Origin of the sequence: Glycomyces sp. NRRL B-16210, assembly GCF_000719515.1 — a bacterium.
In the GTDB taxonomy this organism is placed as follows: Bacteria; Actinomycetota; Actinomycetes; order Mycobacteriales; family Micromonosporaceae; genus Glycomyces.
Window position 1 is genome coordinate 113,338 of the sequence record NZ_JOGR01000005.1, and the last position, 57,229, is coordinate 170,566.

Sequence of the window (57,229 nt, forward strand, 5' to 3'; positions counted from 1 at the left end):
GCCGCGCTCGCGCTGCTGGTGGTGCTGACGGCGCTCGGCGTCGCCAACTGGGCGGTCGACGCGAGCCCGCCCTCGCCCGCGCCGGCCGACGCGCCCGCCTCCGAGTTCAGCGCCGGACGCGCCTGGGACACCGTCGAGGCCGTCGCGGCCGAACCCCACCCCATGGGCACCCCTGCCAAGGAACGGGTCCGCGACCACTTGGTCGCCGAACTCGCCGCCCTCGGCTTCGACGTCGAGGTCCAGACCGAACTCGCCCGCGACGGCGGCGCCGGCACGGCCTACTTCGGGCTCGTGGAGAACATCGTCGCCACCCTCCCCGGCACCGACGCCACCGGCACGGTCCTGCTCGTCTCGCACTACGACTCCGTCCCCTCCGGACCCGGCGCCGCCGACGCCGCCTCCGGGGTCGCCGCCGTCGTCGAGACCGCCCGGGCGCTCCAACTCGAAGGGCCGCACCGCAACGACCTCGTCGTCCTCCTCACCGACGGCGAGGAGATGGGCCTGTTCGGCGCCGAGGCCTACGCCCGGTCCCACCCGGCGGGGGAGGAGCCGACCGTGGTGATCAACCTCGAGGCCCGCGGCGTCTCCGGACCCTCGCTCATGTTCGAGACCTCAAGGGACAACGCCGCCCTCATCGAAATGTTCGCCGAGGCCGCGCCGCACCCGCACGGCGACTCCTCCGCGATCGAGGCCTACCGCCAGCTCCCCAACGACACCGACTTCACCCGCTTCCACGAGGCCGGCTACATCGGACTCAACAACGCGTTCATCGGCGGCGCCTCCTGGTACCACACGCCCCACGACGACACCGACCACCTCGACCCGGCCAGCCTCCAGCACCACGGCGAGAACACCCTCGGCATCGCCCGCGCCCTTGCACGGATGGACCTCGCGGACCTCGAAGCCGACGGCGACCAGACCTTCTTCGGCTTCTTCGGCCTGCTCGTCCACTACGGCGAAGCCTGGAACCTCCCGATCGCGCTGCTCGGCCTCGCCGCCGTCACCGCCGCAGCGGCCATCGCCCGCACCAGACGCCGCCTGAGCCCGCCGCGCCTCGCCCTCGCCTTCATCGCCTTCATCGTGCCGATCGCACTCGCCGGTGCCGCCGCCGTGGGACTGTGGCCCGCGCTCCAGGCCCTGCGGCCGGGCTACGCCGACACTTACGGGCTGCTGTTCGACCGCACCTGGTACTACCTGGCGCTCCTGGTCTTCAGCCTCGCCGCGCTCACCGCCTGGTACGCGGCCGTGCGCCGCCGCCTCGGCGAGGCCGCCGCCGCACTCGCGCCCCTCGCCTGGCTCGCTCTTCTCGGCACGGCCACCGCCCTCACCGTCCCGGGCCTCTCCTATGTGTTCGCCGTGCCCGCGCTCGCCGCAGTCGGCGTCCTCGCCGCGATGCTGCTCGAACGGCGCTCACGGCCCCTGCGCCTGCTCGGCTACGGGCTCTTCGCGCTCGCCCTCGTCCCGGCCGTCGTGCAACTGAGCTGGACCTCGAACCTCATCGAGGCGTTCGGCATGGAACTTGCGGCCGTCCCGGCGGTCCTCATCGTCCTCTTCGCCGCACCGGCGCTGCCGCTGCTGACGATGACCCGCCGCTTCGACGGCCGCGGCCTCCGTCTCGTCCCGGTCACGGCCGCTGTGGCCGCTCTCGCGCTCGTCGGCGTCGGGCTGGCGGTCGACCGCTTCGACGCCGAGCACCCGCGCCAGGCTTACCTGGCGTACGTGCTCGACGCCGACACCGGCGCCGCCGCCTGGGTCTCGACGGACCTCGACCGCTCCGAATGGACCGGCCGCTACATCACCGAGGACGACCTCGCGGACGCCGGCCTCCCCGCGGCCTACGTCGACTCGGCCTGGGGAAGCCCCGGATTCGGTCCGGCCGAACCGATCGACCTCGCCCCGCCCAGCGCCGTGTCCACGTCCCGCTCGGCCGACGCCGAGACCCTGGAGGTCACCTCGCCGCGCGGCGCCGACACGATGTGGCTCGCCGTCTACGGCGACCCCGAACGCGCCGAAGTCGCGCTCGCCGACGGGACCTTCGCCGAGTTCGCGATCGAGCCTCCGACCGAAGCCGGTGCGCCGAGCCGGATCTGGTTCTACAACGTCCCCGCCGAAGGGTTCACCCTGACCCTGCACGGCCAGGCGGACGGCTTCGACATCACGGTGTTCGACCAGACGCACGGCATCGAGGACATCGACGGCTACACCGACCGCCCCGAAGATTTCATGCGCTCCCGCGACCGCCAATCCGACACCGTGACCATCGCCGCCAAAGCCACCTGACCCCTCCGACCGGTTCAGGGGAGCTTGATCACGATCTTGCCTTGGTTGTCTCCGGCGGCGAGCCTTGCGTACGCCTCCGGGGTCTCCTCCAGTGGGTAGATCCGGTCGATGACCGGTGCCACCGCGCCTTCGGTCACCAGTGCCGTCACCGCCTCCAGGTCCTCTCTCGACTGCGGCACCACCTGGACCTTCACCTGTTTTCCGGTGGCCGCCCGGATCGCGGGTCCCGCCGTCAGTGTGGCCAGCAGGATTCGCGTGTGCCCTCCGAGCAGCAGGTACGAGCCGCCCTTCCGCAGTGCCCGGTGGACGCGGTACGGCGAGCGGTGGGCCACGAGGTCCACGATCAGGTCATAGCGGTCGCGGTGGTCGGACCAGTCCTCGGTCGCGAAGTCGACCGTGTCGTCGGCGCCGAGCCCCGCGAGGTAGTCCGCCTTGTCGGCGCGGTCGACCGCCGTCACGTCGGCGCCCAGGTGCTTGGCGAGTCCGACCACGAACGCGCCGCCGGCCCCGCCGGCGCCGTTGACCAGCACGCGGTCGCCGGGGCGCACACCCCGCGTGGACCGGTACGCGATGCTGCCCGCCTGCGGAATTGCCGCCGCTTCGGTGAATGACAGTCCGGGCGGCTTGCGGGCCAGCAGCTTCGGCGAGGTCGCGACGAGTTCGGCGAGCCCGCCGCGGTATCCGGCGAGCTCGCCGAACACCTCGTCGCCGGGCGCGTACTCGCTCACCGCGTTCCCGACCGCGGCCACGACGCCCGCGACATCGGATCCGGGCACCGGATCGCGGGGCCGCCGGAGGCCGCCCACGCGGGAGTAGAAGGGCCGGCCGGAGAGGTTCTCGCGGTCCGATCCGTTGAGGGACGCGGCCTTGACCTCGATGAGGATCTGGTCCGCCGCGGGCACCGGATCGGGCAGGTCGCCGACGCGGACGACCTCAGGGGTGCCGTAGCGGTCTTGGAGGGCGGCGCGCATGAGGGGCTCCTGTCTCGCGGCTGCCACGGGTGCCCAGCCTATCGCGGACGGAGCGGCCGCTCAACGCATCAGGGCCTCGACCAGGCTGTCTTGCAGCATCGTCAGCCATTCGTAGACCATCACCAGCGGTTCGCGCGGGTCCTCCTCGGGCAGTTCCCGCAGCTCGTCGTAGCTCTCCTCGTCGGTGACGCCGAGCCTGCTGGCGATGACCAGCCGCAGGTCGTTGAGGGCGCCGAGCCACTGGCGGCACTCGTCCGGCTTGAGGTGCAGCACCGCGCGGCGCTCGCTCGGGGCCAGCGCGTCGAGCGAGCGCACCAGTGCCTGCGCGTCCTCGCGTTTGCGGCCCCGCAGGTCCTCCTCGGTGTAGCGGCGGAACTCCGCGGAGGCGGCGCGGGCGTCGCCGTCCGGGCCCGCGTCGGTGTACGCGTCCGGGAACAGCCGCGCCAGCGCCGGGTCGGCGGGCGGCTCGCTCGGGCCGTCGCTGAACGCCGAGGCGATGAGGTCGGCCGCGTCGGGCCGCTCGGGCGCCTCGGGTCGGGCGGAGCCGACGAGTTCGAGCATCTGCGAGGCGTAGCCGCGCAGGAGGGTGATCTCGTACGGCTGGAAGACGATCGCGGCGCCGCCGCCGCGCAGCGGTTTGAAGTGGCGCGCCATCAGCGGTCCTGCCGCAGCGTCGCCCAGAGCCCGTAGCCGTGCATGGCCTGCACGTCGCGCTCCATCGCCTCCCGGGTGCCGCTGGAGACGACCGCGCGGCCCTCGTGGTGCACGTCGAGCATGAGCCGGTTCGCCTTCTCGGGCGAGAACCCGAAGTAGGTCTGGAAGACGTACGACACGTAGCTCATGAGGTTGACCGGGTCGTTGTGGACGACCGTGATCCACGGGAAGTCCGGCTCGGCGACCGCGTTCGGCGTAGCGGTCGGCGACTGCTCGGTCTCGGTCGCGGCACCGAGCGGCGGGTCGATGGTTGTCGGACGGGCGCTCACGGGTGCAATGCTGCCATCCGGGGTCTCGCCCGGCTCGCTCCGCCCCGGCAGAAGCGGCCCCTATTGCACCGATCCGTTCACCGGTCCTCGACGAGCCCGTTGCGGTAGGCCCACACGACCGTCTGCACGCGGTCGCGGGCCCCGATCTTCGCCATGGCCCGGCCCAGGTGCGATTTGACGGTGCTGGTCTCCACGAACAGCTCCTGCGCGATCTCGGCGTTCGACATGCCCCGCGCCAGCAGCAGCACGATCTCGCCCTCCCGAGCGGTGAGCACCGCGGCCGCCTCGGGGTCCTGGGCCCGCTTGCGGCGCTTGGCGAACTCGGTGATGACGCGGCGCGTCACGGCCTGGTCGACCAGGCCCTCCCCGGCGGCGAGCTTGCGGATCGCGTCGATGAGGTCCTCGGGTTCGCAGTCCTTGAGGATGAAGCCGCTCGCGCCCGCCTCGAGCGCGCCGAACACGTATTCGTCGAGGTCGAAGGTGGTGACCACGAGGATCGCGGGCGCCTCGTCCTCGGCGGTGATCGCCCTGGTCGCGGCGAGGCCGTCGCCGCCGGGCATCCGCACGTCCATGCAGACCACGTCGGGCGCGAGCCGTTCGGCGGCCTTGACCGCCGCCGGTCCGTCGGAGGCCTCGCCGACGACCTCGATGTCCCCGGCGTCCTCGAGCAGCACCCGGTATCCGGCGCGGACCACCGCCTGGTCGTCCACGAGCAGCACCTTGATCACGCGGCATCTCCATTCTCGTCGTCGGCGCCTTTCGGCCGTTCCCTGTCGGCGTCGCGCACCGGCAGCCGCACCAGCACGCGCCAGCCGCCGCCTTCCGGCCCGGCCTCGACCGGACCTGCTTCGAACGTGGCCCCGACCAGGTCGGCGCGTTCGCGCATCCCGATCAGGCCGGTGCCGCCGGAGCCGATCTCGGCGAGCGCCCCTCGCGTCGAAGCGCCGTTGGCGACCTCCAGGACCACGCGGTGCCCACCGTAGGCGAGCCGCACCGCCACCGGCGCCCCGGGCGCGTGCTGGCGGGCGTTCGTCAGGGCCTGTTGGGCGATCCGGTACATCGAGATGTCCGCGATCGGCGGCAGGACCAGCGTCTCGCCCTCGCGTTCGAATACCACGTCGTCCCCGAGCCGCCGCGACTCCTCGATCAACGCGTCGAGCGCGGACAGGCCCGGCACGGGCGCGCCGCCGTCCTCGCCGTCCCTCTCGCGCAGCAGCCCGACGACCTGCCGCAGGTTCGCGAGGGTCTCCTTGCCCTGCGAGCGGATCCACGCCGCCCCGGACTTCGCCGCGGCGGTGTCGCGGTCGATGAGCCGCTCGACCGCCGCGGCCTGGATCACCATGCCCGACAGGTGGTGCGCGGCGACGTCGTGGAGTTCGCGGGCCAGGCGCGTGCGTTCGGCGGTGATCGCGGCCTCGGCCCGCCGGCGCTGGGCCCGGATCGCCTCGGCGGCGCGTTCGCTCGCCAGCGCCGCGCCGCGGCGGCGCGCGGCCACGTGCACGCCGATGAAGGCCGCCGTGGCATAGAGCAGGGCGCTCGCGACGACGTGGTTGCCCACGGTCGTCAACGCCCCGTCCTGGCCCCAGGTGCCCGCCGCGGCCGCGAGCGCGGTGGCCGCGACCGCCGCGGCCATGGCGCCGATCGTGAACCGCACGGCCGCGAGGGTCCCGAGGGTGTAGGCCGCGATCGGCGGGGCGAAGCCGTTGGCCATCACCGGGGGCGCGACCAGGACGATCACCGCCTGGAGCGCGGTGACCCCCGCGAAGCCCCAGACCGGCCGCACGCGGCGCAGGCACAGCAGCAGCGCCTGCCCGGTCGCGATCCCGGTGACGGCCCACGCGGCGTCCGCGCTGAGTTCGAGCGTGGGCTCGGTGGGCACCAGCTTCGCCATCGCCCCGAACAGGGCGAAGGTGAGCACGGCGGCGACCAGCGCGAACACGCAGTCGCGGGCGAAGGGCCCGCCGGCCCCGAGCCGGGAGAGGAGGCCGTCGAGGCGTTCTCCCGGGGTCGGGGCCGGCGAGGTGCGCTCGGCCGACGCGGTGCGGTCGATTGGCGTGTTCATGCGGACCATCCTCACGCAGCCGTACCGCTTCGCGGCGACCGCTCCGGTCAGTAGGTGATGTTCGGTGAGAGCAACTGGAACTGGATCGCGACGTTCATGACCGCCGAGAGGGCCAGCAGCGTGAGCGCGGTGCCGGTCACGGCCCGCCATCCGGCCTTGCGGCGGATCTCGCCGACCAGCCCGAGCACCGCCGGCACCAGGCCGAGCGCGCCGATGACCTGGAGCGCCTGGACGGCCCGGATCGCGGCCGTCGCCGGGTCCTGGAGCGTCAGGATCTGCATGATGATCATCGCCCATCCGACGAGCGCGAGGAGCGTCGCGACCGCGCCGACGCGGACCAGCGCCCGCCAGAGGCGGCCTTCGCGGCCCGGGCCCGGGCGGTGGCGCAGCCGGCGGTAGACCGCGGCGACCGGCCACGCGAGGAGTCCGAGGACGAGCACCGCGACGGCGCCGAGCAGCAGCGGCAGCCCCAGTTCGCGGTCGGCCTCCATCGGCAGGTACGTGATCACCGCGTCCTGGACGATGCCGGTGACCTCGCCGTTCTCGGTGCGCACCGCGATGGCGCGCTCGCCGTCGATCTCGCGCCACACGTCGGCGCCGATGTGCTCGTACACGTTCGGGCCCTCGGCGACCGGGTCGAGCGGGAAGTACAGGCGCCCGTCGTCCAGCGCCTCGATCTTCACGGTGCCGATCAAGTCGATCACGTTCAGGAAGTTGCTGTGGAAGCCCCGCGAGGAGTAGTAGGTCCCGGCGATGGCCTCGGCGTCCACACTGGCGTCAGTGCCGTCCCCGGCGGGGCTCTCGCCCGGGAAGAACCGGTCGGCGAAGCCGCTCATGATCGCCGAGCGCAGCGCGAGGGTCCGCGCCTCCGCGTTCCCGGAGCTGTTGAGCGACAGGTAGATCCCCGCGCCGTCCTCGAGGTAGAGGTTGAGGTGCGTGTGGAAGAAGTTCGTGTCGCCGCCGTGGCCGACGATGCGGTGCCCGTTCTGGTCCTCCTCGAACCAGCCCAAGGTCATCCGCTGCGCCCCGGCGAACGCGCCGAGGGTCTCCTCGGTCAGCGCTGGGGAGTACATCAGTTCCCGGGTGGCCGCGTCCAGCAGCTCGGTCCCGTCGGGGTGCGTGCCGAGCTGCGCGAGCATGAACTGCGCCATGTCGTCGGCGGTGATGGACAGCGAACCGGCGGGCGGGGTGCCCACGATCTCGAAGGGCTGCGCGGGCCCGTCGCCGTCGAGGTAGCCGTTCGAGACGCGCTCGCGCAGCGCCTCGGGCAGCGGCTGGCGGAACGAGGACGAGTCCATGCCCAGCGGCGCGAACAGGTGCTCCTCCACGTACTGCTCGAACGGCACGCCGCTGACGCGCTCGACGATGTACCCCGCCAGCGAGTTGCCGTAGTTGGAGTACGAGGGCGTCGTGCCCGGCCGGTAGACCTGCTCGGGCGGGTCGGTCGCGAGCACCTCGCGCAGGTCGACCTCACCTTCGGTCGCGATGAGGCCGGTGATGCGCTCCTCGAAGCCCGGGGTGTGGCTGAGCAGGTGGCGCAGGGTCAGGTCGTCGTCGAAGTTCCGCTCGATCTCGAAGTCGAGGTAGGCCGAGACGTCGGTGTCGAGGTCGAGATCACCCGAGGCCACCAGCTGCATCACCGCGGTGGCGGTGAAGACCTTGGCGACCGATCCGGCCCGGAACAGCGTGTCGGCCGGGTCGACCTCGACCGGCGCGCCGCCGCCCTCGCCGGTGTCGGCGTAGCCGAAGCCGCGGGTCGTGACGACCTCGCCGCCGCCGACGACCGCGACCGAGGCGCCGGCGATGCCGTCGCGCTCCAGCAGCGCCGGAAGGGTCTCGTCCAACCACGCGTCCACGTTGGCGCGGGTCAGCTCCTCGGCGGCGCCCACGGGCGCCGCGTCAACCTCGGGAAGGTCGGGGTCGGCCTGGCCGCAGGCGGCGGTCGCGAGGACCAGGGCCGCGCCGAGCGCGGCGCCGATCCGGATCGCGAGGCCGCGCCGGGCGGTCTGTGCAACGGGCATGTCAGCTCCAATGGGTGTCGGTCCTGTGGGGAACGATTTGACCGCGTTCGCGATCGGTGCGAGATTCCCTTGCGTTCGCACCACTGAATCCTGTCCGGAAACGGGTACCGGCGACGACTGGCGCAAGGCGGAAATCCGCTTGCGACCTTTGGGGGAGGCCGCCCGCCCGAACCTGCGCCCTCCGGCGAACCCGCCGCGACGCCGATTGCCGAAACGGCAACAAAACTTGCGGATTCGCGACCTACGATGAACCCTGGAACCACCGACGAACACCGGAGGCCGACCGTGCACCACCAGTCCGACACCACTGATCTCGCGCAGTTCTGGGAGCAGCACTACGCCGCCCGCGACCAGGTCTGGAGCGGCCGCGCCAACGCGGTCCTCGCCGAGACCGCCGCAGGCCTGCCGCCCGGCCGCGCCCTCGACCTCGGCTGCGGCGAAGGCGGCGACGCCGTCCACCTCGCCGCCGCCGGCTGGCACGTCACCGCCGTCGACGTCTCGGCCACCGCGCTGGCCCGCACCCGCGCCCGCGCCGAGGCCGCCGGGGTCGCAGGATCGGTCACGACCGAGCGGCACGACCTCTCCGAATACGTCCCCGAAGGCCCGTTCGACCTGGTCTCGGCCCAGTTCCTCCAGACGCCGATCGAGTTCCCGCGGCCCCTGGCGCTGCGGCGCGCGGCCGAGGCCCTCGCCCTCGGCGGCCTCCTCCTGGTGGTCGACCACGGCTCGGCCCCCTCCTGGAGCGAGGGCCAGGGCCACCACCTCGACTTCCTCAGCCCGGCGGCGCTCTTCGCGAGCCTCGACCTCGACGCCGACCGCTTCGAACCGGCGCGCCTCGACGCCCCCGAGCGCGAGTCCACCGGCCCGAACGGCGAGCGGGGCACCATCGTCGACACCGTCGTCGCCGTACGCCGCGTCCACTGAACGGGATCGACGGACGCTGATTCCTACAAAAATACTAGGATTAAGGTCCCGCACCGTTTGGAGGAACCATGGAGTACACGCAGCTCGGGCGCGCCGGCGTCAAGGTCTCGCGAATCGTCCTCGGCACCATGAACTTCGGCCCCCACACCGAGGAGGCCGACGCGCACCGCATCCTGGACCGCGCGCTCGAACTCGGCGTCAACTTCTTCGACACCGCCAACGTCTACGGCCGCACGAGGAAGGGCTGGACCGAGGAGATCATCGGCCGCTGGTTCGCCTCGCGGCCCGAGGCCCGCGACCAGGTCGTGCTCGCCACCAAGGTCTACGGCGCCGTCGGCGAGGGCCCCAACGACCGCGGCCTGTCCGCCTACCACATCCGGTCGCAGATAGAGGCGTCCCTGCGCCGCCTCCAGACCGACCGGATCGACCTCTACCAGTTCCACCACCTCGACCGGACGGTCGAGTGGGAGGAGATCTGGCAGGCGATCGACGTGCTCGTCGCCCAAGGCAAGGTCGTCTACACCGGCTCCTCGAACTTCGCCGGCTGGGCGATCGCGCGCGCCAACGAGCGGGCCGCGAAGCGCGGCGGCCTCGGCCTGGTCTCGGAGCAGTCGATCTACAGCCTCGTCAACCGCAAGATCGAACTCGAAGTGATCCCCGCGGCCCAGCACTACGGGCTCGGCGTCATCCCGTGGTCGCCGCTCGGCCGCGGCCTCCTCGGCGGCGTGCTCGGCAAGACCGCCGAGACCGGCCGCCGCGCCGAGCCGCGCCTGATCGAGGCGATTGAGAAGCACCGCCCGCAACTGGAGCAGTACGAGGCCTTCGCGGCCGAGAAGGGCGTCGCCCCGGCGGTCCTGGGCCTCGCCTGGGTCCTGCGCCAGCCCGGCGTCACCGGCCCGATCATCGGCCCGCGCACCGTCGAGCAGCTCGAAGACGCCGTCGCGGCCCTGGAGGTCGGACTCGACGAGGACGAGCTCAAGACCCTCGACGAGATCTTCCCCGGCCCCGGCGGCGCCGCCCCCGAGGCCTACGCCTGGTAGCACGCACCGATCGCGGGTCCGGCCCTCAAGCCGGACCCGCGATTTTATCGGTACACGTTCGGCGAAGACTCGGATACGATCGAGCCCATGTCTTTGCAAGCGCTTGCACGTCGACAGGACCTGCTCGACGGCGCCCACCCGGCGCGCTCGGTGCTCCGCCTCCTCGCCCGCCGCCCCTGGCGGATGCTGCTGGCCTTCCTCGCCTTCGCGGTCAAGGAGGTCCCGCTGTGGTTCCTCCCGGTCGTCACCGCCGCGATCATCGACCTCGTCTCCTCCGGCGGCTCCGTCCGCGCCGTGCTCGGCTGGCTCGCCATCGCCCTGGTCCTGCTCGTGCAGAACTACCCTAACCACATCGTCTACACCCGCAACTTCATGACCGTCGTGCGCGACACCGGCGCCGACCTGCGCAACGCGCTCGCCGCGCGCCTCCAGAGCCTCTCGATCGGCTACTACACGCGCACGAGCGCCTCGATCGTCCAGAACAAGGTCGTGCGCGACGTCGAGAACGTCGAGATGATGCTCCAGCAGATGACCCACCCGCTGCTGTCCTCCGCGATGGTCCTCACCGGAGCGATCACAATGACCGGGATCGCCGTCCCGCAGTTCCTGCCCGTCTACGCCCTCACCGTGCCCATCGCGATCGGGCTGCGCGCGGCCCTCAAACGCCGCTCGCGCGCCCGCAACGAGGTCTTCCGCCGCGAGATGGAGGGCTTCGCCGCGCGCGTTGGCGAGATGGCCTCGCTCATCCCCGTCACGCGCGCGCACGGCCTGGAGCAGACCGCCGTCTCGCGCGTGGCCACCGGCGCCGACGGCGTGCGCCGCGCCGGGCTCCACCTGGACATGCTCAACGGCCACGTCGCCTCCATCTCGTGGGTCACCATGCAGATCCTCGGCGTCGGCTGCCTCGGCCTCGCGGCGGTCTTCGCGATCACCGGGTTCCTGCCGATCTCACCCGGCGAGGTCGTGCTGCTCTCGACCTACTTCGCGCTGCTGACCCAAGGGCTCACGCAACTGCTCATGCTCATCCCGGTGGGCGCGAGGGGCCTGGAGTCCGTGCGGTCCATCGCCGAGGTCCTCCAGGAGCCGGACGTGGAGCAGAACGAGGGCAAGCGTGAAGTGGACGCCGTCGAAGGCCGCCTCACGCTCGAACACGTCTCACACCGCTACGCCGGATCGGACACCGAAGCGGTGCAGGAGGTCTCGCTCGACGTCGAGGCCGGGACCACAGTGGCCTTCGTCGGCTCCTCAGGCTCGGGCAAATCGACCCTGCTCAACCTCGTGCTCGGCTTCGTGCGGCCCACCTCGGGCCGCATCCTCCTCGACGGCGTCGACATGCAGGAACTCGACCTGCGCACGGCCCGCCGCTTCACCTCCGTGGTGCCGCAGGAGTCGGTCCTGTTCGAGGGCACCATCCGCGAGAACATCGCCTACGGGATGCCCGAGGCGGGGGAGGAGCGCGTCACGCAGGCCCTGCGCGACGCCAACGCCTGGGAGTTCGTGCGCGACCTGCCGGACGGCCTCGACACCGTGGTGGGCGAACGGGGCGCGCGCCTCTCCGGCGGCCAGCGCCAGCGGCTCGCGATCGCCCGGGCCCTGCTGCGCGACCCGCGCGTCCTGCTGCTCGACGAGGCGACCTCGGCGCTCGACCCCGAAGCCGAGGAACTGGTGAAACAGGCCCTTGCCCGCCTCATGGAAGGCAGGACCACCCTCGTGGTGGCCCACCGCCTCTCGACCATCCGCAGCGCCGACCGCATCGTCGTCCTCGACCGGGGCCGCATCGTCGAGCAGGGCACCCACGCCGACCTGCTGAAAGCCGCCGGCCGCTACGCCCAGATGCACCTCACCCAATCCGGCACCACCTGAGCCGATCCCGCGGTCCTTCCGACATGGGACCAAAGTTGAAGATTTGTTTCATGTCGGGACTTCTCAACGAAAGATTTCTCCGATATCGTTCCGTGGCATGACTCCGAAAGCCGCTCCGGACACTCCTCGGCGCGGCGTCCCTGGAAGGGAGACAAGGACATGACCCGCCGACCCTCCGAATCGTCCAGTGCCCGCTCGCGCCGCTGGGTGCTCACCCGCGGCCTCATCGCCGCCGGCGCCGCGGCGGCGCCCTCCCTGCTGCTCGCCCGGCAGGCCGCGGCAGCGACCACCGTCGACATGGAACTCACCGTCGTCGCCGCCATGGTCGACCCGCCGCGCACCGGCTCCGCCGTCACGCCCGGGGCCGGCCCCAGCGTCACCGCCGTCGAACAGGCCCTCGCCGCCAAGGGCCTCCTCAGCGGCACCTACGTGGACGGCCACTACGGCACCACGACCGTGGCCGCCTATGCCGCCTGGCAGCGGTCCCTCGGCTACACCGGCCTCGACGCCAACGGACTCCCCGGACCGACCTCGCTCACCCGCCTCGGCCAGGACGGCGGCTTCACCGTCACCCGAACTATCAACATCGGCTCCGCCACCGACGCCTACGGCGGCAGGCGCGTCAACACCCGCACCCGCAACATGCTGGCCGCCGCCGACGCCAAGCTCTCCTGGAGCCTCGCCCTCACCCAGGGCTCCTACAGCCCCGGCAACCCCGACTCGGCCGGCACCCACGACGGCGGCGGCGTCGTGGACATCAGCGTCTCCTCGATGAGCGCCACCGAGCGCTGGCAGACCGTCAAGGCCCTGCGCGACGTCGGTTTCGCGGCCTGGCTGCGCACCCCTGAGCAGGGCTTCGCCTACCACATCCACGCGAACGCGGTGGCCGACACCGACATGGCCGGGGTCGCCCAAGCGCAGGTCCACGACTACTACTTCGGCAAGAACGGCCTTGCCAGCCACGCCGCCGACAACACCCCCGCCGCCTACAGGAGCGCCTTCACCTGGTGGGAGCAGTACAACCGCGCCTGACGGCGCCGTTCCCTCCCGAACCCGGTTCCACGGGGCCGGTGCGCGATTTCTCCGGAATCCTGCGCACCGGCCCCGGCGGTGGTACTTCTCGACCGTAGCCATCCACGCGAATCGGGGGGATCACGTCATGGTGGATCAAACGGGAACGGCGGACGACGGCAATCGGAGCCGCGCGAAGGTCTGGCTGGTCGTCGGCATCATTCTGGTCGCGCTGCTGCTCGCGGTCATCCTCATCTACCAGGTGTCGAGGTCGGCCTTCACCGCCGACACCGAGACCGGTTCGAGCACCTTCTCGGCCACCTCGATCGACCTCACCAACGACCGGAGCGGGTCCTCGGTCTTCACCGCGGGCGACCTCGTCCCCGGCGACTCCGACTCCGGCGCGGTCGCGGTGACCTACACCGGCGGCGCCGACGCGGCGGTGCGGATGTACACCACCGACAACGACGACTCCGGTCTCGCCGCCCACCTCGACATGGTGATCACCGACGACGCCGGCGGCACCTGGAACGGCACGCTCGCCGAACTCCAGGGCTCCACCGACTTCGGCTCGGGCCTGCTGGAGCACTCGATGTCCGACGAGGACACCATCACCTACACGATCGCCTTCACGCTCAACTCGAACGCGCCGAACTCGGCGCAGGGGGCCTCGGCGGCGACGACGTTCGTGTGGGAAGCGCGCACGGGCTGACGCCATGGCGGACGCATCAGCGAAGCGCCGTCGCCGCTTCGACGAGCTTCCGTGGTCCACGGTCGTCCGCGTGGCGGTCTGCGTCGGGCTCCTGTCGATCGGCGCGTTCCTCGCCGTGGCCGCGCTCGCGCCGAGGCTGCTGGGCTGGAACGGCACCACCGTCGTGTCCGGCTCGATGGAACCGAAGATCAGCGTCGGCGACATCGCCCTGACCAGCCCGATCGACCCCGATGAACTCGTCGCCGGCCAGGTGATCAGCTTCGAGGACCCTGCGGGCTTCTCGAAGGAGCCGATCCTGCACCGGATCGTTGAGGTCAACGACGACGGCACCTTCACCACCAAGGGCGATGCCAACGCCGACGCCGACTCGACGCCGGTCCCGCCCGAGAACGTGATCGGCATCGGCCGCATCCTCACGCCCGGCATCGGCAAGCCCGTGGTCTGGCTCCACGACGGCGACCTGTTCGCGTTCGGGCTCTTCGCGGCCGTCTCGGCCGTGCTCATCCGCGGCGCCGTCCCGCTCCCGATCGGGCTCGGCCGCCCCGGGACCCGCATGCGCCGCGCCGCCGAGATCGCCACGGCCACCATCGTGATCCTCGTCGGCGGCTACCTCGTCTTCCTGCGCGGCACCGGTTCGGGGAACGCCGACTTCACGGCCGGCACTGACACGGGTTCGACCTGGGCGGCGGGAACCTGGGAGGAGCCCGCCGCCGCGTGCCGCGTCAGGTGGAGCCTCGGCGGCCCGACCCAGGCCGGCGGGACCATCACCGTCTACAACGACTCGGACACGCGCGCCGAGCCCCTGTGGGAGCTGCGATGGACCTTCACCGAGGATCAGGTCGCATCCTTGAGCCCCAACGGCGGCACGATCTCCCAGGACGGCCGGTCGGTGGTCTACAACGCCGCCGACTGGATGGGCCCGATCAACGCGGCGGGCAGCAACGTCATCCAGACGGTCACCGTCAAATCCGTCGGCGGTTTCGCCGCGGACACCCCCGCCGACTTCGCCCTCAACGGCACTCCCTGCGCGATCATCTGACGAAAGCCGCTCCACATGGTCACTTTCGGTGACATGGACCTCACTTGTGTGTGATCGTTGAGACCGGTAACGGGCGAGACTGAAGGGGCAAGCGATGACGGAGAAGTCGACCGCTGACAAGCCGCAGGGCAGCAGCGCACTCGTGAGCGAGCAGGGCAAGACCACGATCGCCGACCAGGTGGTCGCCAAGATCGCCGGCATCGCCACCAGGGAGGTCTCCGGGGTCTTCAGCCTCGGCGGCGGCGTCAGCCGCACCGTCGGCGCGATCCGCGAGCGCATCCCCGGCTCGCGCACCAACTTCGGCCAGGGCGTCTCGGTGGAGGTCGGCGAACGCCAGGCCGCCGTCGACCTCGACGTGGTCGCCGACTACGGCATCGCCATCGCCGACCTCGCCGCGGGCGTGCGCCGCAACGTCATCGACGCGGTCGAGCGGATGACGGGCCTGGAGGTCACCGAGGTCAACATCGTCGTCCACGACGTGCACCTCGAAGGCGATTCGGACTCCGACTCCGAAGACGACTCGCGAGTGGAGTGACGCCCGTGCCCACCGCGAACGGCCGCTTCGCCGCCACCGCCGACGCGATCGCCGCCGCGGTCCTGGCGGTGCCCGGCGTCGAGGGACTCCACGGCGGCGCACGCGGCGAGATCGCCACGGCCCTGCCGGGGCGGCGCATCGCGGGCCTGCGGCTCGATGCGGACGCGTGCGCGGTCCACGTGGCCGTCGGGTGGGACCGCGACATGCGCGAGACCGCCGCCGCCATCAGGGCCGCGCTGCTTCCGCTGACAGGCGGCCGGACGGTCGCCGTGACCGTCGAGGACATCGGTGAACCGAGCCGCGGCGCATTTAGAGACGAGGATCGAACATGAAGGCATCCTTCGCCGGCCTGACGGTCGGCCTGCTGCTGGCCCTGGCCGTCATCACCGGCGGCTTCACCGGTTTCCTGCTCGCCATCGTCCTCGGCGGGATCGGCTTCGCGATCGCCGGCCACCTGAGCGGCGAGTACGACGTGGTCGAGAAGGTCCGAGGCCGCCGTGGCTGACGCTTTCGCGATCGCCGACCTGCCCGGCGGAGCCGACCGGGCGCCCGAGGAGCGCGGCTCGCTGCGCATCACCGACACCGCCGTGACCCGCGTGTTCGAAGGCGCCGCCCGAGGCGCGCCCGGTTCGGCCGAGCGCTCGGGGCTGCTCGTGCGCGGCTACCCGCGCGTGCGCGCCACCGTCAAGCACGGGCGGGTCTGGGCGCACCTGGACGTGGCCGTCCGCTGGCCCGGACCGACCTCCGCGACCGCGAGCGGCCTCGCCCAGCGCGTCCGCGAGGAGGCCTCCCGGATCACCGGGCTCGACGTCGTCGCGCTCGACGTGGCCGTCCACCTCGTCGACGCCGCCGACAGCCCGCAGCGGAGGGTCCGATGAAGGCCCGCGACCCGAGGCGACTGCCCGCCGCGACCTGGTTCGGGCTCGTCGGCGCGCTGCTCCTGGCCGGGCTGGCGGTCCTGTTCGGCCAGCACTTCGCCGCCGAACGCGGCTGGACCGGCGACTCCTGGCTGCGCGGGGCGCTCGGCTTCGTCGAGGACCCGCGGCCGTCGAACGCCGTGCTCGCCGTCGCCGTGGCCGCCGTCCTGCTCGGCCTGTGGTTCCTCATCGCCGCGTGCATCCCCGCCCGGCGCAGCCACCTGCGCGTCGACGGCCGCGACGACCTGTGGGTCTCGCCGCGCGCGCTCGAAGCGCTCGCCGCCGACGCCGCCGAACGCTCGCCGGGCGTGCTCCACGGCCGCGGCGAGATCCGCCGCAGGCGCCTGCGCGTGGAGGCCCTGCTCGCCCCCGGCGACCACGCGGGCGTCGCGGGCATCGTGCAGACCGTCGGCGACCGGCTCTCGGGCCTCGCCGACCTCGAAGTGTCCGTGCAGGCGAAGGAGGGGACCCGATGAGGCCGCTCGCGATCGACCGCACCGCCGCGATCCTGTTCGGCCTCCTGCTCATCGCCGGAGGCGCGATGGTCCTCGACTGGCGCTTCGACCTCGTCGGCGCCTGGGCCCGGCTCGACACCGGCGCGATCACCGACGCGGTCGACGCCGACTGGTTCCCGTGGGCGGCGGGCGCCGCGACGGTCGTGTTCGCCCTGCTCGCGCTGTGGTGGCTCCTCGCGCGCATCCCCCGCCCGGTGGAAGGCAAGGTGCGGCTCGGCTCGGACGGGGCCGACCGCATCGAGGTCGACGTCAAGTCGATCCTGCCGCGACTGCGCGAGGAACTGGAGCGCAACGCCCCGGTCGACCACGTCAGCAGCGCCCGGACGCCCTCCGACGCGGGCCAACTGGTGGAACTGCGCGCCAGCGTCGACCCGCGCGCCGACGGCGAATCGCTCGTCAAGGCCGCCGACGGCATCGCCGCCTCGGTCGCCGAGGCGTTCCCCGACGGCCAGGTGACCGTCCGCGTCCTCGTCGACGCGCCGCGCCGGCCCGGCTCCCGCAAGACACCCCGCGTCCACTGAGCACGAGGGCGCCGGCCACTGCGGCCGGCGCCCCGCGCTCACCCCGCGGAGACGCAGAACAGGTGGCCTTCGGGGTCGGCGAGCACCGTCCAGTCCCCGCCGCCGGGCTGGAACTCCGGCTTCGTGGCCCCGGCGGCCAGCAGCTCCTTCACCGCGCGGTCGACGTCGTCCACCGTGAAGTCGAGGTGGCAGTGCTTGGCGGCGTCGGGCCAGCCCGGGCCCCGGTAGCCCTCGATGCGCTGGAAGCCCAGGCTCACGGGCCCCTCGCTGAGGTGGACGGCCTCCTCGTCGCGGTAGGTGACCGGCCAGCCGGAGACCCGCTCGTAGAACGCGGCGAGCGCGGCGGGGTCGGCGCAGTCGATGACGACGGTGGTGAGGGTCGCGATCGCGGACATGTCGGGTGCTCCTGTACCTCGGTGGTTCGTGACGACGACGAGTCTGCCCGCGCCGCGGCGGCCGCGGCTTGAACATCCTTGCGGGCCGTCGGACCCGGCCGGTAGCGTGCGCCCCATGCTCTCCTCGCACACCGTGGCCCGGCGCAAGGACTTCTCGGTCGCGGCCGTGACCTGCCGCGACGAGCACCGCGGCTGGACGGCCGAGACCGAGTCGGCGCACCACCGGATCGTGCTGGTGCGCCGGGGCAGGTTCCGCCGCCGCGCCGACGGCGTCGCCGGCTACGCCGACCCGACCATGGGCTACCTCGCGACCCCGGGGGAGTGCGAGGAGTTCGCGCACCCCAGCGGCGGCGACGGATGCACCTCGATCCGCATCAGTGAGGCGCTGTGGACCGCCATGGCCGGCGACGGCGCGGTGCCGATCCGCAGCGGCGTGTACGTGGACGCCCGCCTCGACCTGGCCCACCGCCGGATGCTCGCCTCCGGACCCGACGTGGACTTCGCCATGACCGAACGGCTCCTGGCCCTGCTCGCCGGCGCGATGCGCCAAGCGGTGACCGGCCCGCTGCCTTCGGACGCCGACGCGAGCGCCGACCGCCGCCTCGTCGCCACCGCCTGCGAGGCCATCGGCGCCGCGCATCCCGACTCCCGCGCCCTGATGCCCCTCGCGGCGCTGCTCGACGTCTCGCCCTACCGGCTCAGCCGGGCGTTCACCCGCCGCCTCGGCGTCTCGCTCACCCACTACCGCAACCGGGTGCGCGTCGGCCGGGCCCTCGACCTGATCGAATCCGGCGCCACGAACCTGGCCCAGGTGGCGGCCGAACTCGGCTTCGCCGACCAGGCCCATCTCGGGCGCACCGTCAAGCGCCACTACGGGCACACCCCGACGGTCCTGCGGCGCCTGCTCGACCGGCGCTTACCCGCCCAGGTAGTCCTCGCGTTCAGCGCGCCACCGCGCCAGGTACGGGTACCGGGTGTCGGCCGCATGGCGCTCGCGCGCCGCCCTCGCGCCCTCGGCCAGAGCCGCGGCGTCGGCGTCCTCCACCCGCCATCCGTACGGGTACGAGTGGCGCTCCGAGAAGTGGTCCATCCACACCAGCACCAGGTCGCCGTCGTGTTCGAGCGTCTCCTCGGTCACGCTGCCGCGCTCGTGCCGCTCGACCACCCAGCCGCCGCCCTCGCGCGGCACGGCCGTGAACTCCGGATCGAAGTCCCAGCTCCAGCGCCCGCCCGACAGCGGCCGCGGCGCGTGCCGCCCGACCCCGCTCAGCGACCCGGCCAGCGCGGCCGGCGTCCACGGCACGGGAAAACAGGTCCCCAGGGCCGCTTGGAGTTCGAGCGCGGTCGGCAGCGACGACCGCTCCCCGCTCGGGGTCAGCGCCGCGCTCAGCACCTTCGCCGCCAGCGAGGGCCCGCCGTCGTCGACGAGGGCCACGTGCAGTTGGAGGAGCCGCGTGAACCGGTCGTGCTCGGCCGCGGTCGCGAACGGCGGCAGCGGGACGGCCCCGGACCCGCGCGAACCCCACGGCAGGTGGCCGGGAAGGAAGGTGCCCATCGGCCCATTGTGCAGGACCCGGTCCACCTCCGGGGTCCCCGAAGCGGCCCCGGGCCCGGCGCCCGTGACCGTGCGGCAACCGGGCGTTCGGGCGCCTACGGCCGAGTAGGGTGGGCCTGACTTCGATCTGAAAGTGGGTCACACATGAGTGTCAGCGTGCTGTTCATCGGCGGTACCGGCCGGATCTCCACCTCCTGCGTGCACGAGGCGGTCCGCCAAGGGCTCGACGTCACCGTCCTCAACCGCGGCAAGACCGCCGAGCGGCTACTGCCTCCCGAGGTCTCGCTCCTCACCGCCGACGTGAACGACCCGCAGTCGGTGCGCGAGGCCCTCGGCGACCGCTCCTTCGACGCGGTCGTCAACTGGGTCAACTTCACCCCCGAGCAGGTCCGGCGCGACATCGACCTGTTCACCGGCCGCACCGGCCAGTACCTGTTCATCAGCTCCGCGAGCGCCTACCAGACCCCGCCGACGCACATGCCCGTCACCGAGTCCACGCCGCTCAAGAACCCCTACTGGCAGTACTCCCGCGACAAGATCGCCTGCGAGGAGCTGCTCGTCAAGGCCTACCGCGACGACGACTTCCCGATGACGATCATCCGGCCCTCGCACACCTACGACGAGACTCTCCTGCCCTTCGACGGCGGCTGGACCGTCGTGGACCGGATGCGCGCGGGCAAGCCCGTCATCGTCCACGGCGACGGCACCTCCCTGTGGACCATCACCCACAGCCGCGACTTCGCCGTCGGCTTCGTCGGGCTCCTCGCCCGCGAGGCCGCCATCGGCGAGGCCTTCCACATCACCGGCGACGAGGCCCCCACCTGGAACCAGATCTTCGAGCACGTCGCCGAGGCCGCCGGGGTCGGCGAACTCAACCTCGTGCACGTCGCCTCCGAGGCCATCGCCGCCGCCGACCCGAACTGGGGCGCCGGCCTCCTCGGCGACAAGTCGAACACGATGGTCTTCGACAACACCAAGCTCAAGCGCCTCGTGCCCGAGTTCGGGATCGATGCCACCCCGTTCAGGCTCGGCGCCCGCGAGGTCGTCGCCTGGCACGACGCCAACCCCGAGCACCAGACCGTGGACGCGAAGGCCGACGCGGTGATGGACTGGCTCGCCGAGCGCTACGCGCCCCGCCCCATGTAGACCCGGACGCGACAGCGGTGCGGCGCCCGGAAGGGCGCCGCACCGCTCCGTGCTCCCGCAGTAAGTCCCGCACGAGCTCCCAGCCGTCCGCTTCGAGACCGTCCCCCTCGAACACGACCGCGCGGCCCTCCCGGACCTCGATCGCGTCGACGTACACGCCCCGGCCCTGGTACAGCGGGTCGCTCGCGTAGACCCACCGCAGCCGGGCCGTGCCCTCCGGCAAGACCGCCGCCGCGTCGATCCACTGCCGCCCCGAGAAACCGGAGAACGCGCCCTCGGTGCCCCAGTGGTGGTCCTCGGTGCGCAGGTCTAGCGGCACCGCCGCCCACGTCTCGCCGTCCGCGCTCGCCTCCAGCGCCGCCGTGTCGGTCGCCTCGGTGTCGTACCAGAGCGCGAACGCGGCCGTCCCCTCCGATACCGGGCCCGGCAGCGCCGCCGTCAGTGTCGCCACCGTACCGTCCGCCGTCCCCGCGAACCACGCCTGCTTCCCGGCCTTCGGTTCTACCGGCACCGCCCGGCCGAGCGGCCGGCTCGCCGCGCGCCGGTACACCGACTCGGTGCCCCGCTCCCGCGTCGGGTGCACGCGGTTGGTCAGCAGGACCAGCAGCGTCCCCGCGAGCGGGTCCAGCACGATCGAGGTGCCCGTGTACCCGGTGTGGCCCACCGTCACCGGCGAGCTCATCGCGTCCATGTACCAGCGCTGGCCCAGCTGCCAGCCGAGCCCGCGCGCGGCGCTCTCGCCGAACCCGGCGTTCTGGTCGGTGAAGATCAGCCGCGCGGTGGCCTCGCTGAGGATCTCCGCGCCGCCGTACCGCCCGCCGTTGAGGATCATCTGCCCGAAGACCGCGAGGTCCCAGGCGGTCGCGAACACGCCCGCGTGCCCGGCGACGCCGCCGAAGACCCACGCGTTCTCGTCGTGCACCTCGCCGTGCACCAGGCCCCGGCCCGTCCACGGCTGGTACTCCGTCGCCGCCGTGCGAACGGGGTCGACCGGGTCGTACCCGGTGTCCTCCAGGCCCAGCGGCTCGCAGATCAGCTCCGCCACCAGGGCGTCCAGCGGCTGCCCGGCGACGTGCTCCAGGACCTTGCCGAGCACGATCAGGTTGAGGTCGGAGTACTCGTAGCCGCTGCCGGGCTCGCGCCGCAGCGGATGCGCGTAGATCGCCTCCATGCGCGAACGCTCGTCCGGCAGGTCGTAGAGGTTGACGACCGCGACCATCCCCGAGGTGTGCGACAGCAGCTGCCCCAAGGTGATCGGGGTCTTCTCGGCGTCGAAGGCGTCGAAGTCGGTCAGGTACTCCACCACCGGGGCCTTCAGGTCGATGAGGCCGTCGTCGATGAGGACGCCGGTGACCGCGGCGGTGAAGAGCTTCGAGATCGAGGCGAGGTCGTAGACGGTGTCCTTCTCCGCCGCGAGCCACTCCCGCGACGGCAGCTCGACCGGGCTCGCGCCCTCCTCGTCCCAGCCGGAGTACCGCAGCCGGTGCCCCCCGGCCTCGTGCAGGGCCACGACCCCGTCCCTGGCGGCGAGCACCGCGTAACCGGGGAAGGACGGCTCCGGACCTTCCATATGGGACTGGAGTTCGGGGACGATGCGCTCGATGTGAGCGGTGGTCAATCGCGCTTGTGAACAGGTGCCGTGTCGCAGCCGCAGCGGTGTCTCGGGAAAGGTCACATCGTAGGGTCCGGCTGTCGGCGGGCCGGTCAGTTCGGGCATTGAGGGGCGCTCCTCGGCATTGGCACGGGAGGCGAGCGCGAGCGCAGAACATACCGCCCCCACCGCGCCCCCGAGTACGGTTCGACGCTGCATGATGTCTCCTCGTTATCGTGCCACTACTGAGCGGTGTCGCGATAGAGCAAATACGACTCTCGTTGCTCGGAAAACGCATCCAATTCCCCGGCCCAGAGTCCGGGCAGGTCCTCGGCGTCCGCGCCGGCCTCGATCGCGTGCCGGATCGCCTCGTTCCCTGTCAGTTTGTCCAGCCAGAACGACGCCCCGTCCTGCTCGCGCCACCCGTACTCGGGGAAGGCCCGCCGCTGCGCCACCAGCATCGAAAGCGCCGTCCTGATTGGATCGAACTCGCTCCGATCCGCCACCTGGATCTCCACCCCGCCGCACACCGTTCCCGACCATTTCGAGAAGGTCGGCGAGAAATACGCCTCCCGCACCCGCGTCCCCGGCAGTCCCCGAATCGACTCCGCCCAGACATGGTCGATCCCCGGCGCGCCGAGCAGCTCGAACGGCTTGGTAGTGCCGCGCCCCTCCGACAAGGCGCTGGCCTCGAACAGGCAGGTCCCCGGATAGGCCACCGCGGTGTCGACCGTGGGCATGTTGGGGGAGGGCGCCACCCACGGCAGCCCCGTCTCCTCGAAGTACATGCCGCGGCGCCAGCCGCGCATCCGCACCACGGTCAAGTCCGCGGGGGTCTGCACGAACTCACCGTTGAACAGCCCCGCGAGCTCGCCGACGGTCATGCCGTGGCGCTGCGCGATCGGCTTCAGCCCGACGAACGTGGCGTGCTCGGGGTGGAGCACCGGCCCGCTCGCCTCGGTGCCCGACACCGGGTTGGGCCGGTCGAGCACCACGAACCGCAGCCCGAGCTGTCCGGCCGCCTCCAGCGCCAGGTACATCGTCCAGATGTAGGTGTAGAACCGCGACCCGACGTCCTGGATGTCGAAGACCACCGTCTCGACCCCGGCCTCGACCAGGAGTTCGGCCATCCGGTCCTTGTCGTTGTACGCGTTGTAGACCGGGATGCCGGTCTTCGGGTCGAGGAAGAAGTCCTCGCCTTCGCCAGCCTGCGAGACCCCGCGGAAGCCGTGCTCGGGCCCGAACACGGCCGCGATGTCGACCTTCCCGCTCCCGTGCATGAGGTCGACCTCGTGGGTGAGGTCCGGGAGCACGCCGGTGGGATTGGAGATGATCCCGACGCGTCGGCCCGCGAGGCAGGCGAAGTCGTCCTCCGCCAGCACCTCGATACCGGTGACGACCCGCCGCGGCTTCGCCTGTGCGGGCGCGGCGTTAGTGGCCGCGAGGGCGGCGCCGGCGACGGCGCCTCCGAGAAGCTTCCTGCGCTGCATGGCGGTTCCTCAGTAGGACAGGCCGTGGCCGAATTCGAACAGGATCGCGCCGGACTCTTCCGTGCCGGGGATGTCGACCGGGAGCCGTCCCTGCGGGTGGACCGCGCCGACGATGGTCCTGACGGCGGATTCGAGCCCGCCCGCGGCGTACGAGTAGGTTGCCAGGTACGCGTTGACCACGTCCGGGAAATGCGCGATGTCGTAGGGGTTCGCGACGCCGACCGCGACGACCGGCACCCCGGTGGCCGCGAGGGCCTCCACGAGTTCGATCTGCGTCGGGTTGCCCGCGACCCCGTTGGTGGACACGACGATCAGGCCCGCGCCCTCGACCGCCGCGACCGCTTCGTCGATCTGCTCCCGCGTCGGGGCGATCCCGGTGACCACCGTCGTCGCCGACCAGCCGCGCCGGCCGAACTCGGCGGCGAGTCCCGCGGTCGTGGCCTCGCCCCATCCGGTGACGAGCGCGGACCCGCCGTCGGTGGGCGTCGGCAGCGACCCGTCGTTCACGACCAGGGTGGTGGTGCGGTCGCTGAGCGCCTGCGCCGCTTCGAGGTTCGCCTCGGTCCCGACGATCGAGTCGACGAGTCCGGGGTCGGCGTACGGGTCCTCGAACAGCCCGAGGCGCTGCTTCAGCTCCAGGATCCGGGTGACCGAGGCGTCGATGCGCGCCTCGGTGAGCTCGCCTTCGGCGACGGCGGTGAGGACCGCGTTGTACGCCAGGTCGATGTCCATCGGCATGAGCAGCACGTCGGCCCCGGCCTGGAGCGCGAGCACCGGCACGCGGTCGTCGCCGTAGCCGTCGCGTACGCCCGCCATCTGGAGCGAGTCGGTGACCACGAGCCCGTCGTAGCCGAGCTCGCCGCGCAGGAGCCCGGTGAGGACCGGCTCGGAGAGCGTGGCCGGGCGCAGCGACTCGTCGAGCGCCGGGAACTGGAGGTGGGCGGTCATGACCACGTCCACGCCCGCCTCGACGGCGGCGCGGAACGGCGGGGCGTCGATCGCGAGCCACTCCTCGTAGGTGTGGTCGATGCGCGGCAGCGAGGCGTGGCTGTCGTCCTCGGTGTCGCCGTGCCCGGGGAAGTGCTTGACGGTGGCGGCGAGGTCGCCGCGCGCCTGGTAGCCCTCGACCTGAGCCGCGACCATGGCGGCGACGTGCTCGGGCTCGGAGCCGAAGGACCGCACCCCGATCACCGGGTTCGCCGGGTTGACGTTCACGTCGGCGTCGGGCGCGAAGTTCTGGTTCAGGCCCATGGCGCGCAGCTCGGTCCCGCTGACGACGGCGGCGGCTCGGGCCGCCTCGGGGTCGTGGGTCGCCCCGAGGGCCATGGCGCCGGGTAGCTGCGTCGCGGGCGGGCCGATGCGGGTGACCAGGCCGTGCTCCTGGTCGGTGGCGATGAACAGCGGCGTGCAGCCGCTGCCGAGCGCCGCGTCCTGGAGGCCGTTGGAGAGCGCGGTGATCTGGTCGGGGTCTGCGACGTTGTTCGACCAGGCGAAGTAGATGATCCCGCCGAGGTGGTAGGTCGCGATGAGTTCGGCGGCGTTGTCGACCCCGTGCGCCGCTTGGTTGTTCGCCACGTCGGTCGGATCGGTGGAGTCGGCGCTCTGCCCGTACGCGTAGGTGGTGAAGAGCTGGCCGACCTTCTCCTCCAAGCTCATCGCTTTGAGGCGGCGCTTGACGAAGGCGCCGCGGTCGCCTTGGGCCTGGGCGGTGCCGGAGGCGGCGGCCGCCGCGGCGGCTCCGAGCGCGGCGGCGAGCACGGTCCGGCGGGGATGCGTCTCCATGGGGCGGACTCCAGTCTGTGCGGGGTGGGGCGGGTCCCCGTGCACAGTGCGGCGGTCTCGCGGTGCGGCGAGGTTGGGAATTGCCGCACTGTGCCCGGGTATCACCCGATCCGCTCATCCTGGCAGAAAGTTTCAAGTGAGCGCAAGGCTACGAAGAGAATTTTCGGAGTCGGGTTTCCGGCCCTTGCTTCAGGCGGCTGGTCCGGTCGATTTCGCGGGCGCGGGACGCGGTTTCCGGGCACGACGAACACCGGTTCGGCCGGAAACGATGGGCCCCCGGTTCAACTACCGTGCCCGGTGGGTACGACATTTCGGGCCGGCTGGTGAGGGAGTAGTGGCGAGGGTCACATGATGGTCGGTGTGCGGTGTGCGGTGTGCGGTGTGCGGTGTGCGGTGTGCGGTGTGCGGTGTGCGGTGATCGATCGGTGGTGCCGGATCGCGGCTTGGCGGTGGCGCGGAGTTCTCAGGGCCGCGTCGTCGAGCGTCAGCATTCGGCATGGTCGGTGCGTGCAGCGTGCGGTGATTGATCGGTGGTGCCGGATCGCGGCTTGGCGGTGACGCGGAGTTCTCAGGACCGCGCCGCCTAGCCTCAGGATTCGGCGCTTCTCCCGGCTCAGCGCAGCGCGGGCTCCGCGAAATGGAGCGTCCCCTCGTCGGCATCCAGGGTCGCCTCCAGGCCCAACGGCACCGTCAGCGCGGGGGAGCAGTGGCCGAACCCGAAGTCCTCCACCACCGGCACGCCGAGCATCCCGAGCCGTTCCCCGAGCACCGCCCGGACCTCCTCCTCGGGGCCGCAGTCGGCCCACGACCCGAGCACCACCCCGGCCAGGCCCTCGAACCAGCCGGCCCTGCGCAACTGCGTCAGCGCCCGGTCGATCCGGTACGGCTCCTCGCCCGTGTCCTCCAGCAGCAGCAGCCCGCCCTCGACGTCCTGGCGGTGCTCGGCGGTGCCGATGCCCGCCGCCAGCAGCGTCAGCGTGCCGCCGAAGGTGACGCCGGTGGCCTTGCCGCCCACGAGCGTCCGCGCGGTGGGGGAGACCAGCTTCTGGACCCGCTCGGGTTCGAACAGGGTCTGGCGCAGGTGCTCCCGCGTCTCGGCGCTTTCGATGAACGTCGACCACGACGGCATGGGGCCGTGCAGGGTCGAGGCCTCCACCCGCAGCGCGACCGCCTCGTGCAGGGCCGTCACGTCGCTGAAGCCCACGAACGCCTTCGGGCCGATCTCCTGGAGCCGCCCCCAGCGCACCTGGTCGATCATGCGCTGCGCGCCGTAGCCGCCGCGCGCGGCCACGACCGCCGCGATGGACGGATCGGCCCACGCCGCGGTGAAGTCGGCCGCCCGATCGCGGTCGCTCCCGGCGAGGAACCCGTCCTCGTCCGCCGCGTGCGGCATCACGACCGGTTCGAGTCCCCAGCTTCGCAGCACTTCCAGGCCCGCGTCGAAGGCCGGCCCGGGGGAGGGGCTCGCCGGGGACACGATCGCCACCCGGTCTCCGGGCACGAGTCGGCGCGGGCGTCCCAGCGGTTCGAGGCTCACGTTGTCAGCTCCAGTTCGTGGTCGGGGCCTTCGAAACCGAAGACCCGCGCGTACAGGGCGTGCTCGGCGAGCACCGCGTCCATGATGGTCGAGGCCTGCCGGAACCCGTGCTGCTCGCCCGCATAGGTCCGGTAGGCGTGCGGGACGCCGCTGCCGGCGACGTGCTCCAGCAGCGCCTCGCACTGCGCCGGAAGGCAGATGACGTCCTCGAGTCCTTGCAGGAGCAGGAACGGGGCCGCGATCCGGTCCGCGTTCGCGACCGGCGACCGCTCCCGATTGCGCTCGTGCAGGACCTCGGGAGGCCCGACGAGTCCGGTGATGTACTGCGATTCGAAGTCGTGCGTCTCGTCGCCGGTCCAGCCCACCAGGTCCAGGATCGGGTACTTGATCGTCGCGCACGCGTAGACCCCTTCGGCCGCGGGCGAAGTCAGCGACGCCGCCGCCGTCCAGCCGCCCGCGCTGCCGCCGCGGATCGCGATCCGCGCCGGGTCGGCGCTCCCCTCGGCCGCCAGCGCCCGGGCCACGGCCGCGCAGTCCTCGACGTCGACCACGCCCCACTGCTCGCGCAGCCGCTCGCGGTACTCGCGCCCGTACCCGGTCGACCCGCCGTAGTTCACCTCGACCACGCCGATGCCGCGCGAGGTGAAATAGGCCAGCTCCATGTCGAGCACCGCCCGCACGTTACTCGTCGGCCCGCCGTGGACCCACACCGCGTACGGCGGCAGCTCCCCTTCGGGCCCTTCGTACTCGGGGTTGCGCGGCGGATAGACGTGCGCGTGCACCTCGCGCCCGCCCGGCCCCGGGAAGGTCCGGTGCTCGGGCACCGGGTAGTACGCGGGGTCGACCTCGTCGGCGTGCGCCGCGGCGACGACCCGGGCCGTGCCGGAACCGGTGTCGACCTCGACCACCTCGTAGCCCGAACCCGCGCTCGCGGCGATGCCGTAGACGCGGTCGCCGATCGCGCACAGGCCCGAGGCCCAGTCGGTCCACGGCCCCGCGACGGGGTTCATCCGCCGCTCCCAGGCGTCGAAGATCCCCAGGCGGCTCTCGCCCTTCCCGTGGACGGCGGCGATGTCGCCGCCCGCGAGCGGCTGGAACCACCGCGACCCGAGCGTCCACATCGGTCCGGCGAACTCCTGCTCGGTGGCGTGGACGGGCCCGGTCTCGTTGTCGTACACGTCGACCCAGTGCAGGTTCCACCAGCCGGAGCGGTCGCTCACGAACAGCAGCGAGGCGTCGGCGGCCCATTCGGCCTGCGCGATCGACTCGCCGTCGCCCCCGGCGACCTTGCGCGCGTGTTCGAGCGCGCCGTCCTCGGTCACCGTGGCCCACCACAGCTGCGTCTCGTCCCAAGGCATGTGCGGGTGGTCCCACGCCAGCCACGCGACCGCCGAACCGGTGGGGAGGAGCTTGGGGCCGGTCACGAACCGGTGCGAGCCGTCGGTCAGCTCCCGGATCGCGGCGCGGTCGCCCGCGGCGGACCCGTCGAGCGGCACCGCCGCGAGCGAGCGCCGCACCTCCGTGGGCCGCTCGCCGGTGAACTCCTCCATGACCGCCCAGACCTCGCCGAACTCCTCGACGATCACCGGCTCGCACCAGCGCAGGCCGCTCGGCACCGACCCGGGCGGGGTGAGCGGCACCGGCTCGCCACCGCGGTCGGGTTCGAACCGGTAGAGCCGCTGGTCGGCGAAGTCGGTGAACACCACGAGCGGGCCGTTCGCGCCGACGACGCCCGCCCACGGGTGGCCGCCGTACTCGTGGACGCGGTTGCGCACGTTCCAAGGCGCGGGCAGGACCGACTCGGTCGCCCCGCCCTCACGGCGGCGGACGAGCGCCCGCCGCCCGCCCTCGCCAGGGCGCGGCTCGGTCCACCACAGCTCGTCGCCGACCGCGCCCAGGTGGGCGGGCCTGCCGTCCGAGGCCGCGACCGTCTCGACCGTGATCGGGGACTTCCAAGCGCCGTAAGGGGCCGGTTCGACCGCCTGTGCAACCATGTGGTCTCCTCGCTAGGCGTTCCGCAGGAACTCGTCCAACACTCGCAGGCCGAATCGGAGCCCTTCGACCGGGACCCGTTCGTCCACGCCGTGGGCCAGCCTCCCGTATCCGAACTCCGGAGGCAACCCCAGGGGCGAGAACCCGTAACCGGTGATCCCCAACCGGGCGAACTGCTTCGCGTCGGTTCCTCCCGACATGCAGAACGGCACCGGGTGCCCCTCGGGGTCGAACTTCCGGACCGCCGCGCGCATCGCCGCGAAGGCCGGCGAGTCCACCGGCGCGCCGAGTGGCTGCGTGCGGTGCCGGTAGCGCCAGCGCACCTCGGGCCCGCACAGCGCGTCCATGGTCGCCTCGAACTCGGCCTCGCCGCCCGGCAGCACCCTGCCGTCCACTTCGGCCCGTGCGTGTCCGGGGATGACGTTGACCTTGTAGCCCGCTTCGAGCACCGTCGGGTTCGCGCTGCTGCGCACCGTCGACTCCACGAGCTGCGCGGCCGGGCCGAGCCTCGCGAGCAGGCCGTCCACATCGTCCAGATCCGCTTCGATCCCGTGCAGCGCAGCCAGTTCGGTGAGCGCCGCTCGCACGGTCGGGGTCAGTCGCACCGGCCACTGGTGCGCGTCGATCCGCGCGACGGCCGCCGCGATCTTGCCGACGGCGTTGTCGGGGTTGGCCTTCGAGCCGTGCCCGGCCGTGCCCTCCGCGGTCAGCTCCAGCCACGCCGTGCCCCGCTCGCCCGCCCCGATCGGATAGACCCGCAGGCCGCCGCTGTGGAAGGTGAACCCGCCCGACTCCGAGATCCCCTCCGTGCAGCCCGCGAACAGGTCTGCGTGCGCCTCGGCGAGGTACCCGGCCCCGTACTCGGCGCTGGCCTCCTCGTCGGCGGTGAACGCGATGACGACCGGTCGCCGCGGCCGCACGCCTTCGCGCGCCCAGGACCGCACGGTCGCGAGGACCATCGCGTCCATGCTCTTCATGTCGAGCGCCCCTCGGCCCCAGAGCATCCCGCCGTTCCCGTCGTCGGTGACCTCCCCGGAGAACGGGTGGACGCTCCAGTCCGCGGCCTCGGCCGGGACCACGTCGAGGTGCCCGTGGACCAGCAGCGCTTCGGCGTCCGGGTCCGTCCCCTCGATCCGTGCGACCACATTGGACCGGTTCGGGGCCTTCTCCAGGATCCGCGGCTCGATCCCGGCCTCGGCGAGCTTCCCGGCCGCGTACTCCGCCGCGGCGCGCTCGTCCCCGTCTCCGTCGCCGCGGTTCGTGGTGTCGATCCGGATCAGCTCCGAGGTGAACGCCACGACCTCCTCGAGCGCTCGCGCGTCAGCCATACTGCTCCTCCATCGCCGCCGAGGCGACCGTCGTGACGGCCTTGAAGCACCGGATGGCCTCGTACATCGTCGGGAGCGTGAACGACACCCGGCGCTCGCCGCACCGCTCCACGCCCGGGATCACCGAAGCCGCGCCGACCAGGTGATCGGCGTCGAACTCCACGTCGATCCGGTACGGCCCGCCCTTCACCGGCTCGTGCCGCACCGCCAGCCGCCTCGCCTCCCGCGCGCCCTCGCGGATGAGCCGCGCGGCCGTCTCGGGCGGCAGGCACCGGGCCGCGTACCGCGAGACGCAGTGCTTGACGACCACGCCGACCGCCTCCGGCGCGTAGGAGCGGGCGTCCTCGATGGTCTTGTCGTCGCCGGTCACCATGATCACCGGCACCCCGAACTCGGCCGCCACGGCCGCGTTGAGCCGCCCCTCCGAGGCGCGGACCCCGTTGAGCCACACCGAGGTGACCGTGTTCGCCAGATACGTGTGCGCGAGCACCCCTTCACTGCCGGCCCCCGCGTGGTAGCCGAGGAACACCACGCCCGCGACCTCCCCGTCCCGCACGCCCTCCATCATGGACAGCTCCTTGTGCCGCCCGGTGATGACCTCCGCGTAGGCCTCCAACCGCTCCGGCAGCAGGTTCCGCATCGTCCAATGCGCCTCGTTGACCACCGGCACCACGCCCTCGGCCCCGAGCCCGACCACGACCGCGTTCACGTCGTCGGTGAACAGCGGCCGCATCCGCTCCCAGCCGGGCGTCCCCGGCAGCACGTCGCCCGGGCACGTCACGCCCGTCGCGCCCTCCATGTCGGCACTGATGAGGATCCTCATCCGGCCATCCTCGCAGGCATCGCCGCGTCCAGGTGGCAGGCGACCAGATGCGCCGACTCCGGTCCCAGCCGCGCCGGGTCCTCGCCCTCGCACCGGTCCAGCACCGCCGCCGCCCGACCCGACGCCACCTCCTGGCAGCGCGGCCGGAACCGGCACCCCGCCGGGACCTCCGCGGCATCCGGCAGCTCCCCGGCCAGCACGATCGGCTCGCGAACCGGCGAGTCGGGGAGCACCGACACCAGCGCCCGCGTGTACGGGTGCCGCGGCGCCGTCAGCACCCGCTCGACCGGGCCCTGCTCCACGATCCGCCCCAGGTACATGATCGCGATCCGGTCCGCGATGCTCCACGCCAGACCCAGATCGTGCGTGATCACCAGCGCCCCCAGCCCCGCGTCCTCCTTGAGCCGCAGCAGCAGCGAGAGGATCTCCCCGCGCACCGAGGCGTCCAGCGAGGCCACCGGCTCGTCCGCGACCAGGATGCTCGGCTCCAGCACCAGCGCCCCGGCGATCACCACCCGCTGCCGCTGCCCGCCCGACAGCTCGTGCGGATACGCCAGGAAGAACCGCTCCGGCGGCCGCAGACCCGCCCGCGCCAGCGCCTCGGCCACCCGCCCCGGCTCGTCCTCGCCGATCCCGTGGATCCGCAGCCCCTCGGCCACCGCCTCGTACACCGTGTGCCGCGGGTTCAACGCCCCCGTAGGGTCCTGGAGCACCAACTGCACCTGCCTCCGGTACGCCTTCAACGCCCGCGACGAGAACCGCAGCGGCACGTCCCCGAACGACACCGTCCCACCCGAAGGCCGCTCCAGACCCATCAGCGTCCGCGCCAACGTCGTCTTGCCGCAACCCGACTCGCCCGCCAGCGCCACGATCTCACCCGGAGCCACGTCCAGGTCAACCCCGTCCACCGCCCGCGCCACCCGCCCGCCCGGCAACCCGAACTCCACCCGCAGACCCCTGGCGCGCAACACCTTCGCACCCTCAACCGAAGACAACGGACTCCCCCTCCTGCGCCACGAAGCACGCGCTCGACCGGACCGTCCCGATCCCCGGCACCCGCAGCAGCTCCGGCGACTCCTCGCCGCACCGCTCCACCGCCACCGCGCACCGCGGCCGGAACGAGCAGCCCTCCGGCAGCCGCGCCGGATCCGGCGGATCGCCCGCCAGCCCACCCGGCCGCCCCCGCGACGCCGGGTCCCCGATCACCGGGAACGCGGCCCCCAGCGCCGCCGAATACGGATGCCGCGCGTCCGCGAACACCTCGCGCGCCGGACCCCGCTCGACGATCCGCCCCGCGTACATCACCACCGCCGTGTCGCACACCGCCGACAGCACCGACAGGTCGTGGCTGATCATCACCAACCCCACGCCCCGCTCCTTCACCAGCCCCGTCATCAATTGCAGCACCTGGGCCTGCACCATCACGTCCAACGCCGTGGTCGCCTCGTCGGCGATGATCAGCTCCGGATCGCACGCGAGCGCCATCGCGATCATCACCCGCTGCCGCTGACCCCCCGACAGCTCATGCGGGTAGCTCCGCATCCGCGAAGACGGCAACCCGACCCGCTCCAGCAGCGCCTCCGCACGCGCGGCGGCCTTCGCCGGCGTCGTCCGCTCGTGCACCAGGATCGGCTCGGCCACCTGCCGCCCGATCCGCTGCACCGCGTTGAGCGAGTGCATCGCCCCCTGGAACACGATCGAAGCGCCCGTCCACCGCACCGCCCGCAGACGCCCCCAGCCCATCCGGAGCAGATCCTCACCGTCGAGCAGGATCTCGCCCGAGACCTCCGCGCTCTTCGGCAGCAGCCGCAGCACCGCCATCGCGAGCGTTGACTTGCCGCAACCGGACTCGCCCGCGATCCCCACGATCCGACCGGCCCCGACCGACAGGTCCACGCCCCGCACCGCCGGGATCCGCCCCCGCGAACCGGTGTACGTGACCCACAGGTCCCTGAACTCCAGCAGCGTCACCGCTCACCTCGCAGCCTCGGATTGAACACGGCCTCCAGCGCCCGGCCGCACATCATGAACGCGAGCACCACGACCAGGATCGCCAGGCCCGGCGGCAGCAGGTACCACCACGCGTGCGCCGACACCGCCCCGCTCGAGGAGGCCCGGTTGAGGATCGAGCCCCACGAGACCACCCCCGGGTCGCCCAGGCCCAGCCACGCCAGCGAGGACTCCATGAGGATCGCCGAGGGCACGAGCAGCGTCGCGCTGGCGAGCACGAGCGGCAGCACGTTCGGCAGCACGTGGCGGGTCATCTGGTGCCAGTGCCCGGCGCCGAGCGCCCTGGCCCGCTCCAGGTACGGCCGCGCCTGCACGGTGAGCGTCTGGGCCCGCACGAGCCGGGTCGTGCCCGGCCACGAGACGAGCGCGATCACGGCGACGGTGGTGCCCATGCTCCGGCCGAGCACGGCCAGCAGCGCGATCGCCACGACCAGGCTCGGCAGGACCATGAACCAGTCCGAGATCCGCAGCGCGATCCAGCCGTACCAGCCGCCGACGTGGCCGCTCGTGACGCCCACGGTGGTGCCGATGAGGATCGCGACCACGGTCGCGGTGAGGCCGATGAGGAGCGACAGGCGCGAGCCCCAGAGCGTGAGGGCCAGGATCGACCGGCCCGTCTCGTCGGTGCCGAGCGGGAACTCGGCCGAGGGCGGGGCCATGCGCCCGCCGGTGGCCTGCGTGACGCTCAGCTGCGACTGGTCGACCAGGACCGGCGCGGCGAGCGCCAGGACCACGACCGCGCCCAGGAGCACCAGGCCGACCATGCCGGCCCGCTGGCTCCGGTAGGCCGCCCAAGACCTGGCGAAGGACTGGCGCCTGCGGGCCCATCGCAGGCTCCGCGAAGTGACTGTGCTCGTCATGTTCCCTAACCCGACCTTCGCATCCGCGGGTCGATGAACCAGTAGAGGATCTCCGCGCACAGCACCGCGAGGATGGTGGAGCTGGAGAACAGCACGAACAGCGCCTGGAGGACCGGCCGGTCGGGGTAGAAGATCGACTGCACGAACAGCCGTCCGAGGCCGGGCCAGCTGAAGACGGTCTCGGTGATGATGGAGCCGTTGACGACCGAGCCGAGCGCCAGGAACACGAGCGTGACCGTCGGCAGCAGCGCGTTCGGCACCGCGTGCCTGCGCCGCACCTCGTCGTCGCGCAGGCCCTTGGCCCGCGCGGTGGTCAGGTAGTCGCCGCCCAGTTCGTCCAGGATGGACGAGCGCATGATCATGAGGTACCCGGCGTAGACCACCGCCGTGTAGGTGAGCACCGGCAGCACCAGGTGGTGGCCGATGTCGACCGCCTGCGACCAGAAGTCTGGCGGGGTGCTCGGCGAGCGCATCCCGTTGACCGGGAACAGCCCCAGGTACCGGGCGAAGACCAGGATCACGATCATGCCGAGCCAGAACGTCGGCGCCGAGTACAGCACGAGCCCGGTCGCGACGTGGCCCCGGTCGAACCGGCTGCCCTGCCGCCAGCCGGTGCGCGCCCCGATCCAGAACCCGAGCAGGACCGCGAGCACCATGCCGGTGCCCGAGAGCAGGAGCGTCGCCGGGAGCCGCTCCACGATGAGGTCGAAGATGGGCCTGCGGTACTGGAACGAGTCGCCGAGGTCCATCGTGAGCGTGCCGGTGATGTAGTCCCAGAACTGGCGCCACATCGGCTCGTCGAGCCCGAGTTCGGCCCGCATCGCGGCGCGCTCCTCCGGCGAGACCGGGCGCTCCCTCGTGAGCTGGTCGATCGGGTCCCCGGCGATGAGCCGGAAGATGAAGAACGAGGAGAACAGCACCAGCAGGAGCGACACGGCCGCGCCGCCGACGTGCTTGGCGACGTAGCGGCCGAACCCGCTGGAGACGCGGCCCCTGCGGCCCGCGGGCCGCCGCGCGGACGGAGCCTCGGTCGAGGCCCCGTCCGCGGGCGTGGCGAGATCGGACGGCCGGGTCGCGGGTCCGTTCGCGGTCGTGGCGTCCTCGGGCCCCTCGGCGGGATCACCCTCGGACGGCGTGCTCTCGGTCATTCGCGTTCGTCCGCGGTCTTCCTGCGTCGCAAGGTGAACGCGAGTCCGGCCGCGGCGACGACGACGATCGCCCCGGCGACGGCGACCCAGACCCACACGGAGGTCCCGCCGGCGTCGTCCGAGTCGACCGGCCGCGCCTCCAGGTACGCCCACGCGAAGCCCTGCTGGCCGGTGATCATGCCGCCGTCGGCCGGCTGCGTGCGCAGCCCGGTGACCTTGTCGTGGTTGTAGGCCTCCAGCACGTTCTGGTAGTACAGCCAGATCACGGGCGCGTCGGTATAGAGCAGCCGCTGCTGCTCCTTGACCAGCTCGGCCCGCGCGTCGGGGTCGGACTCGACCTTCTGCTGCTCGTGGAGCGCGTCGAAGTCGGGGTTGCAGTAGGAGTTCTCGCTGGAGCGCTCCGAGCCGTCGGTGAGGGTCGGCAGCACTGCGCAGGTGTGCATCCCGAGCTGCTCGGTCGGGTTCGGGCCCACGCCCCATCCGGAGAAGGCGATGTCGAACTCGCCCAGGTAGGCCAGGTCGTTCAGCGTTGCCTGCTCGATCGGCTCGGCCTCGATCTCCAGGCCCAGCTCGGCCCACCACTCGACCAGGAAGTCCACGATCGTGGCGTAGTCGGTGTTGTCGGCGTGGTGGAAGAACCGGAAGCTCAGCCGTTCCCCGCCGCCGGGCATCGTGCGGACGCCGTCGTCGCCGCGCTCGTACCCGGCGTCGTCGAGCATCGCGTTCGCCGCCTCCAGGTCGAACTCGACCAGGTCGCCTCCGCCGTCCCAGTGCCACTGGCCGAAGATCTTCGGGATGAGCGAGGTCGCGGGGTCGCCGTTGCCGTCGAGGACGGTGTCCACCAGGGCCTGCTTGTCGATCGCGGCGTGCATCGCGTTGCGCACCACCGGGTCCTGGAGCGCGGGGTGCCCGTCGCCGAACTCGGTGCCGTCCTGCGTGACGGCGCCGTGGTTGAGGGTGAGCGACACGTACCGGCGGCCCTGCGCGTTGTTGACCGTCACGTGGTCCTGGGACTCCAGGGCCCCGATCTGGGCCGGGTTGAGCCCGTTGACGATGTCCACCTCGCCCGCTTCGAGCGCGGCCACGGCCGCGTCGGTCTCGGCGTAGTAGTCGTAGACGATCTCGTCGAAGCCCGGGGCGCCGTCCCAGTAGCTCTCGTTGGCCTCGAGGCGCAGGTACTCGCCGGCCTGGTACTCGGTGACCTGGAACGGCCCGGAGCCGACCAGCGGCAGCTCGTTCGCGTCGTCGGCGGACGGGTCCTCGTAGGTCGACCAGACGTGCTCGGGGACGATGAACACCTCGCGGCTGAGCACCTCGGCGGGGGCCGGCTCGGCGAGGGTGAGCACGAACGTGGCGTCGTCGGTCGCCTCGGCGCTCACCAGGTTCCCGGCGAAGTCGATGTTCCAGTCGTGGATCGCCTGGTTCTCGATGAGCAGCCCGTACGTGTAGGCCACGTCGTGGGCCGTCAGCGCCTCGCCGTCGGACCATTCGACGCCCTCGCGGATCGCGAAGGTCCACGTCAGACCGTCCTCGGACTCCGACCACTCGGTCGCCAGGCCCGGGACCGGCTCGTAGTCGTCCGCGCCCATCCTGACGAGCGTCTCGTACGTCATGATGCTGGTGTTGTAGGTGATGATGAAGCGCCGCTTGAACGGGTTGAAGGTGTCGACCTCCTGGTCGGTGGCGACCAGGAGCGTGTCGACCTCGCTGTCCTGGGCCGCGGCGCCGGGAGCGGCGACCGCGAGGGCTCCCGCCGACAGCGTCAGCGAGGCCGCGGCGCAGAGCAGGCGCCGGGTGAGGGAGTGGGGATTCATGGAGCGCAGATCCTCGCATTCGGTTCCGGGCGTTGGGCTCACGTGGTTCGCGGCAGGTCTCGGCGAGGCCCGCGGGCCGAAGATCTGGATGGCCGCGGGTCCTCGATGTACCGAACAGAATGACGGAAGTCTTCTCAAGTTGTCAACGATGTGAAGAAAGTTTTCATTGCCGCAGTATGCGCGGATGTCCCTACCGGCGGGACCCGCCGCGCTCGACCGCATCCGGACGCGCCGCTTTCGTCCCGATTCCCCGCGCGACCTGCCCGCCCGCGGCGCCTCCTTCCGAAGAGTGACACTCATTGTCGGGAATCCGGCAGTCGCATGGCGGGCCCGCGGCCTTCGCGGAGAATGAACACAGTCTGCGACCCCGCCGTCACCGGCTTCACCCCAAGAGGTTCCACTGTGAGCGATCCCGAGTCGTCCCCGCGCGGCGTCACCGCGAAACTCATCGTCCTGCTCCGCGAACTCGCGCTGCACCGCGAACCGGTCGGCGTCTCGCAGCTCTCACGCCGCACCCGGCTCCCCAAGACCACCGTCCACCGGCTGCTCTCGGACCTGGAGGTCCACGGGATCGTCCACCGGGCCGAGCGCCGCTACCAGCTCGCGGCCGCAGGCGGCTGGGAGGAGCCCGACGCCCCGGGAGCGGCGCGGCTGCGCCAGGTGCTCAAGCCCTTCGCACTGGAGCTGTACGGCCGGGTCGGGCACGTGGTCGCCCTCGCGACCGCCGACGGCGACACGGCCCGGTTCCTCGAACTGCTCCACCCGCACCGCTACACCGACGTGCTGCACCGCATCGGCGGCTCCGTCCCGCTGCACTGCACCGCCGCGGGCAAGGCGCTGCTCGCGTTCGACCCGGCCGCGGCCGAGCGCTACCTGCGCGAGGCCGCCCTGGTGCGGCTCACCCGGCACAGCATCGGCAGCCGGAGCGCGCTCGACGCCGCCATCGCCGAAACCCGACTGCGCGGCATCGCCCTCGAACGCGAGGAGCACCTCCTCGGCTTCTGGGGCGCGGCCGCGCCGGTCACCGGCGTGAACGGCCAGGCCGTCGCCGCGATCGGCCTCGCCGGACCGGTGCGCGGCTTCCAGCCCGCCGAGCACCTGGCGCAACTGCGCCACATAGCCAAGCGGGCCTCAGAAGCACTCCAGCACTGAGGCCCGCGATCTGACCGCCCGCTCTGTCGCCGCACGCCGCCGCCCGCCGCGCGGCGGGGAGTTCGGGCGGTGAGCGGTTCGGGCGGCATCGGATCGGTCGCATGATCGGCGACCCGACCCGACCCGACCTGACCCGACCCGACCCGACCCGACCCTCGGCGAGTCCTCTCCCGCACGCTCCGCCACCGCGCCCGGCGACGTACGCGAGCCGTAACGCCTCCTATGCACTGAACGGTCCGTTCCGCACTCCGGAACGGTTTCGTTCCAGGCCCCGGAACACCCGGACCGAACCCGGTCCACATCGGCCTCACCGCCCCTACCTTCGTTCCATGCGCCCAACCCCGCTTCGGATCGTCGGCCGCCCGTTCGCGCGCTTCGCCGCCCACACGGGCGCCCTCACCGTGGACCAGGCCCTCGACGCCCTCCGCTCGGGCGCCCTCGACCCGACGGGCGCCGTCGCGCTCGTCCCCGCGCTCGGCGTCACCGAGACCGAATGGGCCGAAGTCGAAACCGCCGCCCTCGCGGCCGCGAACCTCACCGCCGCCCCCTACCCGCACCGCGAACCCGTCGCGGCCGGACTGCACAAACGCGACCCGCGCAACGTCCTCATCGCCGACCTGCGCGAGAGCGCCACCTTCCACTGGCGCGCCGAACTCGTCCTCCACCCCGACGCCGCCCCCTTCGCCGACCGCGACAACGGCACCGGCCACCTGCCCGGCATGGTCGAGGTCGAAGCCGGCGTCCAGATGGCCATGGGCGTCACCGAGCGCTACCTGCTGCCGAGCCCGGGGGAGTTCGTCTTCACCACCAGCGGCCTCGACCTCGCCTTCGCGGCCTTCCTGTTCCCGCTGCCCGCCCACGTCGAGCTCCGCGCCGACCGCGTCGGCCACCCCGCGCCCGAGATCCTCGAACTCGAGGCCACCGTCACGATCCACCAGAGCGGCAACGAGATCGCGACCATGCGGTTCCGCTCCCGCGCCTACGGGCGCGCCCTCTTCGACCGCCTCGAACGCGACCGGGCCCGCGCCGCGGCCCGGACCACCGAAACCACCACTTTGGAGCACCGATGAGCAATCCGCCTCTCGCCGGCCGCCGCGCCCTCGTCACCGGGGCCTCCCGCGGCATCGGCCGCGCCATCGCCCTCGGCCTCGCCGACGCCGGAGCGGACGTCGCGATCCTCGCCCGCGGCACCGAGGCGCTCGACGCCGTCGCCGCCGAGATCAAGGAACGCGGCCGCGACGCCGTGGCCCTCACCTGCGACGTCACCGATCCCGACCGCCTCACCGAAGCGTTCGGCGAAGCGGTCGAGGGCCTCGGCGGCCTCGACATCGTCGTCAACAACGCCGGCGGCTTCTTCCACTCCGGACCGTTCCTCTCCCTCACCGACGGGGACTGGGAACGGACCCGGGGCCTCAACCTCGACCCCACGGTGCGGCTCCTGCGGCTCGCCGGGACCCACCTCACCGCGAACGGCGGCGGCTCGGTCCTCAACGTCACCTCCGTCGCCGGGCTCGGCGGCGCGCCTCGCCTCGCGCTCTACGCCCTCTGCAAGGCCGCCCTGGTCTCGCTGACCCAGACCCTCGCCGTCGAATGGGCCCGCGACGGCGTCCGGATCAACGCCGTCGCCCCCGGCTGGATCGACACCGAGCTCACCGGCGGGTTCACCGGCGTCCCCGCGGTCAAGCAGGCCCTCCAGAACGAGGTCCCGCAGGACCGCTGGGGCACGCCCGAGGATGTGGTCGACGCGGCCGTCTACCTCAGCGGCGACGGGGCCCGCATGGTCACCGGCGCCGTTCTCGTCCTCGACGGCGGGCTCACCAGCCAGTTGTCCTCCGTCGCCCGCGACCTGCTCCACCTCGGCCGCCTCGCGGCCTGAACCGGAGCGAGCGGCCCGAAAGCGCCGCTTTCGGAGGCGGTGGTTTCCAGAGCACCGCCTCCGAAAGCGCCGCCGCCAAGGCCTCGCCGAAACCTCCGCTCCCGAAAACCTTGAACCGCGAACTTCCCACCTCCGAGGACCTCGAACTCCGAACCTCCCACCGCTGAACGGAGCCCGCATGAACGCCACCGACCCCGTCGCCGCCGCCCGGGACCGGATCGCCCTGATCCTCGAAGTCGCCGCCGCCGAACTCACCGACGAGGCCGACTTCCGCGAGGACCTCGAAGCCGACTCGCTTCAGATCGCCGAGATCAGCGCCGTCCTCGAAGACGACTTCGGCCTGGAGCCCGACCCCGACGCGCCGCCCGCCCGCTTCTCCGACGTCCGCGACCGGCTCGGCACCGAGGACCGGCCGTGAGCGCGCGCCGCGTCGCGGTCACCGGGCTCGGGCCGGTCAGCCCCATCGGCACCGGCCGCGCCGCCTTCGCCGAGGCGCTGCTCGCCGGGCGCGGGGGACTGCGGCCCGTGACCGCCTTCGACACCACGGGCTTCCAGATTCACCACGGCTGCGAGGTCCAGGACTTCGATCCCGAAACATGGCTCGAACGCCTCGACCCCGCCGAGACCGGCCGCGCCGCCGCCTTCGCGATCGCCGCGGCCCGCCTCGCTCTGGCGGACGCGGGCCTCGACCCGGCCGACCTGCGTGACGAGGCGGTCCTCATCGCCTTGGGCACCAGCGACACCGAGGCCCGGGAAGAGGACCGCCTCGCTGTTGAGTCCGCCGTAGCCGGACCTTCCGGCATCGAGGCGGCCACCGCGCTGCGCTACACCGGCGGCCTCGCCGTGCAGGTCGCCCGCGACCTGGCGTTGTCGAGCGCCGAACCGCTCGACGTGGCCGCCGCCTGCGCCGCCGGGAACCACGCCATCGCTTACGGGCTCGATGCGATCCGGCTCGGGCACGCCGACATCGCGCTGTGCGGCGGGGCCGACTCGTTCTCCCGGCGCATGTTCGCCTCGTTCCACCGGGTCGGGACGCTGGCGCCGGACGCCTGCCGCCCGTTCGACACCGACCGCGCGGGCACGGTGGTCGGTGAAGGCGCGGGGGTGCTGGTCCTCGAAGCGCTCGACCACGCCGAGGCGCGCGGCGCGCGCGTCATCGGTGAACTGATCGGCGCGGCCTCTAACTGCGACGGCCTCCATCCAGTCGCCCCCGACAGCGCCTCAGTGGCCGAGTGCATCCGCCTGGCACTCAAGGACGCCGGTTTGGAACCTTCTGATGTGGACGCGATCTGCGCCCACGGCACCGGAACGCCTGTCAACGACGTCAACGAGGCCCGGTCGATCCGGAGCGTCTTCGGCGAGTCCCTGCCGCCCGTGGTCGCGGTGAAGCCGATGCTCGGGCACGCGATGGGCGCTTCGTCGGCGCTCGGAGCGATCGCGGCGGCGGTGGCGCTCGACGCGCAGTTCCTGCCGCCGACGGTCAACCACCGCCGCACCGATCCGGCGTGCGGCGTCGACTGCGTGCCGGGAACGGGCCGTGCGGCGAAGCTCCGCGTGGTGGAGAACCACGGCTTCGGCTTCGGCGGCTCCAACGCGGTAGTCCTCATCGGACAGGCAGAGCGATGACAAAACTGCCAATTCGGTTTGGCCCCACCGGTCCCGAGTCGACCACCCGCGGTGCCGATGTGCGCACTGGCGGCGGCCGTGGCTCGTTCGCCGCGGGCCCTCAGGCCGCCGGTGTGCGCAGTCAGCCAGACGGTGTCTCGACGCGCCAGCCGAGCCTTCCTCGCCCGGTCTTCCCCGAGTCGGTTTCCCTCGGTGCCGCTGCTTGCGCCGGTGATGGCGGGGCGCTCGCTGGGGACCGTTCGATTTCCGGCCTACATGGTCAGACCGGTGGTGTCCCACGGAACCGCCCTGGCTCCGTTGGGCGCACCGGAATCGGCGGGGCGTTCGGCGCCGATTGCCGGGTTTCCGGCCTGGGCGGTGTCCCCTTGAGTCTGCCCGGCGCCGCGTTCCCCGAGCCGGTCGCCCGGGGTGCTTCTGCTTGCGCCAACTGCGGCGGAGCTCTCGCGGCGGACTGTTCGGTTTCCGGCCCGCGTGGTCAGACTGGCCGCGTCTCGCGGAACTGCCCCCGCTCCGCAGGGCGCGCCGAAACTGGCGGGGCACCCGTTGCCGATCCTCCGGACTCCGGCCTTCGCAGTCAACCGGGCGGTGTCCTGCCGAACCGGCCCTTCCCGGCCGGTCTCGGCTCGGCCACCCTCAGCGCTGCCTTGTGCGGCCCCGAACTCGCTTTCCGCTTCTATCTCACTTCCGGCCCCGGGCGCTTTGCGCTCGGTTCCCCTCCTTCGAGGAGCACCGCATGAGCGTCCGCATCGCCGATTTCGCCTCCTGGTCCGCCCTCGGCCCCGACTCCGCGGCCTTCACCCCTGCCGACCCGCCACCGACCTCCCACGACGCCGCCTTCCCTCCCACCGGCGCCCGCACCGTCCCCGGTTTCGACCCCGCCGTCGAGATCGGGCCCAAGGGCATCCGCTCCATGGACCGCGCCACCGCCTTCGCCGTCGCCACCGCCGGACGACTCCTCCACCGTTCCGAACCCGCCGACCGCGCCCGCACCGGACTCGTCCTCGCCACCACCGCCGGCAGCCTCCAGACCATGCTCGACCTCGGCACCGACTCCCTCACCAAGGCCAAACCCCACCAGATCGACCCGGGCCGCATCCCCGTCGGCGTCATGAACTACGCCGCCGGGCAATGCGCCATCCATCACCGCCTCACCGGACCCAACGTCACCATCCCCGGCGGACGCAGCGCCATGGCCCTCGCCCTCCGCTTCTCGCAGCGGCTGCTCGCCTCCGGCCGCGTCGACCAGGTCCTCTGCGGCGCGAGCGAAGAGGCCACCCCCGCCCGCGCCTGGCTCGAACACCGGGCCCGGCCACCGGCCGCCCCCGCGTCCCCGATCGGCGAAGGCTGCGTCATGCTCCGCCTCGTCGCCGCCAACGGCGTGCCCGGACCCCGCATCACCGCCGTCACCACCGAACTCGCCCTCCCGGGCACCGACCCGGCCGCCGCCCTCGAAACCGCCCTGCGCCGCGCCCTCGCCGCCGCCCGCACCGGACCCGAAGTCGTGCGCGCCATCGCCACCGGCGCCGACCTCGACGGCCACGCCGAAGCCGAGACCGAAGCCCTCCAAGCGGTCTTCGGCCCCAGCGCCCGCCGCCTGACCGCCCACGCCCACCTCGGCGACACCTCCGCCGCCACCGCCGGATTCGCGCTCCTCGCCCTCCTGGAGACCGCCGCCGCCGAACGCCGCCCGAGCGGCGAAGCGTTCGCCGCGACCACCATCGACCGCCGCGGCCTCGCCTGCTGCCTCATCGGAAGGACCTGAACGTGACCTCCTGGGGCCTCCTCGGCACCGGCGCCTACGCGCCCGAGCACATCGCCGACAACACTGCCGTGGCCGCGCCGCTCGGCGCCGACCCGCAGTGGATCCTCGACGCCACCGGCATCCGCGAACGGCGCCGCGCCGCACCCGACCAGGCCGCCTCCGACCTCGCCGCCCACGCCGCCAGGGCCGCCCTCTACAACGCCGGGCGCACCGTGGACGACCTCGGCCTCATCGTCGTCGGCACCTCCACACCGGACGAACTCGGCCCCTCCACCGCCTGCCGCGTCCAGGCGCACCTCGGCGCGGGCCGCGCGGTCGCCTTCGACGTGGGCGCCGCCTGCGCCGGCTACCTCTTCGGCCTCGGCCTCGCCCGCGACTGGCTCGCCGCCCACCCCGGCTCCGGCGACGCCCTCGTCATCGGCGTCGAGGTCTACTCCCGCTTCCTCGACCCCGCCGACCGCTCCACGGCCGTCCTGTTCGGCGACGGCGCCGGAGCGAGCGTCCTCGGCGCCGTCCCCGAAGGCGGCCTCGCATCGGTGCGCCTCGGCTCCGACGGCACGCGCGCCGACACCGTCCTCATCCCCGCCGGAGGCAGCCGCCTCCCCGCCGGCCCCGGCACCCTCGCCGAAGGCGCCCACCACATCCGCATGGACGCCCCCGCCATCCGCCGCGCCCTCCCCGAGCTGTTCGACCGGATGCTCGCCGAGATCCTCGCCGAGCACCGGATCACCCTCGACGACATCGACCTCGTCGTACCCCACCAGCCGAACCCGCGGACCCTGCGGATCTTCGCCGAGCACGCCGCGATCCCGTTCGCCAAGTTCGCCGTCATCGGCGAACGCCTCGGCAACATCGGCGCGGCCTCGATCCCCACCGCGCTCGCCGCCGCCGACGCCGAAGGCCGCCTCCAACCCGGCGACCGCGTGCTCCTCATCGCGATCGGCGCCGGACTCACCTGGGGCGCGACCTTGATCCACTGGACCGCGGCGAACCCGAGAAAGGCCCGAGCATGACCACTGACGACAGCACCGACGACTTCCGCGAACTCCTCGCCCACCCCGCCTACGACCGCCCTTCCGGGCTCACCGCCGAGCAGCTCCACCGGGACACCTACCGGCGGCTGCGGCGCCTGCGCTCCGCAGTCGGCCCCGCCGCCGACCTCCTGGCCGACCGCGCCCGCCTCTGCGACCTCGCCTCCTGGACCGCGATCCGCGACCCCGCCCTCTTCCACGCCCTCCTCGTCCACTACACCCTGTGCCTCAACGGGATCGCCAAGTTCGCCGCCGACCCCGCCGCCGCACTGGCCCGCCTCGAACGCGACGGCGACACCGGTGTCCTCCTCCTCACCGAGGCCGGCCGCAGCGGCAGCCACCGCACGATCCGCACTGAGGCCCGCTTCGACCCCGCCACCGGCGAATTCGTCCTCCACACCCCGAGCGTGGACGCCGTCAAGTTCCCGACCGCCACGGCCGCCGACTCCCCGAAGACCGCCCTCGTCCACGCGCGCCTCATCACCGGCGGCGTCGACTGCGGCGTCTTCTGCTTCGCCGTGCCGCTCGGCGGCGGCCACGGCATCCCGCCGGGCCTCGTGATCAGCCCGGCCCCCGAGGTCGCGACGCTGCCATCGGACTACGCCGCCGTCGCCTTCGACCATGTGCGGCTCCCCTTCACCGCCTGGCTCAGCGACGGCGCGACCATCGACGAGGCCGGGCGCTGCACCGACCCGCTCGGCTCGCCCGAAGCGCGGCTGCGCCGCTCCATGAGCCCCGGCGCCGAGACCTGGCTCGCCCTCACCGCCGCCTCCGCGGGCATGGCCCGCGCCGCCTCCGCCATCGCGATCCGCTACTCGCTCACCCGCACGACTTCCGACGCCCTCGCCGCCGCCCGGCCGGTACTCGACTGCCGCAACCAGCACGTCGAGCTGCTCGGCGCCCTCGCCGACGCCCTCGCCCTCACCACCCTCACCGACAGCGCTTCGAAAGGCAGCGCCTCCGACGGCAGTGCTCCGACGAGCCCCACCGCAACCGACACCACGGAACCGTCCCGTCCCACCGCCGTCTGGGCCCCCTGGTCCGCGGTCGACCCGCTGCTGCCGCTGTTCAAAGCGGTCGCGGTGGACACGGCCGAACGCGTCGCGGCCTCCTGCCGCGAGCGCTGCGGCGCGCCGGCCTATGTGGGCACGCCGCTGCTCATGTCCTACCTCTCCGCCGCGCACGCCTACCGGTCCGCCGGAGGCGACAACACCCTGATCCGCCTCGACACCGCCCGCAACATGGCCGCGAACGCCGGCTACGAACCGCCCGCCGACGACCCGCCGCCCGCGCTGGACACCGGCGAGGACTTCCTCGACCTCGCCCGCTCCTGCGAGCACCGGCTCCATGCGCTTCTGCGCGACCGGCTCGCGGCGGCCCGCGAGGGAGGCGAGGACGAGTTCACCGCCTGGAACGACCGGTCCGAGCTCGCCCTGGACACCGCCGGCGTCTACGCCGAGCGGCTGCTGATGGAGCGCTTCGCGGTCGGCGCGGACCCGGATCTGCTGCTCCTCCACGGCGTCTCGTGGCTGCGGCGCCGCGCCGGCGCCCTCCTGCGCTGCGGACTGATCGGCCCGACCGATCTCGACACCGCCGAGAGGATCGCCCACGAGGCCTGCGACCGGTTGCTGCCCCGCGCCGCCGTGATGGTGGACGCCTTCGGCGTCGACCAGGCGTTCACCGGCACGTTCATGGCCGCCGACGACTACCTCTCCGCCTTCGCCGCCGAGTTCGGACTCCACGCGTCGCCGTGGGAGGAGCGGCCTGCCGACCGTGTCGTCCAACCCCGCCATGTGAACGTGCGCAACCGGTGACGCTCCGGCCATTGTGCCGGAGGCGATCGGCCCCTACGCTGTCGATATCGACCGAAATCGATTTCGGTCGTACAAATCACCGAGGGGCCCCTCACGACTCGGCCCCGCCCGACAGACGGGAATCCAATATGGGACCGGCACTCCCCAAGCGACGCAGACGAACCCGAGCGATCGTCGCCGCGGCCGCGGCTACGGTGGTCGCCGCGGGCACCGCGATGCTCACCTTGACCTCCGCGGCGGCCGAAACCGCCGGCTGCGCCGTGGACTACCAGGTCACCGCGCAGTGGCCCGGCGGCTTCAACGCCAACGTCGACATCACCAACCTCGGCGACGAGCAGCTCGACTCCTGGCGGCTCACCTGGGACTTCACCGACGGCCAGCAGCTCCAGCACGCCTGGAGCGCCGCCGCGACCCAGTCCGGCGCGCGCGTGAGCGCCGACGCCGCCGACTACAACCGGACCCTGGCCGCCTCGGCGACGGTGGGCTTCGGCTTCTCCGGCACGTTCACCGGCGACCAGAACCCGGCCCCGGAGGCCTTCCGCCTCAACGGGGTCGAGTGCACCGGTGAGACCAGCCCGGTGCCGACCGACCCGCCCACCGACGTCACCGAGCCCCCGACCGAGGAACCCACCGAAGAACCCACCGAGGACCCGACCGGCAACCCCGGCCAGGACGAGTGGAACCCGCCCTCGAACCTGGTCCAGCCCCTCAACGAGGTCTGGGCCCACGTCGAGGACACCTACAACCTGAACTTCCGCAACTTCGGCTGGGACCAGGTGATCGCCACCGGCGGCTCCATCAACTACTGCGTCCGCTGGGACTCCCAGAACCCGGTGAGCGCCCAGACCCGCGACGCGATCGCCTCCAAGCTCCAGGAGCAGTACGACCTCTGGTTCGACCAGATGGCCGGCTGGAACGACTGGCCCTACGACAAGATCGAGGTCAACGTGGTCGGCTGGGCCGCCTACGACCGCGACCTCCTACAGTGGAGCGACGACTCGGTCGACGTCTACATCGGCGACATCCGCGAGGACGCGCCGCAGTGCGCCGAGGCCTGCGGGCGCTTCTTCCATCAGGACGGGAACTACTCCCAATGCCCCGGCGGCGACGCGCGCCACTACGACCAGAGCCTGTGGCTGACCCAGGGCATGGGCGGCGGCGCGGGCGGCGACTGGGGCCAGCGCATGGGCCAGGAGTACTTCGTGAACTCCTTGAACTCCAGCCAGATCACCATCTACCTGCATGAACTCGGGCACACCTTCGGGCTCGACGACTTCTACGACTGGACCCCCTCGGGCCAGTGCTGCTTCATCATGAACGCGGGCTCCTCCTCGACCATCACCGAGTTCGACGAGTGGATGCTCCGCGACTGGTGGCGCCACCTCAAGTCCCGCTACGGCTACTGACCAAAGCGACAGGAAGGCGGCGGGCCGAGCGCCCGCCGCCTTTTCCGTGTCCGACGCCGCCCGCGCCCGGCCCTACCGCGACAATCGACCCGAACCGCTTTGACGATTTGGAGCGCATCATGACCGACACGCACACCGGCCCGTTCATCGCCGCGATCGACCAGGGCACCACCTCCTCGCGCTGCATCGTCTTCGACCGCGACGGGCGGACCGTCGCGGTCGACCAGAAGGAGCACGCCCAGATCCTGCCCCGACCCGGCTGGGTCGAGCACGACGCGGCCGAGATCTGGCGGAACGTCCAGGAGGTCGTGGCCGGCGCGATGGTCAAGGCCGGGGCCGGCCACGACGACATCCTCGCCATCGGCATCACCAACCAGCGCGAGACCACCCTCCTGTGGGACAGGCGCACCGGGCGCCCGGTCCACAACGCCGTGGTCTGGCAGGACACCCGCACTGACGCCACCTGCCGCGACCTCGGCGGCGACCTCGGCCAGGACCGCTTCCGCCGCGAGACCGGCCTGCCGCTCGCCGCCTACTTCGCCGGGCCCAAGATCGCCTGGCTCCTCGACAACGTCCCGGGCCTGCGCGACCGGGCCGAGGCCGGCGACCTCCTGTTCGGCACCATGGACTCCTGGGTCGTCTGGAACCTCACCGGCGGCCCGCGTGGCGGCGTGCACGTCACCGACGTCACCAACGCCTCCCGCACCCTCCTGATGGACCTCGAGTCCCTTCAGTGGAACGAGGCCATCGCCGCCGAGATGCGCGTGCCCCTCAACGTGCTCCCCGAGATCCGCTCCTCCGCCGAGGTCTACGGCCACGTCACCGGCGGCCCCCTCGGCGACCTCCTCGCGGGCGTGCCCGTCGCCTCCGCCCTCGGCGACCAGCAGGCCGCCCTGTTCGGGCAGACCTGCTTCGCGGTCGGCGAGGCCAAGTCCACCTACGGCACCGGCACCTTCATGCTCATGAACACCGGCGAGGCACCCATCCACTCCGAGTCGGGCCTGCTCACCACCGTCGGCTACCGCATCGGCGAGGCCGACCCGGTCTACGCCCTCGAAGGCTCGATCGCCGTCACCGGCTCCCTCGTCCAGTGGATGCGCGACCAGATGGGACTCATCAGGAACGCCGCCGAGATCGAGACCCTCGCCCGCACCGTCGACGACAACGGCGGCGCCTATTTCGTGCCCGCCTTCTCCGGGCTCTTCGCCCCCTACTGGCGCTCGGACGCGCGCGGCGTCATCGCCGGCCTCACCCGCTACGTCACCAAGGCCCACATCGCCCGCGCCGTGCTCGAAGCCACCGCCTGGCAGACCCGCGAGATCACCGACGCCATGACGAAGGACTCCGGCGTCGCGCTCACCGCGCTCAAAGTGGACGGCGGCATGACCGCGAACGAGCTGCTCATGCAGTTCCTCGCCGACGTCCTCGACGCCCCCGTCGTGCGGCCCGTGGTCGCCGAGACCACCTGCCTCGGCGCCGCCTACGCCGCCGGGCTCGCCGTCGGCTTCTGGAACGGCACCGACGACCTGCGCGCCAACTGGCGCAAAGACGCCGAATGGACCCCCGACATGGACCCCGGCCTCCGCGACCGCGAATACCGCAACTGGCGCAAAGCCGTTGAGCGGACCCTCGGCTGGCAGAACGAATAGCATCATGGAGTAAAGAGGAGTGCGGCCATGACGACTTTGCAGCGCGACCCCCTCGCGGGGACCGACCCGACCGCCGACCGCTTCGGCGGCGTGCGCTTCACCGAGCGCCGCACCCGAGCCGAGCAGCGCGAGGAGCTGACCGGCGCCACCTTCGACCTCCTCGTCATCGGCGGCGGCATCGTCGGCATCTCCACCGCCTGGCACGCCGCCCAGTCCGGACTGCGCGTGGCCCTCCTCGACGCCGGGGACTTCGCCGGCGCCACCTCCTCGGCCTCCTCGAAGCTTCTCCACGGCGGCCTGCGCTACCTCCAGACCGGCGCGGTGCGCCTCGTGGCCGAGAACCACTTCGAACGCCGCGCCCTCACCCGCCAGGTCGCCCCGCACCTGTCGCGCCCGCTCACCTTCTACCTGCCGATCTACAAGGGCGGCCCCCACGGGGCCGCGAAGCTCGGCGCCGGCGTCTTCGCCTACTCCGCCCTCTCGGGCTTCGGCGACGGCGTCGGGCACCTGCTCAACCCCGCCAAGGCCCGCACGGCCGTGCCCGAGCTGCGCACCGAGGGCCTCAAGGCCGTCGCCGTCTACGGCGACAGCCAGATGAACGACGCCCGCATGGCCCTCATGACCGTCCGCGCCGCCGCCGAATCCGGTGCGGCCGTGCTCAACCACGCCCAGGTCACCGGGCTGCGCTTCACCCGGGGCCGGGTCAGCGGCGCCGACGTGCGCGACCTCGTGGACGGCGACGAGTTCGGCGTGAACGCCCACGTGGTCCTCAACGCCACCGGCCCCTGGGTCGACCACCTGCGGCGCATGGAGGACACCGGATCGGACCCGTCCATCCGCCTCTCCAAGGGCGCGCACCTGGTCCTCAAGCGCACCTCGCACTGGAAGGCCGCGCTGGCGACCCCGATCGACCGGTACCGCATCACGTTCGCGCTCCCTTGGGAGGGGATGCTCCTGCTCGGCACCACCGACGAGCCGTACGAGGGCGACCCGGGAGAGGTGTCGCCGAACCGCAAGGACATCGCGCAGATCCTCGACGAGGCGGGCGTGTCGGTGCGCTCGGCGCAGCTGCGCCCCGACCTCATCACGTACGCCTTCGCCGGGCTCCGGGTCCTGCCGGGCGGGCCCGGCGACACCGCGAAGGCCAAGCGCGAGACCGTCGTCAGCGAGGGCCGCGGCGGGATGCTCTCGGTCGCGGGCGGCAAGTGGACCACGTTCCGCCACATCGGACGGACCGTGATGCGCAAGCTCGCGGACCTGACCGGGTACGCGCTCGGCGCCGAGATGGAGCCGATGGCGAACCTGCCGCGGCACCTGCCGCTGCCGGGCATCGCGAACCCGCACGCCGTCGCGCACCGGCTGCTCTCGGACGGCGGCGCGCCGATCGCGGACCTGGGGGAGGACACCGCGCGCCACCTCGCGACCCACTACGGCTCGATCGCCTTCGACGTCGCCCGCCTCGCGGGGGAGCACCCGGAGCTGGCCGAGCGCGTCCACCCCGACGCGCCCGAGATCTGGGCGCAGGTGGTCTACGCGCGCGACATGGAGTGGGCCCAGACGCCCGAGGACGTGCTGCGCCGCCGCACCACCCTGAAGATCCGCGGCCTCGACACGCCCGAGATCCGCGCGCAGGTCCAGGCGCTGCTCGACCGCAGGTGACCGCTCATTCCCGCCCGGTGTCGGGGTGGATCGCCGTGAACATCGAGTACGGCTTGGCCCCGGGCCCGGGCTCCCAGGTCGTCAGCTCGTCGAACAGCACCTTGAGCCGCCGTATCAGCTCCTCGTACTGCTCCTCGTTGAGCCGCGGCCCCAGCCGCGCCGTGTAGACCTGCTTCGGATCGGGGACCTGCGCGATCTCGGTGCGGAAGACCTCCAGCATCGCCGTGGCCAGGTCCGACTGGAACTCGTCCCCGAGCCGCAGCGACCAGGACTTGCGGGTCGCCAGGTACGGGATCTCGCGCGCGCCGCGGGCGCCGACGCGCTCCTCCTGCGGCGCGAGGAACCCCGTGTCCACGAGTTTGCGCACGTGGTGGAGCACCGTGGCCGGGTTCGCCCCGAGCCGCTGGGCGATCTCCTTGTTCGTCAGCGCATGGTCCAGGCACAGCCGCAGGATCCGCAGCCGCACCGCCGAGGCCACCGCCTTCGCCTCGGCCTCGGTGGCCAGCGGCCGGTCATCCTTCATGCCCTCTGCCATGCGGTCATCCTAACGGCATAACCGATTGACTTTTCCCAACTGATTGGGAATACTCAATCGCGTGATCACCATCGGCGACCCCGCCCCGGACGCGACCCGGGACCGCCTCGGCCTCCTGCGCGACCGCGACTTCCGCGACCTCTTCTTCTCCACCACCGTCGCCCAGATCGGCACCCAGATCACCTCGCTCGCCCTCCCGCTCGCGGCGGTCATCGCCCTCGACGTCAGCGAATTCGAAGTCGGCGTCCTCTCCTCGATGACGATGGCCGCCTTCCTGCTCATCGGCCTCCCCGCGGGCGCGTGGATCGACCGGATGCGCCGCCGCCGGGTCCTCATCGTCAGCGACCTCGTGCGCGCCGCCGTGCTCTTCACCGTCCCGATCGCCTGGTGGACCGACACGCTCACCATCTGGCAGCTCTACGCGGTCGCCTTCACCATCGGCGTCTTCACCGTGTTCTTCGACGTCTCCTACCAGAGCTACCTGCCGCACCTCGTCGGCCGCGAAGGCCTGGTCGAAGGCAACGCGAAGCTCGAGACCGTGCGCGCGACCGCGCACCTCGGCGGCCCCGCGCTCGCCGGGCAGCTCATCCAGTGGCTCACCGCGCCCGTCGCGATCGCGGTGGACGCCGCCGCCCTCGGCGCCTCGGCGCTGTTCCTCGTGCGCATCCGCCGCCGCGAACCGAAGCCCGAAGCGATCCAAGGCGCGCGGATCACCACCGACATCAAGGAAGGGCTCGCGTTCGTTTTTCGCCACCGACTCCTGTCCGCGATCGTGGCCTGCACCGCCTCCTGGAACCTCCTCATGGGCGCGTTCATGGCGATGCTCGTCGTGTTCCTGCCGCGCGAACTGGGCCTGACGCCCGGACAGATCGGACTGCTGTTCGCGGCCTTCGGCGCGGGCGGCCTCGTCGGGGCGTTCCTGGTCCGCCGGGTCACCGCCCTCGTGGGCGAGGGCCGCGCGATCTGGCTCTCCGTGGTCTGCACCTCGCCGTGGCTCCTGCTGGTCCCGGCGGCCGAACCCGGCTGGAGGATCGTCCTGGCCGCCTTCGGCATGGCGATGGTCAGCCTCGGCGGCGTGGTCTACAACGTCACGCAGGTGAGCTTCCGCCAGCGCCTGACGCCCGACCGGATGCTCGGGCGCATGAACGCCACCGTCCGCTTCCTCGTGTTCGGGGCCAGCGCGATCGGCGCGTTCCTCGGCGGCGGACTCGGCCAGTTCCTCGGCGCGAGAGCCACGCTGTGGATCACCGCGGCGGGGCTCTGCCTGGTGTTCCTGCCGGTCTTCCTCTCCCCGCTGCGGAACATGCGCGACCTCCCGCAGCCCGAACCCGAACCCGCGGCGGCCTGAGGCCGCCCCAGACCGGGTCCGCCCGGCGGCAATGCCGATCGATGCCTCGTCGGCGCCTGCGGCCGCCGGGCGGACCCTTCCCTCACGCCGGGACCGGCGCCGCCTCCGCGCGGCGGGCGACCTGGATCTGGAGCAGCCCGGCGGCGACCACCAGCACCGCCGTCGCGTAGTGGACGCCGAAGGCGATGGCGGCGTCGCCGCCGTGGGCGAGGATGAGCGTGCCGTCGCCGAGGGGGATGAGCGCCTCGCACAGCAGGGCCCAGCCGAGCGCCCGGCGCTGGCCGAGGGCCAAGAGCGTCAGCGGCAGGATGCCGGTGACGATGTCGCGGACGCCCTTGACGGTGAGGATCTGGGCCTCTTCTCCGGTGGGCCAGGCCGCGAAGCCGAAGCCCGCGCCGGTGGCGGCGGGTGCGAAGACGTAGGACAGGCCGACGTAGATGATGCCGAGGGCGACGATGAAGGTGAGGACGTTGGCGGTGATCTTGCGGGCCACGGGGGTCTCCTTATTCAAGCTAGAAAAACTAGCATTGCTAGAACGAGTTCGAAACTACCATAGCCGCGCTCGAATTTCTAGCGCTGCTAGAATAACGAGCATGGTCATGCAGCAGCGCCGCGAACGCGAACGGTCCCAACGCGAAGCGCTCATCGTCAGCGCCGCCCGCGCCATGGCCGAGGCCGACGGCTGGCCGTCGGTGACCGTCCGCAAGCTCGCCGAGCGGATCGAGTACAGCCAGCCGGTCCTCTACAGCCACTTCGCCGGCCGCGGCGCGATCATCGACGCGGTCGCCCTCCAGGGCTTCGTCGAGATCGCCGAGGCGCTGCGCCTCGCCAGGACCTCGGCGGCCCCGGGGACCGAGCTCGAAGCGGTCGCGCGGGCCTACCTCGACTTCGCCGCCGCGAACCCGGCGCTGTTCGAGGCCATGTTCACCCTCGCCGAAGGCCTGCCGTTCGGACCCGACGCGCCCGCGTCCCTCAAGGCCGGGTTCGACGAGCTGCACGCGGTGTTCGCGCCGCTCGCGGGGGAGGAGGACGACCCGGAGGCCCTCACCGAGACCGGTTGGGCCGCCGTCCACGGCCTCACCGCCCTCGACCGCGGCGGCCGCCTGCGCCCGGACCTGCGCGCCGAGCGCCTGGCGATCCTGGTGCGGCGCTTCACAGGAAGATGATCACCGGCCTGTCACCTTTCCCGCCTCCCGCGGGTCAAGAGAGCGAACCGACCCCGACGGAGGACCCATGAGCGACGAATTCACCGTGCAGCGCTTCGAGGAGCACCGCGAGCACTTGCGGGCCGTGGCCTACCGGATGCTCGGCAGCTCCAGCGAGGCCGACGACGCCGTGCAGGAGACCTGGATGCGCTTCGCCCGCACCGACACCGCCGACGTGGAGAACCTGCGCGGCTGGCTCACCACCGTCGTCTCCCGCATCTGCCTGAACCTGCTGCGCTCGCGCCGGACCCGCCGCGAGGACGCCCTCGACGCCGAACCGCCGCAGATCGCGGCGAGCGACCCGGAGGCCGACGCGGTCATGGCCGACTCGGTCGGCCTCGCCCTCCAGGTGGTCCTCGACTCGCTCAACCCCGCCGAGCGCCTGGCGTTCGTGCTGCACGACCTCTTCGGCGTGCCCTTCGACCGGATCGCGCAGGTCCTCGACCGCACGCCCGAGGCCACCCGCCAACTCGCCAGCCGCGCCCGCCGCCACGTGCGGGAAGGCCGCAAACGCGAAGGCGGCACGGACTCGAGGCAGCAGAAGACCGTCGTCGAGGCCTTCCTCGCCGCCGCGCGCGAGGGCCGCTTCGAAGACCTCCTCGAGGTGCTCGACCCCGACATCGTCGTGGTCGCCGACGAGGCCGCCGTCGCCACCGGCTTCGGCGGACGCGAGGTGCTGGGCGCCAAGGCGGTCGCCGAACTCTTCAACGGCAAGGCCGCCGCGGCCGTCCCGGTCCTCATCGACGGTTCCGCAGGGGCAATGTGGGCGCCGGGCGGCAAGCCGAGGTCAGTCCTGGCGTTCACGATCGCCGAAGGCCGCATCGCGGGGATCGCCATCACGAACGACCCCGAGACCATCGCGACCCTCGAACTGGAGACCTTTGAGAGCTGAGCCCCCGCCGGAGTCGAGGCCGCCCGGAACCTCCGGCCCGCGCTGACGGCCACGTACGGACGCCGCTGCGGCGCGCCTCTAGGGCCGCTCACTGCCGCGCTGCGCGCCTTTGGGCCGTTCCCTGCCGCGGTGGCAGGCGGCCGTCGCCGGGCCGTGCCGATCGGCTCGCGGGGCACCGGCCGCGCCGGGACGCCGCTTGGCCCGCTCTTCTCGGACCGCTCACCGTTGCGGCGCCAGGCGGCTGCCATCGGTTCGCGTTGACCGGTTCGGAGGGCACCTCGGCGCGCCGAGGCGCCACGCTGTGCGACTTTGGGTCGCTTACTGTCGCGCCGGCAGGTGACCGTCGTCGGGCCGTGAGCCGATCGGTTCGGAGAGCTCCCCGTGGCGTCGGGACGCCGCGGGGAGCTCTTCCCGGTCGCTCACTGGTGCGGTGGCAGGCGGCCGCCATTGGTTCGCGCTGACCGGTTCGGAGGGCACCTCGGCGCGCCGAGGTGCCACGCTGCTCCTTTGGGTCGTTCCCTGCCACGGTGGCAGGCGGTCGTCGTCGGGTCGTGAGCCGATCGGCTCGCGGGCACCCGGCCGCGCCGGGACGCCTCGCCGCGCACCTCTCGGTCCGCTCACTGCGGCGGCAGATGACCCGTCGCGCCGCGAGCCGACCGGATCGGAGGGCACTCGGCCGGGCCGGGGCGCTGCGACGGAGAGCTCCCCGCGGCGTTGGGATGCCGCGGGGAGCTCCTCCCGGTCGCTCACTGGTGCGGTGGCAGGCAGCCGCCATCGGGTCGCGCCGACCGGTTCGGAGGGCACCTAGGCGCGCCGAGGTGCCGCGCTGCGCTCCTTTAAGCCGCCGTGGCAGGCGGCCGTCTTTTGGGCCGCGAGCGGATCGGTTCGGAGGGCACTCGGCCGCGCTTGGGCGCTGTGGCGTGCTCTTCCCGTCCGCTCACTGCCGCGGCGGCCGGCGGCCGCCGTCGGGCCGCGCCGATCGACTCACGGGACACCGGCCGCGCCGGGACGCCGCGACTTCTCGGACCGCTCATCGTTGCGGCGGTAGGCGCCCGCCATCGGGTCGCGCTGACCGGTTCGGAGGGCGCCTCGGCGCGCCGTGCCGCCGCGCCGCGCTCCTTTCGGCCGCTTACTGCCGCGCCGACAGGTGGCTGTCATCTGGCCGTGAGTTGACCGGTTCGGAGGGCTCCCCGCGGCGCCGGGATGCCGCACTGCGCTCTTCCCGGCCGCTCACCGTTGCGGCGGCAGGCGGCCGTCTTTGGGTCGCGAGTGGATCGGCTCGGAGGGCTCGCGGCCGCTATCGGGTCGCGCCGACCGATTCGGAGGGCTCCCCGCGGCGTCGGGGCGCCGCGCGGCGCTCTTCCCGGTCGCTCACCGTTGCGGCGGCAGGCAGCCGCCATCGGGTCGCGCCGACCGGTTCGGAGGGCGCCTCGGCGCGCCGAGGTCCCGCGCTGTGCTCCTTTGAGTCGTTCCCTGCCACGGTGGCAGGCGGTCGTCGTCGGGCCGTGCACCTTTCGGGCCGTTCACTGCGGCGGCAGATGACCCGTCGGGTCGTGAGTAGATCGGTTCGGAGGGCACCTCGGCGTGCCGAGGTGCCGCGCTGCGCTCCTTTAAGCCGCCGTGGCAGGTGGCTGTCGTCGGGCCGTGAGCCGATCGGCTCGGTGGGCACTTCGCCGGGCCGGGGCGCTGTGGCGCGCTCCGTTGGGCCGTTCCCTGCCGCCGTGGCAGGTGGCTGTCGTCGGGCCGTGAGCCGTTGGTTCGGAGGGCGCTCGGCTGCACCGTGGCGCTGTGGCGCGCTCTTCCCGGTCGCTCACTGCCGCGGCGGCAGGTGGCCGTCGTCGGGCTGTGAGCCGATCGGCTCGCCCGGCCGCGTCGGGACGCCTCGCCGCGCACCTCTCGGTCCGCTCACCGTTGCGGCGGCAGGCGGCCGCCATCGGGCCTTGAGCCGATCGGTTCGGAGGGCACCTCGGTGCGCCGAGGTGCCACGCTGCGCTCCTTTCGGCCGTTCTCTGCCGGCGGCAGACAGCCGTCATCGGGCCTTGAGCCGATCGGTTCGGAGGGCTCCCTGCGACGTCGGGACGCCGCGCGGCGCTCTTCTCGGACCGCTTTCCCTTCACTCCTCGGCGAGCTCGCTCAGGCGTATCGGACTCGCTATCGGCCGCCTCGCAAACGCCGCCGCATCCTCCACACCCGCCAGCTCCGCGACGTTCCGCCCGCAGACCCGCCCCTGGCACAATCCCAACCCCGCCCCGCTCACCAGCTTCAACGACCGCACCGCGCCCACCTCCCGCCGCTCCACCGCCCGCAGCAGCGCCCCCTTCGTGACCTCCTCGCACCGGCACACCACCGTGTCGTCCCGCGACCAGCCCCGCCACCCCGCGCGCACCGGATACGCCGCCGCCAACGCGG

The 57,229-nt window shown here is 72.4% G+C and carries 50 protein-coding genes and 1 pseudogene (2 of these 51 running past the window's edge); 29 read left to right on the forward strand and 22 right to left on the reverse strand.

Going from position 1 to position 57,229, the window contains the following annotated elements; genetic code table 11:
• Positions 1-2,280, forward strand: partial view of a M28 family peptidase gene (locus IF12_RS0108420; protein ID WP_051704129.1) — the 3' portion only. The gene continues 39 nt to the left of window position 1, outside the view; the window shows 2,280 of its 2,319 coding nt (coding positions 40-2,319); its start codon lies off the left edge, out of view; its stop codon occupies positions 2,278-2,280.
• 14 nt (positions 2,281-2,294) lie between these two features.
• Here IF12_RS0108420 and IF12_RS0108425 read toward each other — a convergent pair whose 3' ends face one another.
• The 6 genes from IF12_RS0108425 to IF12_RS0108450 all read right to left on the reverse strand — a co-directional run bounded on the left by IF12_RS0108425 (position 2,295) and on the right by IF12_RS0108450 (position 8,317).
• A complete protein-coding gene (locus tag IF12_RS0108425) occupies positions 2,295-3,278 on the reverse strand; it encodes an NAD(P)-dependent alcohol dehydrogenase (protein ID WP_133884285.1) in 984 nt (327 codons plus the stop codon).
• A 33-nt stretch (positions 3,279-3,311) separates the two neighbouring features.
• Positions 3,312-3,905, reverse strand: coding sequence for a DUF2017 domain-containing protein (locus IF12_RS0108430; protein WP_030156838.1), 594 nt, complete (start codon positions 3,903-3,905; stop codon positions 3,312-3,314).
• Entirely contained in the window at positions 3,905-4,213 is a 309-nt protein-coding gene (gene clpS / locus IF12_RS0108435; RefSeq protein WP_030156841.1) for an ATP-dependent Clp protease adapter ClpS, read from the reverse strand. The genes IF12_RS0108430 and clpS overlap by 1 nt, the downstream gene beginning before the upstream one ends.
• Positions 4,214-4,311: 98 nt before the next feature.
• The gene (locus IF12_RS0108440; RefSeq protein ID WP_030156843.1) at positions 4,312-4,962 is read right to left on the reverse strand and encodes a response regulator transcription factor; all 651 of its coding nucleotides are present in this window, start codon (positions 4,960-4,962) and stop codon (positions 4,312-4,314) included.
• A complete protein-coding gene (locus tag IF12_RS0108445) occupies positions 4,959-6,296 on the reverse strand; it encodes a sensor histidine kinase (protein WP_051704131.1) in 1,338 nt (445 codons plus the stop codon). Before IF12_RS0108445 ends, IF12_RS0108440 begins: the two co-directional genes overlap by 4 nt.
• Positions 6,297-6,343: 47 nt before the next feature.
• Positions 6,344-8,317: a serine hydrolase gene (locus tag IF12_RS0108450; RefSeq protein WP_051704132.1), complete on the reverse strand. Its 1,974-nt coding sequence runs from the start codon at positions 8,315-8,317 to the stop codon at positions 6,344-6,346.
• Between the two features lie 246 nt (positions 8,318-8,563).
• On the opposite strand from IF12_RS0108450, the gene IF12_RS0108455 reads away from it, so the two are divergent.
• From IF12_RS0108455 to IF12_RS0108510, 12 genes are all read left to right on the forward strand, one after another.
• Positions 8,564-9,241: a cyclopropane-fatty-acyl-phospholipid synthase family protein gene (locus tag IF12_RS0108455; RefSeq protein WP_051704133.1), complete on the forward strand. Its 678-nt coding sequence runs from the start codon at positions 8,564-8,566 to the stop codon at positions 9,239-9,241.
• A gap of 68 nt (positions 9,242-9,309) precedes the next feature.
• Positions 9,310-10,281: an aldo/keto reductase gene (locus IF12_RS0108460; protein ID WP_030156859.1), complete on the forward strand. Its 972-nt coding sequence runs from the start codon at positions 9,310-9,312 to the stop codon at positions 10,279-10,281.
• A gap of 87 nt (positions 10,282-10,368) precedes the next feature.
• A complete protein-coding gene (locus IF12_RS0108465) occupies positions 10,369-12,144 on the forward strand; it encodes an ABC transporter ATP-binding protein (RefSeq protein WP_030156861.1) in 1,776 nt (591 codons plus the stop codon).
• Positions 12,145-12,303: 159 nt separating this feature from the next.
• Complete coding sequence (locus IF12_RS0108470; RefSeq protein WP_051704134.1) at positions 12,304-13,176, forward strand: peptidoglycan-binding protein; 873 nt, start codon at positions 12,304-12,306, stop codon at positions 13,174-13,176.
• A gap of 127 nt (positions 13,177-13,303) precedes the next feature.
• Positions 13,304-13,867, forward strand: a complete 564-nt coding sequence (locus IF12_RS0108475; protein ID WP_030156867.1) for a hypothetical protein — start codon at positions 13,304-13,306, stop codon at positions 13,865-13,867.
• 4 nt (positions 13,868-13,871) lie between these two features.
• Positions 13,872-14,906: a signal peptidase I gene (locus tag IF12_RS23890; protein ID WP_051704135.1), complete on the forward strand. Its 1,035-nt coding sequence runs from the start codon at positions 13,872-13,874 to the stop codon at positions 14,904-14,906.
• Between the two features lie 94 nt (positions 14,907-15,000).
• Positions 15,001-15,441: an Asp23/Gls24 family envelope stress response protein gene (locus tag IF12_RS0108485; protein ID WP_035748703.1), complete on the forward strand. Its 441-nt coding sequence runs from the start codon at positions 15,001-15,003 to the stop codon at positions 15,439-15,441.
• Between the two features lie 5 nt (positions 15,442-15,446).
• Entirely contained in the window at positions 15,447-15,773 is a 327-nt protein-coding gene (locus IF12_RS0108490; protein WP_030156874.1) for a hypothetical protein, read from the forward strand.
• Positions 15,770-15,946 (forward strand): DUF2273 domain-containing protein, encoded by a 177-nt coding sequence (locus IF12_RS24815; protein ID WP_081913406.1) that lies wholly within the window; start codon positions 15,770-15,772, stop codon positions 15,944-15,946. Before IF12_RS0108490 ends, IF12_RS24815 begins: the two co-directional genes overlap by 4 nt.
• Positions 15,939-16,319, forward strand: a complete 381-nt coding sequence (locus IF12_RS0108500) for a hypothetical protein (RefSeq protein ID WP_030156877.1) — start codon at positions 15,939-15,941, stop codon at positions 16,317-16,319. The genes IF12_RS24815 and IF12_RS0108500 overlap by 8 nt, the downstream gene beginning before the upstream one ends.
• Entirely contained in the window at positions 16,316-16,834 is a 519-nt protein-coding gene (locus IF12_RS0108505; RefSeq protein ID WP_030156879.1) for a DUF6286 domain-containing protein, read from the forward strand. Before IF12_RS0108500 ends, IF12_RS0108505 begins: the two co-directional genes overlap by 4 nt.
• Positions 16,831-17,394 carry a hypothetical protein gene (locus IF12_RS0108510; protein WP_030156882.1) on the forward strand — a complete coding sequence of 188 codons (564 nt, stop codon included), beginning with the start codon at positions 16,831-16,833 and terminating at the stop codon, positions 17,392-17,394. The genes IF12_RS0108505 and IF12_RS0108510 overlap by 4 nt, the downstream gene beginning before the upstream one ends.
• Before the next feature lie 38 nt (positions 17,395-17,432).
• Here IF12_RS0108510 and IF12_RS0108515 read toward each other — a convergent pair whose 3' ends face one another.
• On the reverse strand, positions 17,433-17,789 hold the full coding sequence (locus IF12_RS0108515) for a VOC family protein (protein WP_030156884.1): 357 nt from the start codon (positions 17,787-17,789) through the stop codon (positions 17,433-17,435).
• Between the two features lie 115 nt (positions 17,790-17,904).
• On the opposite strand from IF12_RS0108515, the gene IF12_RS25535 reads away from it, so the two are divergent.
• Both IF12_RS25535 and IF12_RS26545 read left to right on the forward strand, forming a co-directional pair.
• Complete coding sequence (locus IF12_RS25535) at positions 17,905-19,464, forward strand: helix-turn-helix domain-containing protein (protein ID WP_133884287.1); 1,560 nt, start codon at positions 17,905-17,907, stop codon at positions 19,462-19,464.
• Between the two features lie 24 nt (positions 19,465-19,488).
• Positions 19,489-20,490, forward strand: a complete 1,002-nt coding sequence (locus IF12_RS26545) for an SDR family oxidoreductase (protein ID WP_030156895.1) — start codon at positions 19,489-19,491, stop codon at positions 20,488-20,490.
• 550 nt (positions 20,491-21,040) lie between these two features.
• Here the strand turns inward: IF12_RS26545 and IF12_RS26550 are convergent.
• The 12 genes and pseudogenes from IF12_RS26550 to IF12_RS0108585 form a co-directional block, all read right to left on the reverse strand.
• A pseudogene (locus IF12_RS26550) lies at positions 21,041-22,300 on the reverse strand (serine hydrolase domain-containing protein); the annotation flags it as partial.
• Positions 22,301-22,323: 23 nt separating this feature from the next.
• Positions 22,324-23,571 carry an exo-beta-N-acetylmuramidase NamZ domain-containing protein gene (locus tag IF12_RS0108535; protein ID WP_030156900.1) on the reverse strand — a complete coding sequence of 416 codons (1,248 nt, stop codon included), beginning with the start codon at positions 23,569-23,571 and terminating at the stop codon, positions 22,324-22,326.
• Positions 23,572-23,580: 9 nt separating this feature from the next.
• Positions 23,581-25,353, reverse strand: a complete 1,773-nt coding sequence (locus tag IF12_RS0108540; RefSeq protein ID WP_030156902.1) for a glycoside hydrolase family 3 protein — start codon at positions 25,351-25,353, stop codon at positions 23,581-23,583.
• A 613-nt stretch (positions 25,354-25,966) separates the two neighbouring features.
• The gene (locus tag IF12_RS0108545) at positions 25,967-26,890 is read right to left on the reverse strand and encodes an LD-carboxypeptidase (RefSeq protein WP_030156904.1); all 924 of its coding nucleotides are present in this window, start codon (positions 26,888-26,890) and stop codon (positions 25,967-25,969) included.
• Entirely contained in the window at positions 26,887-28,884 is a 1,998-nt protein-coding gene (locus IF12_RS0108550) for a prolyl oligopeptidase family serine peptidase (RefSeq protein ID WP_030156907.1), read from the reverse strand. Before IF12_RS0108550 ends, IF12_RS0108545 begins: the two co-directional genes overlap by 4 nt.
• A 12-nt stretch (positions 28,885-28,896) precedes the next feature.
• On the reverse strand, positions 28,897-30,210 hold the full coding sequence (locus IF12_RS0108555; RefSeq protein ID WP_030156908.1) for a M20/M25/M40 family metallo-hydrolase: 1,314 nt from the start codon (positions 30,208-30,210) through the stop codon (positions 28,897-28,899).
• On the reverse strand, positions 30,203-31,033 hold the full coding sequence (locus tag IF12_RS0108560) for a M55 family metallopeptidase (protein ID WP_030156910.1): 831 nt from the start codon (positions 31,031-31,033) through the stop codon (positions 30,203-30,205). Before IF12_RS0108560 ends, IF12_RS0108555 begins: the two co-directional genes overlap by 8 nt.
• Positions 31,030-32,028: an ABC transporter ATP-binding protein gene (locus tag IF12_RS0108565; RefSeq protein WP_030156912.1), complete on the reverse strand. Its 999-nt coding sequence runs from the start codon at positions 32,026-32,028 to the stop codon at positions 31,030-31,032. The genes IF12_RS0108560 and IF12_RS0108565 overlap by 4 nt, the downstream gene beginning before the upstream one ends.
• Positions 32,015-33,004 (reverse strand): ABC transporter ATP-binding protein, encoded by a 990-nt coding sequence (locus tag IF12_RS0108570; RefSeq protein ID WP_051704136.1) that lies wholly within the window; start codon positions 33,002-33,004, stop codon positions 32,015-32,017. Before IF12_RS0108570 ends, IF12_RS0108565 begins: the two co-directional genes overlap by 14 nt.
• Positions 33,001-33,903, reverse strand: a complete 903-nt coding sequence (locus IF12_RS0108575) for an ABC transporter permease (RefSeq protein WP_030156918.1) — start codon at positions 33,901-33,903, stop codon at positions 33,001-33,003. Before IF12_RS0108575 ends, IF12_RS0108570 begins: the two co-directional genes overlap by 4 nt.
• A 5-nt stretch (positions 33,904-33,908) precedes the next feature.
• The gene (locus tag IF12_RS0108580) at positions 33,909-35,051 is read right to left on the reverse strand and encodes an ABC transporter permease (protein ID WP_030156920.1); all 1,143 of its coding nucleotides are present in this window, start codon (positions 35,049-35,051) and stop codon (positions 33,909-33,911) included.
• Positions 35,048-36,865 carry an ABC transporter substrate-binding protein gene (locus IF12_RS0108585; protein ID WP_030156922.1) on the reverse strand — a complete coding sequence of 606 codons (1,818 nt, stop codon included), beginning with the start codon at positions 36,863-36,865 and terminating at the stop codon, positions 35,048-35,050. The genes IF12_RS0108580 and IF12_RS0108585 overlap by 4 nt, the downstream gene beginning before the upstream one ends.
• A 402-nt stretch (positions 36,866-37,267) precedes the next feature.
• Between IF12_RS0108585 and IF12_RS0108590 the strand changes: the two genes are divergently transcribed.
• The 11 genes from IF12_RS0108590 to IF12_RS0108640 all read left to right on the forward strand — a co-directional run bounded on the left by IF12_RS0108590 (position 37,268) and on the right by IF12_RS0108640 (position 50,840).
• The gene (locus IF12_RS0108590) at positions 37,268-38,017 is read left to right on the forward strand and encodes an IclR family transcriptional regulator (RefSeq protein WP_051704137.1); all 750 of its coding nucleotides are present in this window, start codon (positions 37,268-37,270) and stop codon (positions 38,015-38,017) included.
• Positions 38,018-38,346: 329 nt separating this feature from the next.
• Positions 38,347-39,087: an AfsA-related hotdog domain-containing protein gene (locus IF12_RS23895; RefSeq protein ID WP_030156927.1), complete on the forward strand. Its 741-nt coding sequence runs from the start codon at positions 38,347-38,349 to the stop codon at positions 39,085-39,087.
• On the forward strand, positions 39,084-39,893 hold the full coding sequence (locus IF12_RS0108600) for an SDR family NAD(P)-dependent oxidoreductase (protein WP_051704138.1): 810 nt from the start codon (positions 39,084-39,086) through the stop codon (positions 39,891-39,893). Before IF12_RS23895 ends, IF12_RS0108600 begins: the two co-directional genes overlap by 4 nt.
• A gap of 178 nt (positions 39,894-40,071) precedes the next feature.
• On the forward strand, positions 40,072-40,311 hold the full coding sequence (locus tag IF12_RS26100; RefSeq protein ID WP_030156932.1) for a phosphopantetheine-binding protein: 240 nt from the start codon (positions 40,072-40,074) through the stop codon (positions 40,309-40,311).
• Positions 40,308-41,519: a beta-ketoacyl synthase gene (locus IF12_RS0108610; RefSeq protein ID WP_030156935.1), complete on the forward strand. Its 1,212-nt coding sequence runs from the start codon at positions 40,308-40,310 to the stop codon at positions 41,517-41,519. Before IF12_RS26100 ends, IF12_RS0108610 begins: the two co-directional genes overlap by 4 nt.
• Positions 41,520-42,252: 733 nt before the next feature.
• Positions 42,253-43,281, forward strand: coding sequence for a beta-ketoacyl synthase N-terminal-like domain-containing protein (locus IF12_RS0108615; RefSeq protein WP_051704139.1), 1,029 nt, complete (start codon positions 42,253-42,255; stop codon positions 43,279-43,281).
• 2 nt (positions 43,282-43,283) lie between these two features.
• Entirely contained in the window at positions 43,284-44,294 is a 1,011-nt protein-coding gene (locus tag IF12_RS0108620) for a 3-oxoacyl-ACP synthase III family protein (protein WP_030156940.1), read from the forward strand.
• Positions 44,291-46,126 (forward strand): acyl-CoA dehydrogenase, encoded by a 1,836-nt coding sequence (locus IF12_RS0108625; protein ID WP_051704140.1) that lies wholly within the window; start codon positions 44,291-44,293, stop codon positions 46,124-46,126. Before IF12_RS0108620 ends, IF12_RS0108625 begins: the two co-directional genes overlap by 4 nt.
• A 128-nt stretch (positions 46,127-46,254) precedes the next feature.
• Positions 46,255-47,532: a cellulose-binding domain-containing protein gene (locus IF12_RS0108630; protein WP_197034652.1), complete on the forward strand. Its 1,278-nt coding sequence runs from the start codon at positions 46,255-46,257 to the stop codon at positions 47,530-47,532.
• 119 nt (positions 47,533-47,651) lie between these two features.
• On the forward strand, positions 47,652-49,181 hold the full coding sequence (glpK, locus tag IF12_RS0108635; RefSeq protein ID WP_030156948.1) for a glycerol kinase GlpK: 1,530 nt from the start codon (positions 47,652-47,654) through the stop codon (positions 49,179-49,181).
• 27 nt (positions 49,182-49,208) lie between these two features.
• Positions 49,209-50,840, forward strand: coding sequence for a glycerol-3-phosphate dehydrogenase/oxidase (locus IF12_RS0108640; protein ID WP_030156951.1), 1,632 nt, complete (start codon positions 49,209-49,211; stop codon positions 50,838-50,840).
• A 4-nt stretch (positions 50,841-50,844) separates the two neighbouring features.
• Here the strand turns inward: IF12_RS0108640 and IF12_RS0108645 are convergent, their stop codons facing one another.
• Positions 50,845-51,375: a transcriptional regulator gene (locus IF12_RS0108645; protein ID WP_133884288.1), complete on the reverse strand. Its 531-nt coding sequence runs from the start codon at positions 51,373-51,375 to the stop codon at positions 50,845-50,847.
• 61 nt (positions 51,376-51,436) lie between these two features.
• Here IF12_RS0108645 and IF12_RS0108650 point away from each other — a divergent pair, with 61 nt between their 5' ends.
• On the forward strand, positions 51,437-52,723 hold the full coding sequence (locus IF12_RS0108650) for an MFS transporter (RefSeq protein WP_197034653.1): 1,287 nt from the start codon (positions 51,437-51,439) through the stop codon (positions 52,721-52,723).
• 82 nt (positions 52,724-52,805) lie between these two features.
• On the opposite strand, the gene IF12_RS0108655 is transcribed toward IF12_RS0108650, so the two are convergent.
• A complete protein-coding gene (locus IF12_RS0108655; RefSeq protein WP_197034654.1) occupies positions 52,806-53,216 on the reverse strand; it encodes a DUF4267 domain-containing protein in 411 nt (136 codons plus the stop codon).
• Between the two features lie 100 nt (positions 53,217-53,316).
• Here IF12_RS0108655 and IF12_RS0108660 point away from each other — a divergent pair, with 100 nt between their 5' ends.
• Complete coding sequence (locus IF12_RS0108660) at positions 53,317-53,889, forward strand: TetR/AcrR family transcriptional regulator (RefSeq protein WP_030156960.1); 573 nt, start codon at positions 53,317-53,319, stop codon at positions 53,887-53,889.
• 67 nt (positions 53,890-53,956) lie between these two features.
• On the forward strand, positions 53,957-54,820 hold the full coding sequence (locus tag IF12_RS0108665) for a sigma-70 family RNA polymerase sigma factor (protein ID WP_030156963.1): 864 nt from the start codon (positions 53,957-53,959) through the stop codon (positions 54,818-54,820).
• Between the two features lie 2,113 nt (positions 54,821-56,933).
• On the opposite strand, the gene IF12_RS27010 is transcribed toward IF12_RS0108665, so the two are convergent.
• Positions 56,934-57,229, reverse strand: partial view of an FAD/NAD(P)-binding oxidoreductase gene (locus IF12_RS27010; RefSeq protein ID WP_030156965.1) — the end only. The gene runs 1,033 nt beyond the window's last position; the window shows 296 of its 1,329 coding nt (coding positions 1,034-1,329); its start codon lies beyond the right edge, outside the window; its stop codon occupies positions 56,934-56,936.

Bases quoted from the DNA above. Each gene is read 5' to 3' on its own strand.
- IF12_RS0108430 (WP_030156838.1), bottom strand. From the start codon at position 3,905: ATGGCGCGCCACTTCAAACCGCTGCGCGGCGGCGGCGCCGCGATCGTC.
- IF12_RS0108445 (WP_051704131.1), bottom strand. From the start codon at position 6,296: ATGAACACGCCAATCGACCGCACCGCGTCGGCCGAGCGCACCTCGCCG.
- IF12_RS0108450 (WP_051704132.1), bottom strand. From the start codon at position 8,317: ATGCCCGTTGCACAGACCGCCCGGCGCGGCCTCGCGATCCGGATCGGC.
- IF12_RS0108455 (WP_051704133.1), top strand. From the start codon at position 8,564: ATGAACCCTGGAACCACCGACGAACACCGGAGGCCGACCGTGCACCAC.
- IF12_RS0108460 (WP_030156859.1), top strand. From the start codon at position 9,310: ATGGAGTACACGCAGCTCGGGCGCGCCGGCGTCAAGGTCTCGCGAATC.
- IF12_RS0108465 (WP_030156861.1), top strand. From the start codon at position 10,369: ATGTCTTTGCAAGCGCTTGCACGTCGACAGGACCTGCTCGACGGCGCC.
- IF12_RS0108470 (WP_051704134.1), top strand. From the start codon at position 12,304: ATGACCCGCCGACCCTCCGAATCGTCCAGTGCCCGCTCGCGCCGCTGG.
- IF12_RS0108475 (WP_030156867.1), top strand. From the start codon at position 13,304: ATGGTGGATCAAACGGGAACGGCGGACGACGGCAATCGGAGCCGCGCG.
- IF12_RS23890 (WP_051704135.1), top strand. From the start codon at position 13,872: ATGGCGGACGCATCAGCGAAGCGCCGTCGCCGCTTCGACGAGCTTCCG.
- IF12_RS0108485 (WP_035748703.1), top strand. From the start codon at position 15,001: ATGACGGAGAAGTCGACCGCTGACAAGCCGCAGGGCAGCAGCGCACTC.
- IF12_RS24815 (WP_081913406.1), top strand. From the start codon at position 15,770: ATGAAGGCATCCTTCGCCGGCCTGACGGTCGGCCTGCTGCTGGCCCTG.
- IF12_RS0108505 (WP_030156879.1), top strand. From the start codon at position 16,316: ATGAAGGCCCGCGACCCGAGGCGACTGCCCGCCGCGACCTGGTTCGGG.
- IF12_RS0108510 (WP_030156882.1), top strand. From the start codon at position 16,831: ATGAGGCCGCTCGCGATCGACCGCACCGCCGCGATCCTGTTCGGCCTC.
- IF12_RS0108515 (WP_030156884.1), bottom strand. From the start codon at position 17,789: ATGTCCGCGATCGCGACCCTCACCACCGTCGTCATCGACTGCGCCGAC.
- IF12_RS25535 (WP_133884287.1), top strand. From the start codon at position 17,905: ATGCTCTCCTCGCACACCGTGGCCCGGCGCAAGGACTTCTCGGTCGCG.
- IF12_RS26545 (WP_030156895.1), top strand. From the start codon at position 19,489: ATGAGTGTCAGCGTGCTGTTCATCGGCGGTACCGGCCGGATCTCCACC.
- IF12_RS0108535 (WP_030156900.1), bottom strand. From the start codon at position 23,571: ATGCAGCGCAGGAAGCTTCTCGGAGGCGCCGTCGCCGGCGCCGCCCTC.
- IF12_RS0108540 (WP_030156902.1), bottom strand. From the start codon at position 25,353: ATGGAGACGCATCCCCGCCGGACCGTGCTCGCCGCCGCGCTCGGAGCC.
- IF12_RS0108550 (WP_030156907.1), bottom strand. From the start codon at position 28,884: ATGGTTGCACAGGCGGTCGAACCGGCCCCTTACGGCGCTTGGAAGTCC.
- IF12_RS0108555 (WP_030156908.1), bottom strand. From the start codon at position 30,210: ATGGCTGACGCGCGAGCGCTCGAGGAGGTCGTGGCGTTCACCTCGGAG.
- IF12_RS0108560 (WP_030156910.1), bottom strand. From the start codon at position 31,033: ATGAGGATCCTCATCAGTGCCGACATGGAGGGCGCGACGGGCGTGACG.
- IF12_RS0108575 (WP_030156918.1), bottom strand. From the start codon at position 33,903: ATGACGAGCACAGTCACTTCGCGGAGCCTGCGATGGGCCCGCAGGCGC.
- IF12_RS0108580 (WP_030156920.1), bottom strand. From the start codon at position 35,051: ATGACCGAGAGCACGCCGTCCGAGGGTGATCCCGCCGAGGGGCCCGAG.
- IF12_RS0108585 (WP_030156922.1), bottom strand. From the start codon at position 36,865: ATGAATCCCCACTCCCTCACCCGGCGCCTGCTCTGCGCCGCGGCCTCG.
- IF12_RS23895 (WP_030156927.1), top strand. From the start codon at position 38,347: ATGCGCCCAACCCCGCTTCGGATCGTCGGCCGCCCGTTCGCGCGCTTC.
- IF12_RS0108600 (WP_051704138.1), top strand. From the start codon at position 39,084: ATGAGCAATCCGCCTCTCGCCGGCCGCCGCGCCCTCGTCACCGGGGCC.
- IF12_RS26100 (WP_030156932.1), top strand. From the start codon at position 40,072: ATGAACGCCACCGACCCCGTCGCCGCCGCCCGGGACCGGATCGCCCTG.
- IF12_RS0108615 (WP_051704139.1), top strand. From the start codon at position 42,253: ATGAGCGTCCGCATCGCCGATTTCGCCTCCTGGTCCGCCCTCGGCCCC.
- IF12_RS0108625 (WP_051704140.1), top strand. From the start codon at position 44,291: ATGACCACTGACGACAGCACCGACGACTTCCGCGAACTCCTCGCCCAC.
- IF12_RS0108630 (WP_197034652.1), top strand. From the start codon at position 46,255: ATGGGACCGGCACTCCCCAAGCGACGCAGACGAACCCGAGCGATCGTC.
- glpK (WP_030156948.1), top strand. From the start codon at position 47,652: ATGACCGACACGCACACCGGCCCGTTCATCGCCGCGATCGACCAGGGC.
- IF12_RS0108640 (WP_030156951.1), top strand. From the start codon at position 49,209: ATGACGACTTTGCAGCGCGACCCCCTCGCGGGGACCGACCCGACCGCC.
- IF12_RS0108645 (WP_133884288.1), bottom strand. From the start codon at position 51,375: ATGGCAGAGGGCATGAAGGATGACCGGCCGCTGGCCACCGAGGCCGAG.
- IF12_RS0108660 (WP_030156960.1), top strand. From the start codon at position 53,317: ATGGTCATGCAGCAGCGCCGCGAACGCGAACGGTCCCAACGCGAAGCG.
- IF12_RS0108665 (WP_030156963.1), top strand. From the start codon at position 53,957: ATGAGCGACGAATTCACCGTGCAGCGCTTCGAGGAGCACCGCGAGCAC.